52 protein-coding genes, 2 pseudogenes and 1 riboswitch (1 of these 55 running past the window's edge) are annotated in these 57671 nt (G+C 46.3%); of the genes and pseudogenes, 44 read left to right on the forward strand and 10 right to left on the reverse strand.

Translation table 11 applies throughout. The annotated features are described in order from the left end of the window. Nucleotides 1–340: 340 nt before the first annotated feature. Together ASG93_RS16490 and ASG93_RS16495 are read right to left on the reverse strand one after the other, a co-directional pair. On the reverse strand, nucleotides 341–754 hold the full coding sequence (locus tag ASG93_RS16490; RefSeq protein WP_056833658.1) for a hypothetical protein: 414 nt from the start codon (nucleotides 752–754) through the stop codon (nucleotides 341–343). A 68-nt stretch (nucleotides 755–822) separates the two neighbouring features. Next, complete coding sequence (locus ASG93_RS16495) at nucleotides 823–1239, reverse strand: YtxH domain-containing protein (RefSeq protein WP_056833659.1); 417 nt, start codon at nucleotides 1237–1239, stop codon at nucleotides 823–825. A 262-nt stretch (nucleotides 1240–1501) separates the two neighbouring features. Between ASG93_RS16495 and ASG93_RS16500 the strand changes: the two genes are divergently transcribed. From ASG93_RS16500 to rsbW (ASG93_RS16530), 7 genes are all read left to right on the forward strand, one after another. Beyond that, nucleotides 1502–2635: a PP2C family protein-serine/threonine phosphatase gene (locus ASG93_RS16500; RefSeq protein ID WP_056833660.1), complete on the forward strand. Its 1134-nt coding sequence runs from the start codon at nucleotides 1502–1504 to the stop codon at nucleotides 2633–2635. A 175-nt stretch (nucleotides 2636–2810) separates the two neighbouring features. Then, nucleotides 2811–4715 (forward strand): 1,4-alpha-glucan branching protein GlgB, encoded by a 1905-nt coding sequence (glgB, locus tag ASG93_RS16505; protein ID WP_056833661.1) that lies wholly within the window; start codon nucleotides 2811–2813, stop codon nucleotides 4713–4715. A 7-nt stretch (nucleotides 4716–4722) separates the two neighbouring features. Continuing rightward, nucleotides 4723–5907 (forward strand): glucose-1-phosphate adenylyltransferase, encoded by a 1185-nt coding sequence (locus ASG93_RS16510; RefSeq protein WP_056833728.1) that lies wholly within the window; start codon nucleotides 4723–4725, stop codon nucleotides 5905–5907. A 101-nt stretch (nucleotides 5908–6008) separates the two neighbouring features. Further along, nucleotides 6009–7163: a glucose-1-phosphate adenylyltransferase subunit GlgD gene (gene glgD, locus ASG93_RS16515; RefSeq protein ID WP_162262859.1), complete on the forward strand. Its 1155-nt coding sequence runs from the start codon at nucleotides 6009–6011 to the stop codon at nucleotides 7161–7163. A 30-nt stretch (nucleotides 7164–7193) separates the two neighbouring features. Beyond that, complete coding sequence (locus ASG93_RS16520) at nucleotides 7194–7892, forward strand: hypothetical protein (RefSeq protein ID WP_056833663.1); 699 nt, start codon at nucleotides 7194–7196, stop codon at nucleotides 7890–7892. Between the two features lie 129 nt (nucleotides 7893–8021). Beyond that, nucleotides 8022–8354: an STAS domain-containing protein gene (locus tag ASG93_RS16525; protein WP_056833664.1), complete on the forward strand. Its 333-nt coding sequence runs from the start codon at nucleotides 8022–8024 to the stop codon at nucleotides 8352–8354. Then, the gene (gene rsbW / locus ASG93_RS16530; RefSeq protein ID WP_056833665.1) at nucleotides 8351–8785 is read left to right on the forward strand and encodes an anti-sigma B factor RsbW; all 435 of its coding nucleotides are present in this window, start codon (nucleotides 8351–8353) and stop codon (nucleotides 8783–8785) included. Before ASG93_RS16525 ends, rsbW (ASG93_RS16530) begins: the two co-directional genes overlap by 4 nt. Before the next feature lie 137 nt (nucleotides 8786–8922). Here the strand turns inward: rsbW (ASG93_RS16530) and ASG93_RS16535 are convergent, their stop codons facing one another. Continuing rightward, entirely contained in the window at nucleotides 8923–9381 is a 459-nt protein-coding gene (locus tag ASG93_RS16535; RefSeq protein WP_056833666.1) for a Dps family protein, read from the reverse strand. A gap of 157 nt (nucleotides 9382–9538) precedes the next feature. Between ASG93_RS16535 and ASG93_RS16540 the strand changes: the two genes are divergently transcribed. From ASG93_RS16540 to ASG93_RS16605, 16 genes and pseudogenes are all read left to right on the forward strand, one after another. Further along, on the forward strand, nucleotides 9539–9976 hold the full coding sequence (locus tag ASG93_RS16540; protein WP_056833667.1) for a DUF948 domain-containing protein: 438 nt from the start codon (nucleotides 9539–9541) through the stop codon (nucleotides 9974–9976). A gap of 23 nt (nucleotides 9977–9999) precedes the next feature. Then, entirely contained in the window at nucleotides 10000–10362 is a 363-nt protein-coding gene (locus ASG93_RS16545) for an STAS domain-containing protein (RefSeq protein ID WP_056833729.1), read from the forward strand. After that, entirely contained in the window at nucleotides 10359–10817 is a 459-nt protein-coding gene (gene rsbW, locus ASG93_RS16550; protein ID WP_056833668.1) for an anti-sigma B factor RsbW, read from the forward strand. The genes ASG93_RS16545 and rsbW (ASG93_RS16550) overlap by 4 nt, the downstream gene beginning before the upstream one ends. Then, nucleotides 10814–11581 (forward strand): sigma-70 family RNA polymerase sigma factor, encoded by a 768-nt coding sequence (locus tag ASG93_RS16555; RefSeq protein ID WP_056833669.1) that lies wholly within the window; start codon nucleotides 10814–10816, stop codon nucleotides 11579–11581. Before rsbW (ASG93_RS16550) ends, ASG93_RS16555 begins: the two co-directional genes overlap by 4 nt. A 12-nt stretch (nucleotides 11582–11593) precedes the next feature. Beyond that, a complete protein-coding gene (locus ASG93_RS16560) occupies nucleotides 11594–12403 on the forward strand; it encodes a PPK2 family polyphosphate kinase (protein WP_056833670.1) in 810 nt (269 codons plus the stop codon). Nucleotides 12404–12504: 101 nt separating this feature from the next. Then, nucleotides 12505–15288 (forward strand): CHASE3 domain-containing protein, encoded by a 2784-nt coding sequence (locus tag ASG93_RS16565; protein ID WP_056833671.1) that lies wholly within the window; start codon nucleotides 12505–12507, stop codon nucleotides 15286–15288. Next, nucleotides 15288–16148: a CheR family methyltransferase gene (locus ASG93_RS16570; RefSeq protein WP_056833672.1), complete on the forward strand. Its 861-nt coding sequence runs from the start codon at nucleotides 15288–15290 to the stop codon at nucleotides 16146–16148. The genes ASG93_RS16565 and ASG93_RS16570 overlap by 1 nt, the downstream gene beginning before the upstream one ends. Before the next feature lie 67 nt (nucleotides 16149–16215). After that, a complete protein-coding gene (locus ASG93_RS35145) occupies nucleotides 16216–16383 on the forward strand; it encodes a hypothetical protein (protein ID WP_156410931.1) in 168 nt (55 codons plus the stop codon). A gap of 117 nt (nucleotides 16384–16500) precedes the next feature. Further along, on the forward strand, nucleotides 16501–16665 hold the full coding sequence (locus ASG93_RS34190; protein ID WP_082562263.1) for a DUF1328 domain-containing protein: 165 nt from the start codon (nucleotides 16501–16503) through the stop codon (nucleotides 16663–16665). A gap of 57 nt (nucleotides 16666–16722) precedes the next feature. Continuing rightward, nucleotides 16723–17103 (forward strand): general stress protein, encoded by a 381-nt coding sequence (locus ASG93_RS16575; protein WP_056833673.1) that lies wholly within the window; start codon nucleotides 16723–16725, stop codon nucleotides 17101–17103. Nucleotides 17104–17278: 175 nt separating this feature from the next. Beyond that, nucleotides 17279–17980, forward strand: coding sequence for a GntR family transcriptional regulator (locus ASG93_RS16580; protein ID WP_056833674.1), 702 nt, complete (start codon nucleotides 17279–17281; stop codon nucleotides 17978–17980). Nucleotides 17981–18217: 237 nt separating this feature from the next. After that, nucleotides 18218–19246, forward strand: a complete 1029-nt coding sequence (locus ASG93_RS16585; protein WP_056833675.1) for a TRAP transporter substrate-binding protein — start codon at nucleotides 18218–18220, stop codon at nucleotides 19244–19246. A gap of 101 nt (nucleotides 19247–19347) precedes the next feature. After that, on the forward strand, nucleotides 19348–21192 hold the full coding sequence (locus ASG93_RS16590) for a TRAP transporter large permease subunit (RefSeq protein ID WP_056833676.1): 1845 nt from the start codon (nucleotides 19348–19350) through the stop codon (nucleotides 21190–21192). A 36-nt stretch (nucleotides 21193–21228) separates the two neighbouring features. Then, nucleotides 21229–22260, forward strand: coding sequence for a zinc-binding alcohol dehydrogenase family protein (locus ASG93_RS16595; RefSeq protein ID WP_056833677.1), 1032 nt, complete (start codon nucleotides 21229–21231; stop codon nucleotides 22258–22260). Next, nucleotides 22257–23353, forward strand: a pseudogene (uxuA, locus tag ASG93_RS16600) (mannonate dehydratase). The gene ASG93_RS16595 and the pseudogene uxuA overlap by 4 nt, the downstream one beginning before the upstream one ends. Beyond that, on the forward strand, nucleotides 23329–24177 hold the full coding sequence (locus ASG93_RS16605) for an SDR family oxidoreductase (RefSeq protein ID WP_056833679.1): 849 nt from the start codon (nucleotides 23329–23331) through the stop codon (nucleotides 24175–24177). Before uxuA ends, ASG93_RS16605 begins: the two are co-directional and overlap by 25 nt. A 75-nt stretch (nucleotides 24178–24252) precedes the next feature. Here ASG93_RS16605 and ASG93_RS34195 read toward each other — a convergent pair whose 3' ends face one another. After that, nucleotides 24253–24453 (reverse strand): cold-shock protein, encoded by a 201-nt coding sequence (locus ASG93_RS34195; RefSeq protein ID WP_082562262.1) that lies wholly within the window; start codon nucleotides 24451–24453, stop codon nucleotides 24253–24255. A 65-nt stretch (nucleotides 24454–24518) separates the two neighbouring features. Then, the gene (locus ASG93_RS16610) at nucleotides 24519–24719 is read right to left on the reverse strand and encodes a cold-shock protein (RefSeq protein WP_029196201.1); all 201 of its coding nucleotides are present in this window, start codon (nucleotides 24717–24719) and stop codon (nucleotides 24519–24521) included. A gap of 416 nt (nucleotides 24720–25135) precedes the next feature. Between ASG93_RS16610 and ASG93_RS16615 the strand changes: the two genes are divergently transcribed. The 8 genes and pseudogenes from ASG93_RS16615 to ASG93_RS16650 all read left to right on the forward strand — a co-directional run bounded on the left by ASG93_RS16615 (nucleotide 25136) and on the right by ASG93_RS16650 (nucleotide 32175). Next, a complete protein-coding gene (locus ASG93_RS16615) occupies nucleotides 25136–26620 on the forward strand; it encodes a spore germination protein (protein ID WP_235550869.1) in 1485 nt (494 codons plus the stop codon). Nucleotides 26621–26632: 12 nt separating this feature from the next. Beyond that, nucleotides 26633–26848, forward strand: a pseudogene (locus ASG93_RS16620) (Ger(x)C family spore germination protein); the annotation flags it as partial. A gap of 37 nt (nucleotides 26849–26885) precedes the next feature. Beyond that, on the forward strand, nucleotides 26886–27554 hold a 669-nt coding region (locus tag ASG93_RS16625), incomplete at its 3' end, for a Ger(x)C family spore germination protein (protein WP_235550875.1). 19 nt (nucleotides 27555–27573) lie between these two features. Continuing rightward, nucleotides 27574–28230: a Ger(x)C family spore germination protein gene (locus tag ASG93_RS16630; protein WP_235550876.1), complete on the forward strand. Its 657-nt coding sequence runs from the start codon at nucleotides 27574–27576 to the stop codon at nucleotides 28228–28230. Nucleotides 28231–28236: 6 nt separating this feature from the next. Further along, nucleotides 28237–28470 (forward strand): hypothetical protein, encoded by a 234-nt coding sequence (locus ASG93_RS16635; protein ID WP_056833683.1) that lies wholly within the window; start codon nucleotides 28237–28239, stop codon nucleotides 28468–28470. Between the two features lie 13 nt (nucleotides 28471–28483). Next, nucleotides 28484–29581, forward strand: a complete 1098-nt coding sequence (locus tag ASG93_RS16640) for a GerAB/ArcD/ProY family transporter (protein WP_056833684.1) — start codon at nucleotides 28484–28486, stop codon at nucleotides 29579–29581. 25 nt (nucleotides 29582–29606) lie between these two features. Beyond that, nucleotides 29607–30593, forward strand: a complete 987-nt coding sequence (locus ASG93_RS16645) for a GerAB/ArcD/ProY family transporter (RefSeq protein ID WP_235550870.1) — start codon at nucleotides 29607–29609, stop codon at nucleotides 30591–30593. A gap of 67 nt (nucleotides 30594–30660) precedes the next feature. Beyond that, nucleotides 30661–30758, forward strand: a riboswitch (purine riboswitch). Between the two features lie 61 nt (nucleotides 30759–30819). Next, complete coding sequence (locus ASG93_RS16650) at nucleotides 30820–32175, forward strand: 8-oxoguanine deaminase (protein ID WP_056833686.1); 1356 nt, start codon at nucleotides 30820–30822, stop codon at nucleotides 32173–32175. A gap of 66 nt (nucleotides 32176–32241) precedes the next feature. Here ASG93_RS16650 and ASG93_RS16655 read toward each other — a convergent pair whose 3' ends face one another. Both ASG93_RS16655 and ASG93_RS36380 read right to left on the reverse strand, forming a co-directional pair. Then, on the reverse strand, nucleotides 32242–33846 hold the full coding sequence (locus ASG93_RS16655) for a copper amine oxidase N-terminal domain-containing protein (protein ID WP_056833687.1): 1605 nt from the start codon (nucleotides 33844–33846) through the stop codon (nucleotides 32242–32244). 176 nt (nucleotides 33847–34022) lie between these two features. Continuing rightward, nucleotides 34023–34244, reverse strand: coding sequence for a hypothetical protein (locus ASG93_RS36380; protein ID WP_235550871.1), 222 nt, complete (start codon nucleotides 34242–34244; stop codon nucleotides 34023–34025). Nucleotides 34245–34276: 32 nt separating this feature from the next. Between ASG93_RS36380 and ASG93_RS36385 the strand changes: the two genes are divergently transcribed. Further along, nucleotides 34277–34444, forward strand: coding sequence for a hypothetical protein (locus ASG93_RS36385; protein WP_235550872.1), 168 nt, complete (start codon nucleotides 34277–34279; stop codon nucleotides 34442–34444). Between the two features lie 144 nt (nucleotides 34445–34588). Here ASG93_RS36385 and ASG93_RS16665 read toward each other — a convergent pair whose 3' ends face one another. After that, on the reverse strand, nucleotides 34589–36154 hold the full coding sequence (locus tag ASG93_RS16665) for a copper amine oxidase N-terminal domain-containing protein (protein ID WP_056833689.1): 1566 nt from the start codon (nucleotides 36152–36154) through the stop codon (nucleotides 34589–34591). A gap of 198 nt (nucleotides 36155–36352) precedes the next feature. Here ASG93_RS16665 and ASG93_RS16670 point away from each other — a divergent pair, with 198 nt between their 5' ends. From ASG93_RS16670 to ASG93_RS16710, 9 genes are all read left to right on the forward strand, one after another. After that, entirely contained in the window at nucleotides 36353–36880 is a 528-nt protein-coding gene (locus tag ASG93_RS16670; RefSeq protein WP_056833690.1) for an NfeD family protein, read from the forward strand. Nucleotides 36881–36917: 37 nt separating this feature from the next. After that, on the forward strand, nucleotides 36918–38363 hold the full coding sequence (locus ASG93_RS16675; RefSeq protein WP_029196197.1) for a flotillin family protein: 1446 nt from the start codon (nucleotides 36918–36920) through the stop codon (nucleotides 38361–38363). Nucleotides 38364–39172: 809 nt separating this feature from the next. Further along, nucleotides 39173–40657, forward strand: a complete 1485-nt coding sequence (locus ASG93_RS16680; protein ID WP_056833691.1) for an HD domain-containing phosphohydrolase — start codon at nucleotides 39173–39175, stop codon at nucleotides 40655–40657. Nucleotides 40658–42500: 1843 nt separating this feature from the next. Then, complete coding sequence (gene nirB, locus ASG93_RS16685) at nucleotides 42501–44933, forward strand: nitrite reductase large subunit NirB (RefSeq protein WP_056833692.1); 2433 nt, start codon at nucleotides 42501–42503, stop codon at nucleotides 44931–44933. Between the two features lie 14 nt (nucleotides 44934–44947). Next, nucleotides 44948–45280, forward strand: coding sequence for a nitrite reductase small subunit NirD (gene nirD, locus ASG93_RS16690; protein ID WP_056833693.1), 333 nt, complete (start codon nucleotides 44948–44950; stop codon nucleotides 45278–45280). A 20-nt stretch (nucleotides 45281–45300) separates the two neighbouring features. Further along, nucleotides 45301–46479 carry an MFS transporter gene (locus tag ASG93_RS16695; RefSeq protein ID WP_056833694.1) on the forward strand — a complete coding sequence of 393 codons (1179 nt, stop codon included), beginning with the start codon at nucleotides 45301–45303 and terminating at the stop codon, nucleotides 46477–46479. Nucleotides 46480–46541: 62 nt separating this feature from the next. Next, the gene (nirB, locus tag ASG93_RS16700; RefSeq protein ID WP_056833695.1) at nucleotides 46542–48926 is read left to right on the forward strand and encodes a nitrite reductase large subunit NirB; all 2385 of its coding nucleotides are present in this window, start codon (nucleotides 46542–46544) and stop codon (nucleotides 48924–48926) included. Between the two features lie 9 nt (nucleotides 48927–48935). Then, the gene (gene nasC / locus ASG93_RS16705; RefSeq protein WP_056833696.1) at nucleotides 48936–51077 is read left to right on the forward strand and encodes an assimilatory nitrate reductase catalytic subunit NasC; all 2142 of its coding nucleotides are present in this window, start codon (nucleotides 48936–48938) and stop codon (nucleotides 51075–51077) included. 1336 nt (nucleotides 51078–52413) lie between these two features. Beyond that, complete coding sequence (locus ASG93_RS16710) at nucleotides 52414–52941, forward strand: YfiT family bacillithiol transferase (protein ID WP_056833697.1); 528 nt, start codon at nucleotides 52414–52416, stop codon at nucleotides 52939–52941. 28 nt (nucleotides 52942–52969) lie between these two features. On the opposite strand, the gene ASG93_RS16715 is transcribed toward ASG93_RS16710, so the two are convergent. Continuing rightward, on the reverse strand, nucleotides 52970–54289 hold the full coding sequence (locus ASG93_RS16715; protein ID WP_056833698.1) for a hypothetical protein: 1320 nt from the start codon (nucleotides 54287–54289) through the stop codon (nucleotides 52970–52972). Beyond that, entirely contained in the window at nucleotides 54276–54842 is a 567-nt protein-coding gene (locus ASG93_RS16720; protein ID WP_056833699.1) for an RNA polymerase sigma factor, read from the reverse strand. The genes ASG93_RS16715 and ASG93_RS16720 overlap by 14 nt, the downstream gene beginning before the upstream one ends. A gap of 324 nt (nucleotides 54843–55166) precedes the next feature. On the opposite strand from ASG93_RS16720, the gene ASG93_RS16725 reads away from it, so the two are divergent. From ASG93_RS16725 to ASG93_RS16735, 3 genes are all read left to right on the forward strand, one after another. Continuing rightward, entirely contained in the window at nucleotides 55167–55616 is a 450-nt protein-coding gene (locus tag ASG93_RS16725; RefSeq protein ID WP_056833700.1) for a hypothetical protein, read from the forward strand. Nucleotides 55617–55837: 221 nt separating this feature from the next. Beyond that, nucleotides 55838–57067, forward strand: a complete 1230-nt coding sequence (locus ASG93_RS16730) for an S-layer homology domain-containing protein (RefSeq protein WP_056833701.1) — start codon at nucleotides 55838–55840, stop codon at nucleotides 57065–57067. 213 nt (nucleotides 57068–57280) lie between these two features. Continuing rightward, a protein-coding gene (locus tag ASG93_RS16735; protein WP_056833702.1) for a GAF domain-containing protein crosses the window boundary here: on the forward strand, nucleotides 57281–57671 show its 5' portion. It continues 101 nt past the right edge of the window; only the first 391 of its 492 coding nucleotides appear in the window; the start codon lies at nucleotides 57281–57283; the stop codon falls past the right edge of the window.

The raw sequence follows: 57671 nt of genomic DNA on the forward strand, positions 1-57671 counted from the left end.
AAAGCTCTCCAAAAGAACTAATCGGTGTAGCATCCGGATTATTTAATACATCAAGATACCTGGGAACCCTATCTATCACCCATGCGTTTTGAAGCGGCCTATTACGCTCGGATAACTGGGTAGAAACAGCAATTCGTTGTGTCCAACCTATTGACTTAAGATCATTATGCGCTTAATCAGCTTGGACGCGCGGGATGAAGTGTCTGAGAGGTCGATTTCCGACTTCTCAGACACAGTTAGCGGGCTTCGGCTCGCACAGCTCTGGCTGTAAGCGCGTTATCCGCGCTTATTTGCTCCGGTGCTCCTGAATAAGTGCGCTATCTGCGCTCTTTCGTTTGAGTTACTGAATCGGGTCAGGAATCATATTCTTTTCCAGCAGTTCGCTATTCGTCTTCATATGTTTCATTTCATTCCCCAGCTTCTTCATTTCATCCATATCCTGCGCCATGGAGCCGTTGTTAGCTTCTGCCAAGGATCTGCCTGCTGAGCCGTTACAGAGCCTCTCTAATTCAATTAGTTTGTCCAGCGCTGCCCGGCGAACTTGCAAAGGAACGAATTCGTTCTCTTGAAAGTCGGCTTCATGGAAGTGTACGGTTGTATTCCCGTGCTCAGAGGTAAATGTGGTTAACGTAAGCGGGTAGGAGGCTGATGTGGCATCGTTATAAATCTCAAATTTATAGACCGATTTCTCCGTGTACTGGATACGTTCTAACCCCAAGTCTGTTAACTGTTGATGAAGTGTGCTTTTATCCATTGTAATTCCTCCTTTCAAGCATGCGTCAAATCGTGCGACGTACTTACGAATCTATGTGATGTGTTCCCTTAATGTTGATTGTTCTGGTAATTTGTTTTGGCAGCCTGTAAAGACTCAGCTACAAGCTGTTTGCTTTCTGTGACCTTATCAGCGGCTTCTGTTGCTTGATGGCTAACGGAGCCCGCCATATCCTTTGTTTTCTCACTGACTGCTGAGGCAACTTCCTGCGTCTTCTCACTAACAGCTGACGCGATATCTTGTGTTTTGTCACTTACGGTTGAGGCAATATCCTGTGTTTTCTGACCTACAGCGGAAGCTAATTGGCTTGTTTTATCATTGAACGTGCGATACGTATTCGACAAGTCTTCACGCAGCTCCGACCCGGCTTTGGGGGCTAATAACAATGAGGTTATCGCGCCGACAGCGCCGCCGATTAGTAGACCTAGCAATAATCCGCCTTTGTTTGTTCCGACTGCTTCACTCATGAGTCATCTCTCCTTTAGTTTGGGTGTTTGTGGTGTTGCCATGCTTCATACTAGGATGTAACCTTCTTTGTCTCTTTTGAAACACAAATAGCTCGTTTTTATTTCCATTTCATTATATAAGCAAGAAATTCCAAGTATTTCTGTGATTGATTTTTTTTCGAATGGGTAGTAGATAAAATAAACGATTCAACATGTTGGATAATAACTTATGGTAAACTACGATGAGGGTTTCCGTAACTTTTACCCGAAAGGGGTTTGAGTAATGAGTATTGTGATAGTAGACGATAACGCGACAAATTTACTTATTATTGAAAAAATGCTGCTGAAAGCCGGTTACACCGATTTGGTCATGGTGTCTTCTGCCAGAGAGCTGTATCAATTATTAGATATGGATTCACCAAGCACGGTTGAAGTGCCAGTTGATTTGATTTTGATGGATATGATGATGCCGGAAATTGATGGAGTGGAAGCTTGTCGAACGGTTCAAGCAGACGAAAGGTTCCGGGATATTCCGATTATTTTCGTGACGGCTATGGGGGATTCCAATAAGCTGGCTGAAGCGCTGGATGCCGGGGCACTCGATTATGTGATGAAGCCGATTAATAAAGTGGAGCTGCTTGCTCGTATTCGTTCTACGCTCCGCTTGAAATATGAGAAGGATTGGCATAAAGAGCGGGACAAGCGGATTAAGTATGAGCTTGATTTGGCCAAACAAGTACAGCTTAGTGTACTGAGCAGCCCCTTTAAGGATGAGCATATCCAGATTTCCGCGGTCTATAAGCCCTCTTCTGAGCTTGCCGGTGACTTCTATGCCTGGTATCCGATTGGACCGAATCGGCATGGGATTATTTTGCTGGATATGATGGGTCACGGCATTTCATCTTCGCTTGTCTGCATGTATATTTATTCCGCATTGAAGGATACCATCACGAACATTTGTGATCCGGAAGGCGTCATGCGCGAGCTGAATGGGCGGATGAACCAGCTGCATCAATCAGATAACCTGATTAATTACTATTTTACGGCGATTTATATGGTTCTGGATACGGAACGGCGTACGATTGAGTATGTGAATGCGGGGCATCCTGCAGGCATCGCGCTTCTAGATGGTGAAGTGAAATTGCTGACGGAAGGCTGTTGTGCTCTTGGCTTTTTTGAGGGGATTGAGATTACCAAAGGTGTTATTCCCTATGAGAAAGAAGCCCGAATTGTCTTGTTCACAGACGGTCTCTCGGAGTGGCTCGATGATGAGCAGGAGGACGGCATCACCAAAATCACGGGAAGCTTGAAGGAGACGACGACGCACGATCCCGATGGCTTGGTTGAGCGTATTTATCCTTATGCCAAAACGGGTTCTCCGCAAGACGATATGTGTTTGGTTATGATTACAACTTAGGAGTTAGCTGTGAAAAACATCGCCTCAGCCAGCAGATTGGCGAGAGCGGTTTATATCTATAACGAACGCGCAAGTTTTATCCCAAATGGGGATTAAAACTTGTGCGTTTGTTGTTTCAATAGACCTGAAGGCGTGTAATAAGGAGTATTAGTCCAACACGTTGGGAGGAATTGGGATGACGACATTGGCATCGGAAGCCAGTTCAGACGCATTATATTTGTTACATGAGGGTACGCAGTATCAAAGTTATCATTTTCTGGGTTCCCATGTGGAAGAGCGCAACGGTCGGAAGGGGGTTAACTTCGCAGTTTGGGCGCCAAATGCCAAGCAGGTTAACATTTCAGGAAGCTTCAATGGATGGAATGGCAGTAATCATCAGATGTCGCTAGCAGATGGTGTATGGACGCTGTTCATTCCGGAACTTGGTGAAAGCACGCTATATAAATATGAAATCGTCACATTGGACGATGAATGCTATCTCAAATCAGATCCATATGCCTTTCATTCCGAGCTTCGACCTGGAACGGCCTCCATTGTAACTTCATTGGAAGGTTATGAATGGCAGGACGAGGATTGGCTTGAGAACAACACGTCAAACCAATTCCTTCACAAGCCGCTTCTTATCTACGAGGTGCATTTGGGTAGTTGGAAACGCAAAGAGGACGGTGGATTCTACAGTTATGTGGAATTAGCTGACGAGTTGGTCGATTATGTGCACGAACGGGGCTACACCCATATTGAGCTGATGCCGTTAGAGGAGCATCCTCTGGATGCGTCTTGGGGCTATCAGGTAACCAGCTATTTCTCAGTGACGAGTCGGTTTGGATCACCAAAGGACTTCATGTACTTCGTAGACCGCTGTCATCAAAAGGGGATTGGCGTCATTATGGATTGGGTGCCCGCACATTTCTGCAAAGATGCTCACGGCTTGTCCCGATTCGATGGGACACCGCTTTATGAATATGCAGACAGCCGAAAAGGTGAACATCCTACTTGGGGGACGCAGGTATTCGATTATGCGAAGCCGGAAGTTCTTAGTTTCTTAATCTCCAATGCCCTATTTTGGATGGATGTCTATCATATTGATGGGCTAAGAGTGGATGCGGTTTATAGCATATTAACGCTGAATTTTGATCGAGAAGAAGAGGATCGTATTGTGAATGAACAAGGCGGCGATGAGAATCTTGAAGGAATTGCCTTTCTCCAGAAACTGAATGCCGTCGTATTCTCTAGGTATCCGAACGCCTTGATGATGGCAGAAGATTCGAGCTCTTATCCAGGTGTAACCGCATCCGTCGAGAATGGCGGATTAGGCTTTAATTACAAATGGAACTTAGGCTTTACGTGGAACACGCTTGGGTATATGAAGAAAAATCAGGAAGAACGCAGCAGTCAGGAAGATCAATTGACGAATTCGCTCCTAAATGCTTGGGATGAGAATTATATTCTCCCCTATGCGCATGATGAAGTGGTTCACTCCAACAAATCCCTTCTCGGTAAAATGTCAGGTGACGACAACTGGCAGCGTTTCGCTAATCTGCGAGTGCTTTACACTTATATGATGGGACATCCGGGCAAAAAGCTGCTTTTTATGGGGAATGAATTCGGTCAGATCGATGATTGGAATTCGAAAACTACGCTGGAATGGGATTTACTGAAATTCGAAGAACATCAGCAATTTGAGCATTATGTGAGAACGATGAATCACTTCTACATAGCGGAGAGAGCCTTATGGGAGTTGGATTATGAACCGAACGGGTTCGAACCGATTAACGCTGAGGATAAAAGCGATGGACTGGTAAGTTTCATTCGGAACGCTGAAAACGGCGATGAACAGCTCGTCCTCATTTGTAATTTCAAACCTGAGACTCATGAGGGATATCGATTAGGGGTGATGAGGCCCGGTCGTTATCGAGAGGTCTTTAATAGTGATAAGCAAGAATTCGGTGGATCGGGCGTGACGAACGATAATACGCTAGTCTCCGAAGAGTGGACATGTCAGGATTGTCAACACAGTATAACGGTATCGATACCTCCCCTTGCAGCAATCGTACTCAAATATATTCCTTCGGAAGGATGAGATGATTATGAAAAAGCAGGAATGTGTAGCCATGCTATTGGCTGGCGGTCAAGGTACTAGACTGGGTCCTTTAACTAAAAATATCGCTAAACCGGCTGTTCATTTCGGCGGTAAATATAGAATCATTGACTTTACCTTGAGCAATTGCCGTAATTCCGGTATGGATACAATTGGTGTGCTGACGCAGTATAAACCTGCTATCTTACATGCTCATATTGGCAATGGGGAAGCTTGGGACATGGCGAGTGAAAGCGGAGGTATCTCCATTCTGGAAAGGCAGGTTGGCGCACCGAATGCTTATTCGGGGACAGCGGATGCCATTTATCAAAATATATCCTACCTTTGTGAACATGATCCAAGCTACGTGTTAATTATTTCTGGCGATCATATTTATAATATGGATTACAGATTTATGCTCGAGCATCATAAAGCTTCTGGTGCCGATGCAACGCTTTCGGTAATTCCAGTGAGATGGGAAGAGGCAAGCCGGTTCGGCATTATGAACACGGACGAGCATCACAGGATTACCGAATTTACTGAGAAATCGCTCAAACCTGTTAGCAATCTGGCTTCCATGGGCGTTTATATATTTAATTGGGGTGTGCTGAAGGCAAGTCTGGAACAAGATGCGGAAGATATGGCATCGAGTCATGATTTTGGTCATGATCTTATTCCAGGACTGCTGGCTGGAGGGGCCCATTTATCTGCTTATCCTTTTGAAGGGTATTGGAAAGATGTCGGTACGGTCGAAAGTCTATGGGAATCCCATATGGATTTACTTGGTTATACGCCAAAGCTGCAATTGGATCACGATACATGGCCTGTGCTGACCCAAGAGCGTGATCTTCCGAAAAGTTATGTCGCAGTAAGTGCCAGAGTTAACAATGCTGTTATAGGAGACGGCGCAGCCATTCATGGCAATGTAAGTCATTCTGTTCTATTTGATGGCGTTAGGGTTGGAGAAAATAGTAGGGTACTGAACAGTGTCATCATGCCGGGTGTTCAGATTGGGAGAAACGCACTTATTCTTAATGCTGTTATTGGAGAAGGATCCATTATTAAAGATGGAGCTATTGTTGGTAAGCTAGGAGGTGCAGACATTACTGCAATAGGTGAGAAAATAGTGGTAGGACGACATTATCCAGCTGTGATACCAGCTAAGTTAACGGATACGAGGCTGAATTTCGGTTAATCAGACGTAGTTAATGCTTACGATGCAAGCTTTGCTAAAGCAAAACTCAGTAAATGCTTACGAAGCTAGTTTTGCTACCGCAAAACTCTGAGGAGGAGTGTATGATGAAAAATGTCCTTGGCATGATCAATCTCATGAATGAACAGGATGATTTATCAACGCTTACACGCAATCGTTGTGTCGCTGCTGTGCCTTTTGCCGGTCGGTATCGACTGGTCGATTTCGCGCTTTCCAATATGAGCAATTCAGGCATTCAGAAGGTCGTGGTTCTGGCCAATTCGAAGGCGGATTCGCTGCTTAAACATCTGGGTGACGGGCATCACTGGGGTTTAGATGCTTCCGATGAAGGAGGGGTTTCTATCCTGCCGCCTTTCTCCCTATGGATTGATCCTGCGAGTGATACGCGATCCTTTGACCATGGCGACCTCCTTCATCTATACAGTCATCTCGATTATTTAAGGTCGTGCACCGAAACCTATATTTTGCTTGCGCCTAGCAGTGTTATTTATCGTTCTAACTTCGAAAATATGGTTGATTACCACCTCAGCAGCGGCGCGGAAATTACGGTTCTCTTTAAACATTTAACAGAGACTGACCGTCATGCGCATATTGGTCGCGCTTACAACTTGGAGATGAATGATCAAGGCCGCGTTCTCAGCGCCTCTCCCACCTATCACGCTCTGCCATGTTTAACACCGCAAAATATCGATTTGGATACGATGGTTATGGAGCGGAAACTGTTGATTGATCTCATTGAGAAAGGATTGAAGCGCGGGAGCGAGATCTATCTGAAAGAGGTTATCTGGGCTCATCTGGCTGGTATTCATGTACAAGGCTATGCCAATCATGGGTATATGGCGATTATGGACTCCGTAGACAGTTACTATGTACACAGCATGGACCTCCTGCAACCGCAAGGCTGGAAGCAATTCATGATTAATCAAGAGTTTGTTTATACGCGGAAAGAGGAAGAACAACAAACGGCCTGTAATCATGACGCGCTGATCCGTAATTCGTTCGTCGCTCATGGCTGCCGGATTGAAGGCTATGTGGAGAACAGCATCTTGTTTCCAGGTGTGACGGTCAGTAAAGGCGCCAGTGTTAAGAATAGTGTCATCATGCATGACTGTGCAATTGAGGCCAGCGTATATTTGGACAGGGTTATCTTGGACAAGCAGGTCGTTGTTGAGCAAGGAGGCGTGCTATGCGGTCAGTACGCACATCCTTTTGTAGCTGAGAAAAGTGAAGTGATCTAATCCAAACGTGCGAGAGTAGGAGGATCGGTTATGAACGTAATATTACGTGATAAAGGTGCTAAGCTGCTAACACACATAACGGGCTACCGCAGCCGTGTCTATAAGCTAGTATTGTTCTTTCTAGTTGTTATTCTAGCGATGATTATCATCAGTTGGACTACTTCAGAACATATCGGTGAACCGGAGATCATTCTTTCACCGGAGATCATCACTCTGATTCCGAAAGGATCAGATGACACTTTCGTACCCGTCCTGCCATCTACTCTTGCTGCTGTACAAGCGGAGCCTAGTAGTGATGGTAGCGCCAATAGTGCTAGTTTGCAGGTAGCTGAAGCTAGTGCTATGGTTCCGATACTCCATAGTCTAAAGGGAATCTCACTTTATGATAATACGGAGGCAGTCGTTGCTAAGAAGGGGTACCCGCTATCGTTTGTCCAGGATCCCCACTTAAAAGAGGCCTTTACGTATGAATATCCGGATATGAATATTGGTTTCCAAGATGATATCGTGACTTTTGTGCAAATTCCAGCCAAGGTGGGGCACGTTCAAATCAATGACCAACGGATTTCGTTGACGATAACCGATGTGAAGCGGCTGCTGGGAGAACCCGATTTCGTAGCGGAGGATGGCATCATCTTTCAGCGGGATGAAAAACTTATTAAGCTTTTTATTGCACCGGAGACACAAGAATTGATAGCCATCGATTATTATGATCTTTCTAGTACGTAATGTCTTCAGCTGGCCTCTATGGTCAGCTTGAAGGCGTTTGCGGGAGATCTTCCGAATTTTAGGCAGAGCTTGTGTAAAAGGAAGAGGCTTGTTACTATTTAAAGAAAGTAACGTAAGGGAGTGTGGCTAATGCCAGCAGAGAAGTTCCAAGTTGATCAAGAAGAATTGGAGAAATCTATACAGCTTCGTATCAGTGGGGAGCTCGATTTGGCTGCGGCCTTAACGTTCCGTCATGCGCTCGAAGCGGTTATTCATCGGGCGGATAAGGCGTTAATCCTCGATGTCGGACAGTTGAGGTATATTGATAGCACGGGGATTGGCATTGTGGTCTCGGCTTTGAAAATTCGCGATGAATTGAATGCGCCGTTCACGGTTATTAATATCCCGGCCGGCATCAAGCGGCTGTTTGATCTTACAGGAATCTCAGGTTTCCTGAACGAAGGGATCGAAGGAAGCGCATGAATATCATTCGTTTACAAATACCCGCGGCAGCGGAATACTTGGATATCGTAAGACTCAGTCTCTATGGGGTTGCTACCAAGTTAGGTTTCTCTTATGAAGATATCGAGGATATGAAGGTGGCGGTTTCGGAGGCTTGCAACAATGCTGTACTTCACGGGGAACCGCAAAGTGGCAGCGGGCAAATCGAAATAAGCTATGAGCCCGGAGACGACAGATTGACTGTGAAAGTGAAAGATGATGGCACAGGCTTTAATTACCAAGAACGCCAAGAGCATACGGTCCCTTTGACCGGGGCTTCGCCCAGCGAACTGCAGTCTGGTGGCCTTGGCATTTATCTCATGCAAGCGCTGATGGATGAGGTTATCGTGAACACAGACGGGGGAACCGAAGTCACGCTCGTTAAATATGTCCAAAACAAAACCACGAATTGACGGGGAAACCGGCAATCCGTGGTTTTTTACTAAGCTAAGTGAGATTGTGGATACATCCGGAGTCTCCTTGTAAGAGACTGTATTCTCCTGGATTATCGTTTCCCGGTTTTTGGGGAAAGGAACAATTTCTTTTCAAACTATTTACCGAGGTACGCATCCAGCATCCAGCTGTGCTTCTCCAGCGATGAACGAATCTCGATGAGCAGGTCGGCTGTCGGTTGATCCTTTTGCTCTTCAGCCAGTTCAATTCCCTCTGTCAGCTCCGAGCAAATGCGGGTGAAATCACTCACCAGCTGCTTAACCATTTGCTCAGCGGTCTCCTCATTCTTAGCTTCCTTAATGGACGTTGTTGCCAAATGTTCCTGCAAGGTTGCTGTCGGAATCGTACGAAGTGATAGCATTCTCTCAGCGATAACGTCTAGATGCAAGGCGGCCTCTGTATACAATTCTTCGAATTTAATATGTAGGGTAAAGAAATTCTCGCCTTTCACATACCAATGATAGTTATGCAGCTTCATATAAAGAACCGAAAAGTTAGCAACCTGTTTGTCAAGAATCTCCGTAATCGGACTTGCTTTCGTTGCAGTTTTAACCATTGTGAAATCCCTCCACTTAATTAGTATGGTTGTGTATACGTATAAGTACCCTGCCCTATTCCTTTTGAATCAAAAATCGAAAATCTCTGCAACCATTGTTTCAGATGCCTAGAACGGGGGTAAGCAATAAGTAATTAAGCAGATAGGGGTGATTGAAATGTTAGTACAAATGAGTGCGATCATTGCAGCCGTTACGTTTGTGTTCCTTGTCTTCTATTTGATTCAAACTTTGAAATCACTGAAAAATTCATTAGATCAGATCACATTAACGATGGGCCAAATGAAGAATGAAGTCACACAGATCAGTTCGGAAGTACAAGATGTTATTCTCAATACCAATGAGATGGCCATAGATGTGCGTGGGAAACTGTCGAAGCTTAATCATCTGTTCAGCTCGGCTCAGGATGTAGGACAAGTGATTCACGAGTTGACATCGTCGGTGAAACAATCAGCCACGAGCCTAGTCTCAGCGGTTAAACAAACTCAGCCCCTTAGCACGAAATGGAAGACGATCTTGCAAGGAGCTGCCATCTCGTATGAAATGTTGCAAAAAATGAAAGCTAAAAAATCACCGCAAGCCGGTGTTACGAAATAGAGAGGGGTCATCTTGTGAATGCTATGCGTAAATTTATTGTCTACAAACAATCGAATGGGAAAGAAAATATCATATACTTAAGTGGAGAGCTCGATTTATCGGCTGCATCCGAGCTGGCCGCCGTGCTTGACTCGGTCGTTCATAAAGGCAATGAGATTCTAACGTTGGATTTAAAAGAGCTGCGTTATATTGACAGTACCGGAATTGGCATGATTGTCTCCGTGCTTAAAGTCAGAGCAGCGATGAGGGCAGCCTTCCGTGTTCATCACATCCCTGCCAAAATCCAGCGATTATTCGAGCTCACTGGCATCTCCCGCTATTTGGTAGATCGTGAAGACCAAAGCCAAAACCAAGGTGTAATAGAAAGGAACGAAGAAATCATATGAGCCCATACATTGGTCTTACGATACCGGCAAAAGCGGAATATCTAGATATTGTTCGACTCACCTTATATGGCGTTGCCACGAAAGCAGGCTTTACTTTTGAAGATATTGAAGATATGAAAGTTGCTGTAGCAGAAGCTTGTAATAATGCGATCCTGCATGCTTATTCTTATGACCAATCAGGAACCGTGGAGGTTCAATTTGAGCATAGCAACGGTTATTTGCGAATTTCTGTGAAGGATGAAGGCAACAGCTTTAACTACGTCCAAACAGATGTGGAAGCAGCTACCATGCACCATAAATCCATTAGTGAAGCGACAGTGGGGGGACTTGGTCTGTTCTTGATGCAAGCTTTAATGGATGATGTACAAGTACTGACACATAGCGGTAAGGGAACCGAGGTTATTCTGACGAAGCAATTGGCAGGCCAGCTGAATAGAAAAGAGGAAATGGTATGAATGCGAATGCATCATCCTCGAAACCGTTATATGAAATGTATTCGAAAATGAAGATTTATAAGGAAACCGCATGTCAAGAGACGGCTACGGCGCTGCTGCTGCATTATGAACCCATTGTTCTTATGGCAGTAAACAAGATGTCGCGGAGCCGTCCTGATTTATATGAGGATTTATTTCAAGTCGGACAGATGTCGATGCTGCGGCTTTTTGTACAGTATGACAGTTCCATGGAGATTCCGTTTGAAGCGTATGCTATGAAAAGCTTAATTGGTCACCTGAAAAATTATTTGCGTGACAAGTCCTGGTACATACAGGTTCCAAGACGAATTAAGGAGAAAGGTTCGCTGGTCCAGCGTGCCCTGGATGAACTGACCGTGAAGTTGGAACGTTCGCCAAGTATCGATGAGATTGCTGCTTATTTAGAGCTGAGTCCGGAAGAAACGATTGAGATTCTGGCAGGCCGCGATTATTATAATTATACATCACTAGATACTCCGCTCACGAGTGATGGGGATAGTGCGACGATTGGCGATATGATCGCTGGTCCATCGGATGACTATCAAACCATTGAGAGGCGCATGGATCTGGAAGAGGCGATGACTTGTTTGAAAGAGGAGGAACGTACGGTTATTGGTCTCATCTATCATGAAGGACAATCGCAACGGCTCATTGCTAACCAATTAGGGATTTCTCAGATGAGTGTATCCCGGATTCAGAAGCGGGCGATTGATAAGCTGAAGACAGTCTTAAACCAGAGCACATAAGGAGGCAACTCGATGCCGGGTAACCATTTTCAATTGGAATACGGGAAAAAAGTACGCTTAGAAAGCATTGATCCTAATGAAACTGGAGCCCTTCACGACCGGGAAGAAGCCGAGCCGAATATCGAGCGTCTGAGTGAACGATTAGAAGCCTTGCAAAATATTCTGTACGCCGAGAAGAAGCAGTCTGTTCTTTTTGTGATTCAGGGCATGGATTGCAGCGGCAAAGACGGCGTCGTGAAGCGTGCTCTCGGAGGATTGCATCCACAGGGCTTTCAAGTAAGCAGCTTCAAAGCGCCTACCGAAGAGGAAGCCGCTCATGATTTCCTATGGCGAGCTCATAAGGTAGTGCCTGCGAAAGGATTGATCGGGGCTTTCATTCGGTCTTATTATGAGGATGTACTGATAACCCGCGTACACGACTGGATTAGCGATTCAGAAGCGAAGAAACGATTCAAGCATATAAACCGATTTGAGAAATTGCTGGAGAGCAACGGAGTGAAAATCGTTAAGATTTTCCTGCATATCTCCAAGGATTTTCAACTTGCCAAGCTGCGGAATCGGCTAACGGATCCAACGAAACGTTGGAAATTCGACAAGAATGATCTCGTGGAACGAGAGTCCTGGGACGAATACCAGAAGGCTTATGAAGATGTGTTTAAGCAGTGCAGCTCGGCTTCTGCTCCGTGGTATGTCGTGCCTGCTAATCATCGCTGGTATCGAGATTGGGCCGTTTTGCAAATTGCTGTAGAAGCGTTGGAAAGCATGAATTTAGCTTATCCGGAATCCGATCCGGAGCTCGATCAGTTGCTAGATCAATTATAGAAGTAAGCTCACAGTTATCTCTCTTGCTCTCTTAATGTGGTATAGTGAGAATAGTAGGTTGTTAACATAACATTCGCTACGAACTGTACTAGGAGGCAAACATGTTTAAATCTATTCCTATCAACATAAAGACGAAAATCACGTTAGGATATGTCTGTATTATTCTATGTTTAGGGGCTGCTCTCTTAGTGGTGAGTGATCGAATAACCTCTCTTCAGAAGGAAGTAGACTACATATCCACGCATGATATTGAAGTGCGCGATCTCCTTAATGCTATACAAAAAAACATGATCGATATGGAAACGGGAATGCAAGGCTACGTTATTACAGGGGATGAACAGTACCTGGATCCCTATGAGGCCGGCAGCCGAGCATGGCTCGATAATTATAATAAGCTTAATCTATTAATAAGTGATAATCCTGCCCAACAGAAAAGCTTGGAGCAGATCAAACCAACGATTCAGAACTGGATCAAGAATGCTGGCGATAACGTTGTTAAGTGGAAAAAAGAAAACAATACAGCAGCCATTAATGATTTTTTTAAACAAAATTCAGGAAGAAAATTGATGGATCAGCTGCGTACGCAGTTTGATTCCTTTCTTAGGGTTGAACAGCAGTTAACGGCTGCAAGAGTCGACCTATTAGCCAAAAGCAACTATAATCTTAGAGTTGTTCTTTTTAGCGTTTTGGGTATTACTTCGATTTTTGCGGTTCTGGTGGCTATATTTCTGTCGAATTCGATTACTAGCACGATCCATCGTGTCATTAAGACAATTCGAGATATTGCAGCTGCTGAAGGAAATCTAGATGCAAGAATTGAAGTGAAAACCAATGACGAGATAAGAGTGCTGGCCGAAGCAACGAATGATTTATTGGCAAGCTTAGACAAGCAAAACTGGATTCAGACCAATATCACCGAAGTATCAACCTTGTATCAGGGGATTAGCGATATCACAGAATTGAGTGAAACCGTTGTGAATAAGCTAGCTCCTATGCTGGATGCTGTCTACGGTGTTGTATACCTCCGTAATAACGGTGGGGGCAAGACTCGGTTTGTGAAAATAGCAGGATATGCGGCATCCGGGGTGGATCCTTCATCTGCTAGTTTTCAATTAGGGGAAGGCTTGGTCGGTCAATGTGCCGTAGATAAGCGGATTTTCTTGGTGGATAATCTTCCGGAGAGTCATATTAAAATGACGTCAGGTCTAGGCGTGTCGACACCTCGAAGCTTACTGGTAGCACCTATCATGGTGGAAGGCAAAGCGGAGGCTGTTATTGAGTTAGCTTCCCTTCACCCCTTCGAATCGAAGCATCTAACTTTGGTAGATTCGCTGCAAGAGAAATTCGGAACGGCGATTACGAGTGTGCGAAGCCGAATGGAAGTAGAACGTCTGCTTTCGGAGTCGCAGATGTTGACGGAAGAACTGCAGGCACAATCGGAAGAGCTGCAGACACAGTCTGAAGAACTCCAGATGCAGCAAGAACAGCTGCGGATGACGAATGAGTTCCTGGAGGAACAGAACCATTTCGCAGAGCAGAAAGCGATAGAATTGAAGAAAGCGAAGGATGAGCTGGAAGAGTTCTCGCGTAAGCTTCAGACGAGTTCGCGGTACAAATCCGATTTTCTGGCGAATATGTCCCATGAGCTGCGAACACCGCTGAATAGCATTATGATTTTGTCGCAAATGCTTGCGGAAAATAACGGTGATATGCAAATGTCCGAGGTTGTGGACTATTCACGTGTCGTTTATGCCGCAGGCAATGATCTGCTCGCGCTGATTGACGATATTCTTGATTTATCCAAAGTAGAAGCGGGTAAAATAGAAATTATGACCGACGAGGTCAACGTAACCGAAATTCCGCAATTAATGAAGCTCATGTTTGCTCCTGTAGCGGATAAGAAGGGGCTGGATTTCGAGGTCATTTTGGAACCGAATGTGCCCAATGTGATTTTGACGGATGGCCAACGCATGCAGCAAATCGTGAAGAATCTGTTATCTAACGCTTTTAAATTTACCGAGCAAGGCTCTGTAACGATGAAAATCGCGCTCGCTGACCCTTCTCGAGTCAAAGAGCTGCTTCATAGAGATCCGGAAGAAACCGTACTGGCCATTTCGATTACAGATACCGGAATAGGTATCCCGATCGATAAGCAGCAGGTTATTTTCGATGCGTTCCAACAGGTAGATGGTACAACGAATCGCCAATACGGCGGAACAGGACTTGGTTTATCGATATGCCGCGAGTTTACTCGATTGCTTGGTGGATCCATTGTTGTGAAAAGCGAGCTTCATAAGGGCAGCACGTTCACCCTCTATGTGCCGAATGCTCGTGAATCGGAGCCTGAGGTCCAGAAGAACAATCATCCGCGGGGGGAAATTGCAGCAGCTAGCGAGGGATTGAAACTAGATACTACGGTAACTGTTTCGACGGAACTTAGTATTTTGATAGCGGAGCAGCCAATGGCTGAGCCTATAAGCTCAGATTCGCAATTGTTTCATGGTAAAAGGGTGCTTCTCGTAGACGATGATGCGCGTAATGTTTTCGCGCTTGTCACGGCACTTGAGACGAAGGGAGTTGCTGTGGTAATTGCTGAGCACGGCAAGCATGCCCTGGAGCTTTTATCCGTAGATTCCGACTACGACCTTGTATTAATGGACATTATGATGCCGATTATGGGGGGCTATGATGCGATGAAGGCGATTCGCGGCAAGCTGCAGCTGCACGATTTGCCCATCATTGCACTAACGGCGAAAGCCATGAAGAGTGAGAAAGAGAAATGTCTGGAGTCCGGCGCTTCCGACTATATCACCAAACCGCTGAATATGGATCAACTATTCTCGCTTATGCGGGTATGGTTGACGAAGCAGGTGAAGAAACATTGATGCGCCAGCCCTTGGATTATTACTCCGAATTAGAAGAACTGCCCTATGATGAGCTGCAAAATATTGAGATTAATCTGCTCTTGGAAGGCTTATATCAGATGTACGGGTTCGATTTCCGTCATTATGTGCGTTCATCCTTACGCAGGCGAATTCTCAATCGCATGAAAGCCGAGAAATTGCCCTCCATCACAGCACTGCTAGAAAAAGTCCTGCACAAACCCGGCTTCGTGGAACAATTACTGAACGACATGTCCATCCGTGTGACAGAAATGTTCAGAGATCCAAGCTTTTTCAGCGCTTTTCGTAATCAGGTCGTTCCCGAGCTTAGGAAGTATCCTGAGATTCGGATTTGGCATGCAGGCTGCGCCACTGGCGAAGAAGTGTACGCGATGGCGATCCTGATGCAGGAAGAAGGCTTGGCTGAGAGAACGAAGATTTATGCGACGGATATGAATGAGAAAGCGATTGAGAGCGCGCAAAAGGGCGCTTTCCCACTGAAGCAGATGCAAGTCTATACGAAGAACTACTTGGAATCTGGCGGGACCAAAGCCTTCTCCGAGTACTATACAACAGACCATCAATATGCTTATTTTCAGCCGCTGATGAAAGAAAATCTGATGTTTGCGCAGCACAATCTCGTAACGGACGGCTCCTTTAATGAATTCCATGTCATCCTGTGCCGCAATGTCATGATCTATTTCGATACGAAGCTGCAGCAGCAAGTCCACAGCCTATTTCATGGCAGTTTAATTCCAGGTGGATATCTAGGCTTAGGAAAAAAAGAATCCATCCTTTTCGTGCCCGAAGGGGTGCAATACGATGACTTCGTACCGCAGGAACGTATTTATCGTAAGAGATGATTTGCTGGACACTCTCCCTTGGAGAGTGTTTTTTTGTTTGGATAGGGGAGGAGGCGGAGCCTGCTCTATGCGAGCTAATATTGGGAGACATACAGCGGTGAGTCAAGCGGCGCGAGATAAGCAGGAGGTGATCCTTGATTTTGCGATTAATTACCGAGCCGAGCAAGAGAATATGGAGTTAAAGGCACTGTTCGAACGTCTTGATAAAAGGCTGGAATATGAACATAAAAGATGATCATTAAATAGATGAGTTCATATTTTCCAGCTACAAATGTTTCATTACTGGGCGATATGGTTAATAGATTACATGGCAAGAACAACCAATATTCGATGATGAGAGAAGGTGTTTCCTATGTTAGGTTGGGCCATTATGTTTCTAATCATTGCGCTTGTAGCTGGTGTTTTTGGATTTTTTGGGATTGTCTCGGCAGCGGTAGGGATTGCCAAAGTCTTATTCTTCGTATTCTTGATTATGTTCGTCGTATCCTTGATTTTTGGAAGACGCAAAGGCTTTTAATAATAACTTTTACACAGCACTAACCCAATAAATAATAGCCAAAGAGGAGGAAATAACATGAATACTTATACCAGAGTGAGTGTAACATCGAATCTTCAAGAGGCGCAGAATAAAGTGCAGCAATTGTACAGAGAAGGCTTTGAGCGAGAGCATATTTACGTGCTGATGCATAGTGCTGAGGGTACTGACTTCGTCGCCAACTACACGGGCGCTGAGCAGATCACCATGGCTGAAGAGGGTGTGCTGACATCGATTGCTAATCTGTTTCGTTCTCGCGGCGATGGGCTGCGGGCGAAAATGAGAGCGCTCGGTGTGCCCGAATTGGAGGCTAGTCGTTTGGAAGGCGAGCTGGATAAAGGGAAAATCCTTGTTCTGGCTACCCCTTCCACGGAGGTTAGAGAATATAATGGCGCAGATTTTCAACGCACTATTTTATAGGGAAACGTTAGTTGAGGCTATTGAGCGATAAAAGGAATGAAAAGAGGGACTCCTTTACGGGGTCTCTTTTCTGTCTGTTGAAAGTCCGTAAAAGTTAAAATAAATGTATTGACTAGTATACAAGTATGCTAGTATTATAAACATAAAGCGTTTACAATAGAAATCAGGTGAGAATATGGATTTACCAAACATAACAACGAAACGAGAAACATTATCCGATAACGCTTATCAAGTGATTAGAGACGCCATTGTCTCATTGCGCTTGGAGCCTGGACAGATGGTATATGAAGCTGAATTAGGCAGCACATTGGGAGTGAGCCGTACACCGATTCGGGAAGCATTCCGAAAGTTGATGGCCGAGGAATTAATTGAGGTTCAACCCCAGCGCGGTGCCCGGATCGCCTATATGTCAAAGAAGAAAATCGATGAGGCCCGATTTGTCAGAATAAGTTTAGAGGCAAACGCTTTCAAGGAAGTTGCCAAACTGTGGAACCCGGAAGAAGCAAGATTTCAAAGGCTTTATACGCAAGTGAAGGGAATATTAGATGACCAGAAGAAAATGGTTGACGAGCAGAACTTCGATACCTTCTTTCAGTTGGATGAAAAATTTCACTATACTTTACTTGAAACTTTAGGAAATAACACTTTGATATCCATCATTAATCAAATGAGGGGCCATTTGAATCGCATGCGATATTTGGAGCTTCAGGAAACGAAACACATGAGACGACTTGTGACGGAGCACGAGGGTATTTTTGATGCCATAACTTCGAACAACGTAGAATTAACAGAACGTTTGCTGAGTGAACATATCCTCTTGCTTGAGGGAAGTATGAACGATCTTATTCAGAAATATTCCCATTATTTTCGATTGTAATAAAATTTTGCACCAAATGAATACGTTTACATGCTCCATTCGTTTGTTTTGGATACTTTTGAAATAAACGAATGAGCAAACTTGTATACTAGTATATTTATAATATTGAAGGGGGGAATGTGGAATACGAAAGAAGAAAGGTGTTCGCTTGAAGAAACCGAGGATTTAATCAGTGTTAATGGGGATCTAATAGATGTGCCAAAGTATTCAAACAACTAAATCATGAGGAGCATGAGTATGAAAAAGAGATTTTTTACTGCAGTGGCTTCGGTAACGATGGTGTTTTCATTAGTGATTACAGGCTGTGGAAAAAGTGCGCCTGCAGATAATTCCTCCGCCAATAACAGCAATTCCAAGCCTATTGTACTTCGGGTGGGATATATACTATCCACCGGCAGTGATGCCGATAAGGGTGCAGAGAAGTTCAAAGAACTGGTTAATAAAAATAGTAAGGGTCGTATTGATGTACAAACGTTCCCTAATTCCCAACTTGGCAGCGACCAAGATATGATAAACGCTCAACAAAGCGGCAGTCTGGAGATGGAAATATCCGGAGATGGACCGGTTAACATTTTTGAACCTGGCTTTGGGGCATTGACCATGCCATTCGCATTCCGCGACACGGACCACATGCTTAAAGTATATAACGGGCCCATCGGTCAGCAGTTGAATGAAGCTTTTGTTAAGGATAAAGGCGTTCGTCTCGTTGGTGTTTGGGCGCGGGGGCCTCGTTATCTAACCGCAAATAAAGAGATTAAGACGCCTGCAGATCTACAAGGTTATAAGCTGAGAGTCCCAACACAGACAACTTATGTGGAAACATGGAAAAAGCTAGGGGCAATTCCGACGGCATTGAACCTTTCAGAGCTTTACACCGCACTGCAGCAAGGGGTTGTTGGCGGACAAGAAAACCCTTTGGCTATTATCTCTACCTCCAGCTTTTTCCAAGTTCAAAAATATGTGATGGATACGCAGCATGTTTACGGACCCTATTTAGTTACTGTCAGCGATAAGTTTTACAGCAGCTTGCCAGCGGATCTGAAAAAAGTTGTCGAAGATGCACTGAAGGAAGCTACAACTTACGAAATAAGTGTGGTCAAAGATGGAGAAACTCAATTCCGTACTGATCTGGAGAAGAAGGGCATGAAATTTGTTAACGTGGATCGCCAGGCATTTTTAGATAAGATGCAGGGCTTGCCGGAACAATTAGAAAAGTCACTCAAATGGATTCCAGGCCAATATCAGCAAATTGTCGAAACCAAGTAATAGAACAAAATGATTGAGAAGTTACCTTAAGGACATATCGGTTGCACATACTGAGTCTAAGTCAACTTGGTGACTTCTCTAAACAGGTGGTGTAAGTACTTATGAAAGAAAACTCATTCAAACGGTGGTTAGACACCGTTCTAGGTATTTTGGTAGGTATAGCCGTGATTGGCGAACTCGTGGTCATCTTCGGCAACATCATTGCAAGGGAAGTATTTCATGCACCGGTTCTTTGGGCTGATGAACTAGGACAGTTGGCTCTCACGACCGTAGCTTTTTTGGGTGGTGCGCTAGCCTATACCCGCAATGAGTACATCGCAGTTCACTCTGTCATTGACCGTTTACCGAAGGCATGGAGGCCGACCATCGATGCGTTTGTCGAATGGCTGGTGTTTACAGGGTCCGTGCTAGGTGCCTATTATTCGATTGGAGTCATCAAAATGCGCTGGAATGAACACACAGCGGTTTTGGACCTCCGTATGGGATGGTTTGTTATTCCCCTCACGGTTGGGCTGACTTTAATTGCCGTTTACGCATTGCAAAGGTTGTGGCATCTGAAGCGACTTCCTGTACTTATAAGCAGTATCGTCGTTCTGGTTTCGCTGGGGATATTGATAGCAATCAATCATTTATGGGGACCGCTTGGAAACTCAGCTCTTGTAAATTGGATCGTGTTCGGATCCTTTGCCGTACAACTCGCTCTTGGAGTACCTGTTGGCTTCGTACTTTCTGTTGTTTCCATGATGTACCTTTATCTTTCTGGTAGAGGAAGTTTGACACAGGTTCCAATGACCATGCAAAATGGCGTCCTTAATTTCGTCTTATTGGCTATTCCTTTTTTCATGATGGCTGGATATATCATGACAGAAGGTGGATTAGGCAAAAGGCTGGCTGATTTTGTTGTATCTATTGTTGGGAGAATTCGTGGCGGGCTTCTTCAATCTATGGTCGTCACTATGTATATTTTTGCTGGTTTATCGGGCTCCAAAGCAGCCGACGTGGCAGCTGTTGGCTCAACTTTGAACCCTATGCTGAAAGATAACGGGTATGAACCAAACGAGGGTGCTGCCGTTCTGGCCTCCGCTACGGTTATGGGGGAAACGATCCCTCCCAGTCTGCCGATGCTGATTGTGGGGTCCATCACGACGATTTCTGTAGGTTCTCTGTTTATGGCAGGGCTTTTGCCAGCTGCGATGATTGCCGTTTGTTTAATGGTGGCGATTTATATCAAAGCACGCTTGTCTAACAAATATCCGGGAACGAAAGGTGTGCGTCTATCTGAAGTCGGCAAGCGTGGGGTGATTGCCATTCCGGCCTTGCTGGTTCCCGTTTTACTGATCGGCGGGATCGTCACGGGTATTGCTACTCCCACTGAGGTTTCGAGCTTTGCCGTTGTTTACTCCTTACTTGCGGCAGGGTTGTTTTATAAGGAGCTGACCTGGAAGAAGCTCTGGGATATCATGGTAGATACATCCGTTAAAGCCGGTATGCTCCTTTTCATTACTAGTGCGGCCAGCGCTTTTTCCTGGACATTGACGGCAGCAAGTTTGCCGCAAAAAATTGCCCAATTTATGGTCAGTTTGGCCGGGCATTCGAGTCTGATTTTCATGCTAGCTACTGTCATTATCTTGATTATTATGGGGGCTTTACTGGAAGGTATACCTGCCCTGCTAGTCTTTGCTCCACTTCTGGTTCCGATTGCGCCGCAATTCGGTATTGATCCCCTGCAGTATGGCATCGTACTGATCATTGCTATGGGACTTGGGGCTTTCTCTCCTCCTATAGGGATTGGACTTTATATTGCTTGTTCCGTGAGCGGAACAAAAGTAGAGGACACCTCTCGCGCGATGGTGCCGTATTTAATTGTTTTGTTTATCGGCTTGCTGCTCGTAGCTTTTGTACCATGGTTTAGCCTTATAGTACCCAAGTTGATGCATCTGAGTTAGAAATTAGATATATAAAGAGAGTGGAGGGAGCAACATTTGAAAGCCATACAAGTCGTAACTCCGGGAAAGATCGAAATTATTGAGAAGGAAATGCCCCGCATAAACCGGGGAGACGAAGTGCTGATTCAAGTTCGCTTGGTGGGCATTTGTGGCTCCGATATGCATATTTATCACGGTACGTCGCCTGTTGCGACATATCCGCGCGTGATCGGTCACGAAATGGTAGGAGAAATCGCTGAAATCGGCTCGGATGTGAAACGACTGGCTGTCGGGGATAAGGTAGTTATGGAGCCCATCCAATGGTGTGGAAACTGCTACGCTTGCAAGTCTGGACGTAAAAATGTATGTACACAACTCGAGGTTTACGGGGTACACAAGGATGGGGCTTATCAAGAATATATTGTCCTTCCTGAGAAGATTGTCCATAAAGTAGACAGCCGGCTTGATTGGCACGAAGCGGTTTTGGTTGAGCCGTTTACGATCGGTGCCCAGGCTAATTGGCGCGGCGATGTTAAAGCTGGAGATATTGTGTTTATTATGGGTGCTGGCCCGATCGGATTGTGCGCACTGCAAGTGGCGAAGATTAAAGGGGCCGTCTGCATTATTTCGGATTTAAGCGATGATAAGCTTGACTACGCTAGGTCACTCGGCGCCGATTATGTTTTAAATCCCCAGAAGGATCATATCAATTTTGAAATCGAACGCATTACAGGTGGAATCGGTCCTAACGTGACGATCGACGCAGTTTGTACAGTCAAGACATTTGAGCAAGCAGTTGAAATTACTTCCGTTGCCGGAAGAGTCGTAGTACTCGGCTTCAGCGATGCACCTTCCCAAATTGCGCAGCTTCACATTACTAAGAAAGAATTGACCGTTGTGGGATCCCGTTTGCAGTCGGATAAGTTTGCCGAGGTCATCGAATGGTTTAACAGCGGCAATATGAAGGTCGATTCCTTCGTAACGCATCGCTTTGCGCTAGAGGATATTCATCAAGCGATTAAGCTTATTGAAACAAGTCCGAATGAGGTTCGTAAAGTAGTACTGGAAGTCGGAGGGATGCAGAAGTGAGAATGGTATTCCGTTGGTATGGGGAGGGGAACGACCCGATTCCCCCGCGGCACATTAAGCAAATTCCAGGCGTTGAAGGCATCGTATGGGCTCTGCATGATCTCCCGGCGGGAGAAGTATGGCCGGTGGAGAGAATTCGCGAAGTTAAGAAGCATGCTGACCAGTATGGTTTTCACATTGAGGTCGTAGAGAGCGTAAATATCCATGAGGATATTAAGCAAGGGCTCCCTACGAGAGACCGTTACATTGAAAATTATAAACAAACGATAAGAAATTTAGCTCAAGTTGGCGTGAAGGTGATTTGCTATAATTTCATGCCTGTGTTTGATTGGGTGCGAACGGATCTGTACAAAGAACTAGAGGACGGTTCAACTGCTCTTTTCTATGAAAAGGCGAAGGTAGACAATATGGACCCCATGGAGCTTGTTTCTAAAATTGCGGGAAATCCAAACTTCACGATGCCAGGCTGGGAACCGGAGAGATTAAAGTATCTTTCAAAGCTATTTGAAGCCTATAAAGGGATAGATGAAGAGAAGTTGTGGGAGAATCTCCAGTACTTCTTGGAGCAAATCATTCCAGTGGCAGAAGATTATGATATCAAAATGGCCATTCACCCGGATGATCCGCCGTGGTCTATTTTTGGATTGCCGAGAATTATGACGAGCGCCGATAATTTTCGAAGACTGCTGAAAATGGTAGATAGCCCGTATAACGGTCTTACGCTTTGCAGCGGTTCTTTGGGAGCAAATCCTGCCAACAATATACCTGCGATGGTCAGAGAATTCGGAGACCGCATTCCTTTTGCGCATATAAGGAACGTAAGAGTCTACGAGAATGGAGATTTCATCGAAACCTCCCACCGAGCGCAGGACGGGACCGTAGACATTTGTGAAATTGTAAGAGCTTATCATGAAATAGGCTTTAAGGGGTATGCACGACCGGATCATGGAAGACATATTTTCGACGAAGCATGCAGACCGGGTTACGGGTTATACGACAGAGCACTCGGAATCATGTACTTGTGGGGAATCTGGGATTCTTTGGAGCGGTCTAGACGGGAGGAAGCACATGTTATCGATTAATGAAAATTTAAAAGGTAAGGTAGCCGTTGTTACTGGCGGAGGCGGAGTTCTTTGCGGAGCAATGGCTAAAGAGCTCGGAAGGCAAGGGGTAAAGGTGGCTATCCTGAATCGAACGGCGGAAAAGGGAGAAGCGGTCGCTGACAAGATCAGAAACATGGGTGGTGAAGCAATAGCTATCGCTTGCGATGTACTTCATGCTGACAATGTTAAAGATGCGGAGAAGATCGTCTCCGAAACGTTCGGAACATGCGATATCCTAATCAATGGTGCCGGCGGAAATCATCCGAAAGGAATCACAACGAACGAAACGTTTAAAATGGATGATCTCACAAACAAAGAAATAACAACCTTTTTTGATTTGACGGAAGAAGGCTTCAACTATGTGTTTAACCTAAACATCCTGGGTACGCTTATCCCGACACAGGTGTTCACGAGAAAGATGCTGGGCAAAGAAGGGGCCATTGTCATAAACATGTCTTCCATGAGTGCACCAAGTCCGATGACGAAGGTTCCCGCTTACAGTTCGGCCAAGGCGGGTATTGAAAATTTCACTCAATGGCTAGCTGTGCATATGGCGGAGGCGGGTATTAGGGTGAATGCGATTGCTCCCGGTTTTTTCCTGACCGAGCAAAACAGACGTTTGCTAACAAATGAAGACGGCTCCCTAACGGAAAGATCACAAAAGATATTATCTCATACCCCTATGAGAAGATTCGGCAAACCCGAGGACCTCCTCGGAACCTTGCTTTGGTTAGCAGATGAAAATATGTCAGGCTTTGTTACTGGAATCACGATTCCGGTAGATGGCGGATTCATGTCTTATTCTGGCGTATGACCAAAAACAAAAACCCTAACGCCTCCATTCGGAGACGCAAGGGTTTTTCGTAAATCAATGGCTACCTTCTTGCATTCATCGCCTGCTGCTTGTGTTCGATAAGGTTGGGAGCATCTTTAAATCCTTGACCATGGATGAATTGCAAATTGGACATGCAGGACTATCAGCGAATGAAAAGTTATCTCTCATCCAGCATGAGCACTGTTCGGTGCTGCAGGTCCAGATGCTGGTTTGCTCCTCGGGGACAGGTTCCAACGATTTCTTTGAAAAGTACAATCGAACTCCTCCTTGTCATAGTAGACTCAGACTCGCAAGCAGTTAAAGCAATATGTGGTGAAGGACTACAGCTTGACTACATTTTCAGCTTGCGGTCCGCGGTTACCTTGAACAACTTCAAACTGTACGCTTTGGCCTTCATCCAAGCTCTTGAAGCCTTCCCCAGTAATAGCGCTGAAGTGAACGAAGACATCCTTGCCGCCTTCCATTTCAATGAACCCAAAACCTTTTTCTGCGTTAAACCATTTAACCGTGCCTGTTTCCATGTATACAAAAACCTCCAACAATAATTTGTGCCTGCGCTCCTGTTTCCGAAGATCGCGTAGATCCCGACAGCTTGTTAACGCAGCTTTGATAATATATCCATTTAAAGGGGAGCTTATTCCATTTTTACTAAAAATTCATTTTTCGAGAAACCTCTCATAAAAATAAAACCCATACTTCGAACTTAAGCCCGAATATCATCTATTACGAGATGTTCCTTGCGAAAGTATGGACACCTTATTCTTTGACGTTCGGGAAATCGCCGTAAGCCGTAGTTGCAAGTTTATATCTAGTTTGCAGGGGTCATACTGGAACTATCAAACTTGCAAAAGAAGGTCGTAGTATGTCCATTTTCGATAAATTATTTCGCTCCCGCTCAATCGTCTCACAAAGCGTTTCTGATGGGTCATCCTCAAACATGGAACAGATTTATTTGCTTCTTCAAGACAATCTCCGATCAATCAAAGAGGTGATTGGAAACAGTGATGACATCATCTTTAGGGAGTTCAGAATCGGGGGGAACGGCGGCGGAATAGATGCAGTCGTGATTTATACGGATGGGCTCGTAGACACGAAATCTGTCCAAGACTTCATAATGGAAACCCTCATGGTAGACATTCCGAACATTGATTTGAAAAATAAGGCTATTGGCGATGTCCTCACAGTAGGCGATATGCAGCATATAACCGATTTCGACACGCTATTTACCCGCCTGTTGTCCGGTAATGCGATTCTGTTGCTCGACGGATACGCGCAAGGCTTTTCTATCGGTATGAGCGGCTTTAAAGACCGGGGTGTGACGGAGGCAACCGGAGAAACGGTCATTCGTGGACCGAAGGAAGCTTTCTCGGAATCGATCCGTACGAATAGTGCATTAATCCGGCGGAAAATCAAACATCCTCATTTATGGCTGGAGACAAGACAAATCGGCAGAGTGACCAAAACCGACGTATCCATCATGTATATAAACGGCATTGTGAATGACAAAGTCGTGGAAGAAGTTCGACAGCGCCTCGATCGCATCGACATTGATGGCATTTTGGAAAGCGGGTATATCGAGGAGCTTATTCAGGACGAAAAGTACAGCCCGTTTCCAACCATGTACAACTCGGAACGACCTGACGTGATTGCGGCCGAACTGTTGGAGGGGAAAGTTGCCATCCTGGTGGACGGAACACCGCACGTTCTCGTCGTTCCGGCTTTGTGTATCTCATTTTTACAATCGCCGGAGGATTATTATCAACGCGCAGATATCGGCAGTCTTCTTCGTATTCTTCGTTTTATCGGAATCTTTATTGCCCTGCTAGGCCCATCTCTATATATCGCCATTACGACTTTTCATCAGGAAATGCTTCCGACTCAACTGCTGATTGGTTTGGCGGCCCAACGCGAGGGTATCCCCTTCCCTGCATTTATCGAAGCGATCATGATGGAAATAACATTTGAAATCCTGCGGGAAGCGGGTATCAGAATGCCAAGGCCCATAGGGCAAGCGATATCTGTCGTTGGAACATTAGTTATCGGACAAGCGGCTGTAGAGGCGGGAATCGTATCCGCGGCTATGGTCATTGTCGTATCGATTACGGCGATTTCCAGTTTTGTTGTTCCTGCGATGAACATGTCCATAGCCATAAGAATAATTCGCTTCCCGTTAATGGGGCTTGCCGCTTCCTTTGGTCTATTCGGCATCATCGTAGGGGTCATTGCGCTTGTGCTTCACATGTGCAGCTTGCGGAGTTTCGGGGTTCCTTATATGAGTCCGTTTGGCCCTTTTATCCTTGCTGACCAAAAGGATACGATATTTCGATTGCCCCAATGGGCAATGGTTTCCCGTCCGCGTTTGATTAACCAGAAAAATGTGATTCGCGAGCAAAACCACTCCCCGAAACCAGGGCAAAAATAGAGGGGTTGAGCCATGATAGGAAAGACGGGTCTGCTATTCATTTTCGTCGTCTTACTCTTATTCGTCACCGGATGTTGGAACCGCCGGGAATTGAATGATCTCGCGATCGCGGTAGCTATTGGGATCGATAAAGCGGGGAATCAATATCGGGTCTCCGTGCAAGTTGTGGATCCGGGACAAGTGGCCGCGAAGAAAGGGGGGGGTACCCGCGCACCGGTGACGATGTATNCTCTTATTCGTCACCGGATGTTGGAACCGCCGGGAATTGAATGATCTCGCGATCGCGGTAGCTATTGGGATCGATAAAGCGGGGAATCAATATCGGGTCTCCGTGCAAGTTGTGGATCCGGGASAAGTGGCCGCGAAGAAAGGGGGGGGTACCCGCGCACCGGTGACGATGTATCAGGTCACAGGAGATACCATTTTTGAAGCGTTACGAAAAATGACAACGGTTGCTCCCAGAAAAATTTATTTGTCTCATCTACGGATGCTCGTTATTCATGAAGCAGTAGCCAAAGAAGGGGTCGGAAAAGTCTTGGATTTCATGTCCAGAGATCACGAWCTTCGAACGGATTTTTTCATTGTAGTAKCGAAGRATACAAGCRCCGCAAATACACTGAAAATATCAACGCACCTGGAATCGATCCCAGCTAATCAAATGTTCTCTTCGCTCAAAACGTCGGAAAAAGCATGGGCGCCCACAGCGGCAATCACATTGGATAAACTGATAGCTGACATCGTAAGTGAAGGGAAACATCCCGTCGTAACAGGACTTCGAATAAAAGGGGAACAAGAAATAGGCGAAAGCAAGAAGAACGTGGAGGAGATTGCTTCTCCTGCTCAATTGCAGTATTCGGGACTTGCTGTGTTTAAAAAAGACAAACTGATCGGCTGGCTGAACGAAGAAGAAAGCAAAGCGTATAACTATGTCGTCNGATAAACTGATAGCTGACATCGTAAGTGAAGGGAAACATCCCGTCGTAACAGGACTTCGAATAAAAGGGGAACAAGAAATAGGCGAAAGCAAGAAGAACATGGAGGAGATTGCTTCTCCTGCTCAATTGCAGTATTCGGGACTTGCTGTGTTTAAAAAAGACAAACTGATCGGCTGGCTGAACGAAGAAGAAAGCAAAGCGTATAACTATGTCGTCGATCATGTGAAAAGTACGGTTGGCGTTTTTGCTTGCCCTGAAGGCGGAAAATTTGCATTAGAAGTCATACGCTCAAAAACGGAAGTCAAGGGTAAGCTCGAGAGCGGAAACCCCCGAATTGATGTAAACGTTCGAACAGAAGTAAATGTAGGGGAAGTGGAATGCAAGATTGATCTGACCAAGACGAAATCGATTGAAGAGTTGGAGAAGGTTGCGGAACAAAAGGCCCGTGAATTCATCGAACAGACCATTCATCATGTGCAAAAAAAATACAAAGTCGATATTTTTGGATTTGGAGAAGTGATTCATCGTTCTGAACCTAAATATTGGGAAAAAGCGAAAGATGATTGGGATCAAATATTTGTCAATCTTCCGGTTCATGTGAACGTGGATGGGAAGATTCGGCATTTAGGCACCGTGAGCAATTCTTTTCTGGAAGAAATGAAGAAAAAGGAGTAAATCGGCATGTGGGCAGTTGCAGGAATCCTTGCGGTAACCATTGCAATCATCATCATCGAAGTTCCTTCTCTTCGCAGGAGACAGTTAAGAAAGGAACTATGGGTATTTTCCATTATGCTTCTCTTTGGGGTAGGACTAAGTATTGCGAAGAGTTTGCAAGTGAAAATACCTAACCCGTTGGATTGGATTATTGTTGTTTACAAGCCGCTCAGTGATGCTCTATTAGGGTTATTGAAGTAAGGGGGGGAAAAAGATGCTGGAAAACAGCAAGATAAGCAGCCGTCAATTTACGATTTTAGTAACGCTGTATTTGATCGGTAGCGCCATCTTGATCATCCCTTCCATTCTTGCCTCGGAGGCCAAACAAGACGCTTGGATAGCGGCTTTACTGACAGTAGGGGTAGCATTATTCATCATGCCTTTGTACGTTGCGCTAGGGAGCCGCTTTCCCAATATGACCTTTGCCGAATATACGGAGGAAATTCTCGGAAAATGGTTGGGTAAAACGGTTGCTCTTTTTTTCTTAACCGCCTTTCCATTTTTTACGGCTTCCCTCACGCTTCGCAACATAGGGGATTTTGTAACAACTCAAGTCATGCCGGAAACCCCGATTCAAGCTATTCATATTATTTTTTTAGGAATTATCATTATGGGAGTGAGACTCGGACTGGAACCTCTGGCTCGTGCAGCCGAACTGTTTTTCCCAGGGGTCATCCTGCTATTTCTCCTTTTGATTGTATTTACAGCCCCACAAATGAAGCTTGAGAACATTCAACCCGTATTGGAGGAAGGGATCAAACCTGTGCTGAGGGCTGCTGTCCCCTTTATCAGTTTTCCTTTTGTCGAACCTGTTATATTCTTAATGCTCTTTCCTTATGTAAATCGGACAAAGCAGATTGGAAAAGCTTTATTTACCGGGATTTTGCTGGGGGGAATCTTCTTATTCGTCGTTACGGCTCTGACTATTCTGGTTATTGGAGTCGATCAAGCTACAAGGCAGAACTTTCCGAGTTATGTGCTGGCCAAACAAATAAGCGTAGGTCAATTTTTGGAACGTATAGAAGCCATTATGGCGGTTATTTGGTTTATCACGATTTTTTTCAGGATGTGCATTTTCCTTTATGTAGTCACTTTAGGTATTGCCCAGGCATTGAACTTAAAAGACTATCGGTTCCTAACGTTTCCTTTAGGTATGATTCTAACCGTGCTCTCCATTGTGGGCATTCCGAGTTCGACTTATCTACTGGAGTTTAATCAAAAAATCTGGCCGATTTATGCAGCTACTTTTGGCCTTTTTTTGCCTATGCTGTTGTTAAGCGCGGCTATTTTTCGGAAGAAAAGGAACAATTGATGTAAACGACTACGAAAGGGGGGGAATGATGCTGGAAAAAGGCAAAATCAGCGCTCGTCAATATACCGTACTGGTCATTCTATATACGATCGGAACCTCTATCTTGATCGTACCTTCGAGTCTTGCTACAGTGGCGAAACAAGACGGATGGATAGCCAGTATACTCGGCATAGGAGCAGGATTGTTATCGGTACTGTTATATCATGCGCTCGGAAATCGTTTTCCCAATATGACATTAGCTGAGTACAGCGAGCGAATTTTAGGCAAATGGTTGGGAAAAACGGTTTCCCTCTTATTTATTTCTTTTATTTTTCTCCTAGCATCATTTTTGCTTCGGGTTGTAGGCAACTTTATGACAACACACATCATGCCGGAAACGCCGATTGAAGTTGTTCACATCGTTTTTATAAGTGTTGTTATACTGGCGGTGCGGCTCGGACTTGAAAATATAGGCCGCGCGTCGGAAATATTTTTGCCGTGGGTCATCATCCTTTTTCTTCTTCTCGTTGGTTTTCTTTCCCCAAAAATAAAGATTGACAACATACAGCCTGTCCTTGAGGGGGGGATCAAGCCTGTAGTATTGGCCGCATTTTATTTTTTCAGCCTGCAAGAACTAGTTGTTTTTTTAATGTTATTTCCTTATGTGAATCGGACAAAAAAAGCGAGAAATGCTTTCTTAGCGGGTACATGGATCGGTGGCATCTTTGTGATTATCACTACCGTAATGTCTACTTTAGTTCTCGGCACCGATTTTACGGTTAGAAATATGTATCCAAGCTATACGTTGGCTAAACAAATAAACGTGGGGAACTTTCTGCAGCGGGCTGAAGCAATCTTGGCCGTGATTTGGCTTATTACGATCTTTTTTAAGCTGGCGGTTTGTTTTTATGTCATAGCTTTAGGTCTTGCTCAGACGCTAAAATTAAAAGACTACCGGCCTGCACCTTTTAACATAATGAGAAAAAGTTCGCTTCTTAGACGTCGTATAGAGCGAAAGAGAGCGAGCTTTTGACTTACGCAGCGAATAAATGATTGACTCTTGGTCAATTTCTACTCTATACTGGGGCTAATTGTAAGCAGCAAGACCCAACTTCATAGTTCGTATAACCTCGATAAATTCGGTTCGGGGGCTCTACTGGGAACCTAAATCCTAACTACGAACACAATATATGCTCATATATTGTGTTTGTTGTTAGGATTTTTTTGGTTTCCTCATTTACGTTGAGGAGGAAGATAGGATGGGTTCATTGTTGATTCGCAATGCAAAAGCAATTGTAACGTTGGATACGGAGGATCGTGTGCTGGAACAGGCGAATATCCTGATTGAAGACAATCGGATAGTGAAGATGGGGAAGGATCTGTATGAGGCAGACCAGGTGATTGATGCGTCCCAGATGTTCGTGTATCCCGGTCTCATTAACGTGCATCATCATTTATATCAAACGTTCACGCGTAATCTGCCACAGGTACAGAGGCTGGAGTTATTCGACTGGCTGCGTTATCTCTACGAAATTTGGAAAGGGATTACACCGGACGCCGTGTACCATAGTTCGCTTACAGGGATTGCTGATCTGATGAAGAACGGTTGTACGACAGTTTTCGACCATCATTATGTATTTCCGCAGCAAAATAGTGCCCATTTTATAGATAAACAGTTCGAAGCAGCGGAGCGATTTGGTATCCGATTCGTTGCTTCGAGAGGATCCATGACGCTTGGCAAGGATCAGGGAGGGCTTCCTCCCATGAGCGTTGTTCAGGACATAGATACGATTCTAGCCGATAGTGAAAGGCTAATTGATCTCTACCACGATGCCGGTGTAGGCTCCATGCGGCAGGTAGTGCTCGCCCCGTGTTCACCGTTCAGCGTATCCGCGGATATCATGCTGGAATCGGCGAAGCTAGCTAGGTCCAAGGGGGTGCGGCTGCACACGCATCTAGCTGAGACGAAGAACGAGGAAGCCTACACGCTCGAACGTTTCGGTATGAGGCCATTGGCATACATGGAAAGTCTGGGTTGGTTAGGACCCGATGTGTGGTATGCGCATGGAATACATTTCAACGATGACGAAATGAAGCAGCTTGCACATACCAAGACAGGAATCGCACATTGCCCGATATCGAACATGAAGCTTTCGTCCGGCATAGCCAGGGTACCCGAGATGCTTGCGATGGGGATTCCCGTAGGCTTAGCCGTTGATGGGAGCGCCTCTAACGATGGCTCGAACCTGTTAGAGGAGCTCCGGGTCTCGTATCTCTTGCACAGGCTTCAGTCAAGCAGTCAGGCTCCGACTGGCTATGATCTCCTAAAGGTTGCAACCAGAGGCGGAGCGGAAATATTGGGAAGAAGCGACATAGGCTCGCTGGAAATTGGCAAGACTGCTGACTTGTTCATGGTGCGTGTAGATCAAATTGACGCTGTGGGAACTCTGACAGATCCGAAGTCGTGGCTAGGCACAGTTGGACTCAAACGTCCGGTTGATTATACGATTGCGAATGGGAAGGTTGTCGTCGAGAACGGCAGACTGGTTGGAGCTGATGAGGAGAAATTAGCTAGAGAATGTCAAAGTTCGTTCGAAAGATTCATTCAGCAATGAGAAAAGCTCGCCCCACACCGGTCTTATAGACCGAATGAGGGCGAGCTTTTTTGGCATAGGAGCAGGCTATTCTCTTGTAATGGTTACACTGCTTGTTTTATTATCGAAACCAACCTTACAGCCAAGCTGCTCGGCGATAAAACGAAGCGGAACGAAAGTGGTGCCATTCTTCAGGACCGGAGTGCTTTCCAATTGAACAGGTGATCCGTTAACGCTCGCTGTTTTACTGTTAAGGGTCAGAATAATTGTCTTGTCGTTTAGTTCGTCTTTGACTGTGATTTGCTTTGAGTCCGCGTTCCACTTCACTTGCGCGCCAAGCCTTTCCGAAAGGAATCGAACCGGGACCATGGAAACTTGATCCTCATTGATAAAAGGATGGGAGGAATCAAATTCATAGTTGTCAGCGCCGCCTTGACTTATCAGCAAGTGAATGTCTTTTTTGGCTATTTTCAAATCATCTCTCAAAAAGGAATAGAACTTAGAATCCTTGTTGAAATATTTTAGAAAGGTATTGTTGTTGGTTGATATCTTACTTAGGTCTAATACCCCGCCAGAGGTATCAATTGCACTAGCTGTAACAGGCTTATTGATATTCCAAATTTCATTGGTGTAAGTAAATTTAAGCCCGCTGACTCCCGCGCTAACCTCTGTGAGGGGAAGTGTAAGCTCTGCATTTACTTTGCGAATCTGTTTATCGGTATCGATGAAGAAATCGGTCTTAAGTACGGTTTTATCACTCAGTAATGCCTTCACTTGGGAGTCGGGTGCGGAGGAAAGTGTATCATTCATGTTCTTGTCCCAATCGTCGAGAGCTTTCCGAAGAAATTGCTGAATGGTTGTGTAAGCAAACTCAACAGCTAACGTCTTATTATCAAGGTAAGCCATCATAAGATCTGGCAATTCAGAACTTGACCCACCTTTAGGGGGGAAAGCTTTCATCTGTTCTTTAATAACAGGCACCAATACATCATAAAGCTGACCAATCAATTCCTTCATGCCCTTTTCATCCGCGAGGATGTTCGTTAGGAATGTTTTCAGAAGGCCTACGAGTTCATTACCTTTAATCTCGATATGGGCCTTTTGCATGGAAAGAGTTTCACCATTAACAGGCTCGGACACGGAAGAGACAGAGAAATGTTCCGGATTAGGAGCATTGGTTAAGAAGAATTTGAGCAATGCAGGCAATAATTCTTCAGCTTTCTTGAATAACTGCTGCTGCAAGTCAGAAGATAGTGCTGCAGAAGGTGAGCCAGCCAAGCCAGCTTGAGCCGCCATCAGATCAAAGACAAGCGGTTTCTTAGCGCCTTCAATCTGTATCGTGAATTTGGTCCCATTTACATTGAGTTGGAAGGGGATAGATCCCTTGCTGTAAAGAGTAAGAGCACCGTCTACAGAGATGTGCTGCTTATCTTGCATTTTGATGCTCTTCAGCTCTAATTTCACATGATGCAAGATGTCAATTAACCGTTTCTCGTCAGCAGACAAGCCATCTGTGTTGCCTGTGATGATATCCATTTCAAGTGAGCCTTTGGATTCGGCGGATTGAATGGAGGCACTATTTTGAATAGCTTGTCCCAAATCCAGCCCTTGAACAGCCTGACACCCCGTTAACGCCAAAAGCATAATAACTAATGCAGTGGAAATCCACCAAGTAAATCTCTTTCTTTGCATCTACAAATCTACTCCTTAGATATAATAGCTAGTAAAAAATAGCAGTGATAGCTTATACGCAGAAAAAGAGGGAAAGATGCGCTTCGATTAGAAAAATTTAACAATGGCGTTAGATGCACCTAATAGAAAAGCTCGTTCTCAGAAGTCTTAACGACTTGACGAGAACGAGCTTTATCTTAAGCTAGCAGTAAAATAACCAATAGTTCGAAGAGGACAAGCGTTATGATTTGGTTGTATTGAGCAGGCGTATAGACGGGTCTATGCTGACCATGAGGATTCACTTGAAGGTATGCATGGTGTCCATCCGCGTTAACCAAAACACCTTCATGCGTATGTCCTTCTAACGTTGTGACACGAATAGTACGACCGATGTGAGGGTGGAGTGCACCTGCGATCATATCTCTTTTCTGCCTTAACATGTGCTGCCAATTTGGTTCTGCCTGGAAAAGAACATGAGGCCCATGATGACCAGGATGAACAGGATGAACAGGATGAACAGGATGAACAGGATGAACAGGATGAATTGGATGAACTGGATGAACTGGATGACCGGGATGAACAGGATGAACAGGATGAATTGGATGAACTGGATGAATAGGGTGATGCGATGGATTCGTATACATACGGTTTCGCTCCTTTTTCGTGCGGCTGCGCTTAGCAGCAGGCTTTTTGCCTAAGTTCACTACTAGACTATTCAGCCGCCCAAGAAAGGTGTATCGCCAACTCGTGTCCATTCGACAGGTTAGTCTCGTTTAATCGTAACTACACGCGTATCGTCATTGAAGGAAACTATGCCGCCGAGCTGCTCCGCGATGAATCGAATCGGCACGAAAGTGGATCCGTTATGGAGCGTAGCCGCACTTTCTAACTCGACAGAAGCGCCGTTGACACTTGCGATCTTACTGTCTAACTTCAGAATGATCGTTGCACCTGACAATAGGTCTTTGATGGTAACCTGCTGAAGATCTCCGTTCCAGCCAACCTCAGCGCCAAGCTTTTCAGAAATAAACCTCACAGGCACCATCGTTTTGTTATCTGAATTAATAAAAGGCTGTGGGGTATCGGATTCAGCCCCGGAAGCACCTTCGTTCAACTTCAGATTGACTTCTTTTTTCGTCACTTTTAAGTCTTCCTTGAGCAGCTTATAAAAGAGAGACTGCTTATCTAGGTTATTCAATAAGCTGTAGATAGATGAAGCTTCCATACCTACATTTAGCACACCGTCAGAAATGTCGATGGTATTCGCCGTGACCGGCTTATTGATATTCCACGTCTCACTTACGTAGGACAGCTTGAAAGCAGCAATGCCAGAGCTCGTATTCGTAAGGGGAACATTTAACACTAGGCTTTGCTTGCGAACCTGCTTATCGGCGTCAGTGTAAATATCTGCTTGAAGGGCTGATTTGCTGCTAAATAAATCCTGAATCGGCAGGATGCCATGCTCGCCCGAAGCATCTCCAGCAATCATTTTATCTAAGGAAGCAGCTGTGTTCTTCAAGAAATCTTGAATAGGCGGATAGACAAGTCCAACGGCTAACTGTTTATTGCTTAAGATTTTTAACGAAAAGTCGGTAGATCCGCCCTTGATTTGCTCTTCAATAATAGGTGAGAGGGCATCGTACAATTGGCTGATCAGATCTTTCAATCCTGCTTCATCAGCGAGAACATTACTCAGCAGCTTTTTGAGAAGGGAAGCCAGTTCCGTGCCGCTAAGCTCGATATGCGCTTTTTGCAAAGAGAGGGACTCGCCGTTCACTTTGTCCGTGACAGGTGAGACGGTTATGTTCGATGGATTAGGCGTATTAGCTAAAATAAGTCCAATAATCGCAGATTTAATTTCCGCAATTTTGTTGCCAAACTGCTCTTGAACGGCTGTAGGTAACAGCTTCGTAAACGATAAATTAGAACCTCCTAAGACATCGAAAACAATCGGTTTCTTCGCACCTTCGACACTCAAAATGAACTTGGTGCCCTCGGTGGCAAGTTTGAAAGGAATTGTGCCTTTACTGTATGTAATCGTACCATCTGCCGAAAGGTGCTGTGCATCTTGTGTTTTCACATTGGTGAGATCGATTTTCACGTTTTGCAGAGCGGTTAGTGCCTTCTGCTCCTCAGCGGATAGCTTCGAATTGTCGCCGGGCACAAACTCGAGCTGCAGAGTGCCTTTGGATTCTGCGGACTTCACGGCCCAGTCATTCTGGATGGCCTCAGCAAGGTCTAATCCTTGCACAGCCTGGCAGCCTGATAAAGTAAACATCATTAGAACCATTGCGGCGGAGATCCACCAAGTCAATTTCTTTTTGTACATGTGATAATCTACTCCTTAGGTTTAATAAAAATAGTAAAAGACGTCCAATGATTATACGCGAAATAAAGCGGAAGGATTCGCTGTTAGAAGTAAATTTTTCTGAGCGAAACCTTTTATTACCAAATTCGTCTATATTTATGAGGCCTAACGGGTACAAGGTAAATTTGCTGAAGCAAAAATCCTAGGAGGTAATTGTCTATGATGACGTTGTTTGCCATATGTTTCTTTGTAGGCCTTGTACTTACCGTACTTGTTACGTTTTTTGGCGGCGATTTCTTTGAGTTTCATGTGGATCACGGGGCTGGCCATGGCCATGGTGGACCGTCTTTTTTTAACTTATCTTCCATTTTAGCTAGTTTGACGGTGTTTGGCGGCATGGGGTATATGCTCAATCAAGTTGGGATGACGAGTAGTTTGCTCATTCTGCTTATCGCGATTGGTGCTGGTCTTGTCGTAGGATGGCTCTTCTTTCTTCTCTACGCCAAAGTTATTTATAAGCATGATCACAGCATGAAAGAGAGCGATTTTGATCTGAGTGGTCAGTTAGGGAAGCTGTCTGTGCCGATTCATGGGAAGGGTATGGGCGAAATGATGTTTGTGCTGCATGGCACTACGCGCTCTATCAGTGTTCGTTCTGAGAATGGGGAATCCATTCCGAAAGGGACGAAGGTCGTTGTTCTGCACATGAATAAGGGGATTGCGACGGTTACGAGGTTTAACCAATAATAGCAGCTGCAATTAACTACTGGGAGGTTATGCGTTTATGTTGGGAATTTTGTATACGGTTGTTGCGATTGTAGTTGTCGTTTTTATCTTACTGGCTTCCATTGTGAGAGCGTACAAGAAAGTGCCGCCGAATGAAGCGATGATTGTGTATGGTTTAGGTGGTAAAAGGGTCGTACAAGGCGGAGGGACGTTCGTCATCCCTGGTTTTCAAAGCTTCAAAACGATCTCCATGATGCTCATGAGCTTCGATGTGAAGCCGGATCAACCCATGTTTTCTCAGCAGGGCATACGGCTCAAGATTGAGGCGGTGGCTCAGATCAAAATTCAAAGTGATCCAGTCGCGATCGGCACTGCCTCGGAGCAGTTTCTTGACCACACACTGTTAGAGCGGGAAATGATGATTTTGCATTCGGTAGAAGGGCATCTTCGTGGGTTGGTCGGGCAGCTGCCAGTTGAATCTATTCTCAAGAATCCGGATGAACTCAACAGCAAGATGAGAGAAACGTGCTCGGAGGATTTGGATAAAATGGGGCTGAGCCTCATCTCCTTCGTGCTCAAACGGGTGGCCGATGATCAAGGCTACATTGAGAATCTGGGTGTGCCGGAAGTGGAGCGTATCCGCAAAAGTGCCAGTATTGCCAGAGCTGAAGTGGAGCGGGATATCCAAATTCGTCAGGCAGATACGGAGAAGGAATCCGCGATTCGTCGAGCGGAAGCTCATCAGTTAAAGATTGAGGCGGAGAGCGCCGCTTCTGCGAAAGAAGCGCAGTACCGCAAAGAGCTCAGCATGAAGGAAGCGGAGTTCAAGCAGGAAACGACAAGCCGTCAGGCAGAAGCGGACTTGGCTTATGAGTTGAAGCAGAAGCAAATTCAACAGTCGCTCGTAACGGAACAGGTGAAGATCCGGCAGATGGAAGCGGAGGCGAACAAGACAGTTCGCCAGATTGAAGTCGAGTTGAAGGCGAAAGAGCTCGAAGCGTCGGTTATTAAGCCGGCTGAAGCGGAGAAGCTAGCGGCCATTATGCGCGCCGAAGTCAATAAGCAGAGGCAAATTCTCGAGGCCGAGGCGGATGCCGAGTCGACGAGAAAACGCGGCGAAGCGACGGCCGAAGCGGAACTCGCCAAAGGGAAAGCGAATGCGGAAGTCGTTCGCTTGGCTGGGCTTGCGGAGGCTGAAGCGCTGGAGAAGAAGGCGGAGGCCTACAAGCAGTATACACAGGCGGCGGTTACGGTGGAGATTCTTCGCATACTGCCGGAATTGGCTGAGAAAATTGCGGCTCCGCTGAGCAATGTCGATAAAATTACGGTGATTTCACAAGATGGAACGACATCAGGCGTGAATCGGATTACAGGCGATATTGCCAAAATGATCGCGCAAGTACCGGAGATTACACAGACGCTAACGGGCAAAAGCGTGACGGATCTTGCTCGTGCATTTCTAGGCAAGGATAATGAACTTATTTTGAACAAGGAATCGGAATAACGTGAATGAATTATTTAAATGAGTACCGTAAACGAGCAACGTCCTCGGCTTCCAGGCTGAGGATTTTTTTTATAGGGAATTATGTAAGCTGCTGATTCGTGGATAAGTGGTGTAAAAGGAACTGAGGGGGGGGGGATGAATGAGTGAACGTGAATGCAGAGCAGAAGATGAGAGATGCCAAAGGAGCGGCGAAATACAAAGGAAGATACTTGGCAAGACCAGCCATAGCGGATGCAGAATCGTAGTTATGACGGGGAGAGTTACCGTGAACGATTAGAAGCGATTAACCGCGATCCCCTGGGATGTCCTCGTTGCAAGCAAAGAATGCTACTGGTGGTTATTTGGTATGCCCAGAAGTAATGGAACGGTGGTAAGAAAGGTAAAGCTGAGGGTTAGATAAACCCTCGGCTAGAAGTGTTTATTCTCCCGAAGGTTCTTTTCAGAAACAGCTTGGAGGCCTCGCGTTTGCTTGAACCATTGGATTTTATCCAATGGTTTTCCTATTCAGGCTTAACAATGACATCTTACATTGGATTATTTCCAATCGAACTGCTTCTAAATGCTAATATTCATGGAAAATGTTGGTTTCTATTGGATTTTCTCCAATGAAAGTTGGATATCCAGAGCCTGAATTGATATTCTATTGGATTTTCTCCAATGTAATTCAGAGACCACGCAGCTTGAAGATCCAGTTTGTTCTTAAAATGTTTTAGATTTAAAGCGCAATTTGCTGAATTGCTATACAATGAGAAAAACACTAGATTTCGCCGTAATGATCGATAGCTTCAAAGAAATGAGGACTCTACATCGTGCAGATATACAGAAAGTTTCTACGGAATTTATTGCTAAATTATATAATGGGCTCTGGGATTGCGGTTGTTGTGGTAGGCGGAGTCATAATTTCTACAACACTAACGATTTCGAATGCTGAAATGGTGCGCGTATTCTTCATTATGATCACCTCGCTATGCGTGATGATGCTTGCTGAAATCACGGTGTTTCGTAGGCACATGAAGCCGATTCGCCAGATGCTGGAGCGGGAGACTCCGGATTTGGCAACCATCCGAGAAGCCTATTTACAAACGCACCGGTTTCCAGCGCTTTCGGTGATGCGGATCATGGGACCGCACTTTCTTGGCTTATCGATCCCTGCTATGACGATGGCTAGCATCGGGATTGCGCGAGGTTGGTTATCTCTTCCGGCTTTTTACATTGGACTTGCCGGTATTGGGGCGGTTCTTGTTGCTAGCATGCACGCTTTACTTGAGTTCTTCACGACTGCTCAGGCCATTAGGCCGGTGCTCATACATATACGGGAATTGGGACAGCGCCTTTACGGTGAAGATGTATCCTTGGATGGACGAGTCATCGTTTCGATTCAACGAAAATTTCAGCTAAGCGCTTTTCTAATTGGAACTATGCCGCTCTTTCTGTTCAGTCTAGCAACTCAAATTCGCTTGATTTCAGAGTCCTCGGAAATGACGGTCGATTATTGGAAATGGGCAGGTATTATTTTACTGCTTGGAGTCGGTTTTTCCTCCTTAGGGGCGTACATGCTGGCAAGAGACATCCAGCAGCCAATTGGAGATTTATATAGGGCAATGAAAGAAGTCCAATCTGGCGACCTGCAAGTGAGAGCCTCAGACTTATATTCAGATGAATTTTCGCAGCTTGTTGCGGGCTTCAACCACATGGTCAAGGGTCTTGAAACACGTGATAAAATGAACAACCAACTGCTGCAGAGCTACTATTCCACATTAGCTGCTGCACTAGATGCTAGGGACGCCTATACAGCAGGTCATTCGACACGTGTCGCCAAGTATTCCTTGCTGATTGGACAAGCTGTAGATCTGAACGAGCAGGAGCTCGATCTATTGAACAAGACCGCCCTGCTGCATGATATCGGTAAAATTGGTGTGCGCGACGACGTGCTGCTGAAGGAAAGTCGGCTCACCGACGAGGAGTTCGAGCAAATCAAGCTGCACCCCGTGCTTGGTGAATCGATTTTGAAGCAAATCGAGCCCGCTGAGGCTATGGCGCCTTTGCTTCCAGGCGTGCGCTCTCATCATGAGCGCTATGATGGCCGCGGGTATCCGGATGGCCTGAAGGGCCTGGATATCCCTATGTTCGGCCGCATCATTGCGGTGGCCGATGCCTTCGATGCCATGACCTCCGATCGTCCGTATCGGAAAGGGATGCCGGCCCGGAAGGCACTGGCCATTCTCGCTGAGGGAAAGGGGACCCAGTGGGATCCCCGATTCGCTCAAAGGTTTATTGATGTTTATAAGGTTTAAAGAAGGAAAGGTCTCACAGCCGCAGGAACTGCGGGTTGTGAGGCCTTTATTTGTAGATAAGACTTCCATGCCGCGTTGCGGCACCACGGATGAATGGAAATTTTGTCCATACTACTACTATGGCTGGCGAAGGTAGGTCGCACTTTCTTGGTGTTCCGAACCCGTAGATAAGAGACGGGCCACAACGACCCGGTGCATCGCAGATTGTTGCTCCTTCGGGAAGCCGCAGGGCAGAATAACCTTTTTTGGTAGTTGCACCAGCCTTAATATATGCACAGTCTTAAGGAGAACCAATCGTCACTGAAGGACGACGGAGTCGTTTATCTTTGGCCGTGTGGGAAATTGAGGAAATTATGCAAGGTGCCGATTTGTGGATAAGTGGTGTAAAATGAAAAACGGAAATGGAAGGGATACATGTTGAGGGGCAATTCCACGGGGACGTGAATACAGAATTATGGATATCCTCTAAAACCTAAAAGGACCTTCAGGGTGATTTTCCCAGCAGCTCCTTCTACCAAGTAGCCAAACAATAATTGTTCATCCACCTGTGAACATATTCTCTTATATTTGTTTATCCCAAACTCAAACTCAACACGAACCGGCATCACCAGACTTTAGCGGAACGTAGATGCTTTATTTTTCTCAAAACCGCGTAATTCACGTTTTCGCGGAACGAGGAGCCTTTATTTCACGCTTTCGAGGTGGAAAAACCGGTAAAACGCCAAAATAGAGTACCTACGTTCCGCGTGAGGGTCCCGCATCGACATAATCACCGAAATAACGAATCCTCGTTCCCCTCGATCTCAAGATTTGCAGCCTAAATGTTCGAAATTCACTACACAGAGTTTCGCTTTCAAGCCAACCTATAATCCACAGTGGATTTGACCACTTTTTTGGTACCACTTTAAAAGAAAGCATAAGTTTCGGATCAGACGTTGAAGGTTCCCATTTACTAATCATCTCGCAGCGCTCGCGCTAGTGAAACCCCGCAGAGAAGTCCAATTCGGCCTTCTCAGATCCAAACCCAGACCTATCGCGCGGAAAAGGCGGCTGARAGGTCCCTTTGGGCCCTCTYGCAGCGCTCGCGCTAGCAAACCCCCGCCGAGAAGTCCAATTCGGCCTTCTCAGATCCAAATCCAGACCTATCGCGCGGAAAAGGCAGCTGAGAGGTCCCTTTGGGCCCTCTYGCAGCGCTCGCGCTAGCAAAMCCCCGCMGAGAAGTCCRATTCGGTCTTCTCAGATCCAAACCCAGACCTATCGCGCGGAAAAGGCAGCTGAGAGGTCCCTTTGGGCCCTCTYGCAGCGCTCGCGCTAGCRAAMCCCCRCCGAGAAGTCCGATTCGGCCTTCTATGTTGGGGTGCTTTGGATGTATAGATGGCTGTTTCAGGAGCGGCGCTTTATGATTTGAATAGCGTGTCTGTACTTTGAATTCTTCTGACATTCATGTAGTTCATTTCTTTTGATATTCCCTCAAGTCAATTTGAAATAGTTTAATAAAATGCTTTTATGTTATTTAATATAACATGAAAGCGTTTTTTATATCGTATTAAATTAACTTATTGTTCGTATATTACATAATTTAACTATAGTTTATTTGTAAAAGCGAACAATCGTCTAATTGAAATAACAAAATGTTCGTATAAATAAGGAGTATTTGTTTGTTAAACTAAGTGGAGTTGCAAATTTTTGTTGAAAAATACGAATTTCTGAGGTACATTATTAGTAATTGTTCGTATGTTAGATAATTTAACGTAAAAAATGCACTTGTAACGGAAATTAAAGAATTAATATATTAACTAACATTTAATGTGACAATAAAATCGATACAGGAGCGTGAATCACAATGAAGAAAAAAATTGTTATGGTAGGAAACGGAATGGCTGGAGTCAGTTGTATCGAGCAAATGCTAAAGCTTGCGCCGAACCGCTACGAAATTACAATCTTCGGAAGCGAACCGCACCCGAACTATAATCGCATCCTGCTTTCGTCGGTTTTGGCCGGAGATGCCGATATGAAGGACATTGTTATCAACGACTGGTCCTGGTACGAAGAGAATCACATCACATTGTATACGGGGCATACGGTTAACAAAATTGATACGGAACGCAAGCTCGTAAGATCGGACGGGGGTATCAGCGTCCCTTACGATGAACTGATCATTGCGACAGGATCGCTGCCGTTCATGCTTCCACTGCCTGGTGCGGACAAAGAAGGCGTCATCGCCTTCCGGGATATCAAAGATTGCGAGACGATGATTGAAACTGCTAAGAAATACAAGAAAGCGGTCGTGATTGGCGGAGGGCTTCTCGGTCTGGAGGCAGCGCGTGGCTTGCTAAATTTGAATATGGAAGTATCGGTTGTACATATAAACGAATACTTGATGAATCTACAGCTAGACAGAACAGCTTCTCTCTTGCTGCAGCAAGAATTGGAACGCCAAGGAATGAAGTTTCTGTTAAAGAAAAACAGCGAATCGATACTCGGGAAAAAACGTGTTACGGGGCTTCGTTTTACCGACGGATCAGAAGTTGAAGCGGACCTAGTGGTCATGGCCGTGGGGATTCGCCCTAACATTGCACTTGCCAAAAGCAGCGGGATTGAGATTAATCGTGGTATTGTCGTCAATGACCTTCTCGAAACGAACGTGCCTAACATCTATTCCGTCGGCGAATGTGCCGAGCATCGCGGTGTAGCGTACGGCTTAGTCGCTCCGCTCTACGAGCAAGGCGGGGTGCTTGCTAGACGGCTCGCAGGCATAGAGACCGCTGGTTATCAAGGCTCCGTTGTATCGACCAAGCTGAAAGTATCGGGCGTGGACGTGTTCTCCGTAGGTGAATATGCAGATAAACCTGACACCCGTGCCGTACGCGTGCAGGATGATTTCGCAGGCATATATAAAAAGGTCGTCATTAGAGAAGGCAAAGTCATCGGCGCGGTCTTGTTCGGTGACATCAGTGACGGCTCTCGCCTGTTTGCGATGATTCGTAATGGTGAAGATGTGACAGGCAAAGAAAAGACAGTGCTCCTCGGTGAAGGAGGAGGTCAGGCGAAATCTGGTGTAGATTTGGTTGCGTCGATGGGCGATGACGAAATTGTTTGCGGCTGTAATGGTGTATCCAAAGGCGCGGTCGTTCAGGCTATTCAAGAAAAAGGCTGCTCAAGCATCAATGAGATAAAAGCGTGTACCAAAGCTTCTGCTTCCTGCGGTGGCTGTAAACCGTTGGTAGCTGATGTGCTCACATACGTACTCGGCGCAGACGGTGTGAAAACCGTGAAAGAAGGCATATGCGGCTGTACGACACTCGGACGTGATGAAGTGGTGGAAGCGATCCGCGGTATGAGATTGACGACATCGAAGGAAGTCATGAATGTACTGGAATGGTCGAACACAGAAGGCTGCTCCAAATGTCGCCCTGCGCTCAACTATTATCTTGCCATGGTATGGCCGGAAGAGCATGAAGACGAAAGAGAATCCCGCTTTGTGAACGAACGCAATCACGCGAATATCCAGAAGGATGGCACGTACTCTGTCGTTCCGAGAATGTATGGGGGTGTAACGACACCCAAGGATCTGAAAAAAATCGCAGAAATCGCAGAGAAATACGAAGTGCCGCTCGTGAAAGTGACAGGTGGTCAGCGTATCGACTTGCTTGGCGTGAAGAAGGAGGACTTGCCGGGCATGTGGGCTGATCTCGATATGCCGTCAGGCTACGCGTACGGTAAGTCGCTGCGTACTGTGAAAACGTGCGTAGGCTCGACGTTCTGCCGCTTCGGAACGCAAGATGCTATCGGCATGGGCATTCAGCTTGAGAAGAAGTTTGAGCGTCTGGGCACGCCGGCGAAAGTTAAAATGGCCGTATCGGGCTGTCCCCGGAACTGCGCGGAAGCCACGATTAAGGACTTTGGTGTTGTGGCGATTGACGGAGGTTGGGAGCTGCATGTCGGCGGTAACGGAGGCACGAAACTCCGCGGAACCGATTTGCTGTGCAAAGTGAAAACGGAAGAAGAAGTACTGGAATGGTCCGGCGCTTATCTGCAGTACTATCGCGAAACAGGGAAGTACAACGAACGGACTGCCGAGTGGGTAGAACGTGTCGGTTTAGATACAATCAAAGCTGCGCTGGAGAGTAAAGAAGACCGCGCCGCTCTAATAGAGCGCATTGAGAAGGCGCTGGATCTGATGAAAGATCCTTGGAAAGAAATCATTGAACAGCAAGAGCTGCGCAAGACATTCGTTCCGATGGAAGAACAGTCGGCAGAGTCTATTTTGAAATAGAGGGGATGAGACATATGAAACGAGTTCACGTTGGGAACATTTCGGAAATTGTGGAAAAAAGATCGAGGGTTGTTCGGATCGGCGCCTTAGAAATCGCGATGTTCAAGCTTTCGGGTGGTGCTATCAAAGCCATTGAGAATCGCTGCCCGCACAAAGCGGGTAAGCTTTCCGAAGGCATCGTGTGCGATCATCACGTATTTTGCCCGCTGCATGACTGGAAGATCGATTTGCACGATGGCGTCGTTCAAGCGCCGGACGAAGGGTGCGTAACGGCTTTCCAGGTGGAAGTGGATGAGAGCGGAGATATGTATCTGCATATTGCAGAGGAAAGTATCTTGGTATCCTAACCGAGGAGAGTGCCGTAATTATGCGATCAAATGGATCTGCCCTTGCGCTAGGGTTATCAACAATGGCTATGATGGCTTCGTTTGTCATTTGGAGTTTATTTTCTCCGATTGCCGGACAAATTCAGGAACTGTTTCATCTCAGTACTATTCAAAAAAGTGTGCTGATCGCCACGCCGGTTTTGCTAGGATCTATCTTGCGAATCCCGATGGGGATTTACACGGATCGCTTCGGCGGTAAGCGGGTATTTGCATCGACGATGCTGTTTCTAGTGATACCTCTGCTGCTAGCAGGATGGGTCCATTCTTATTGGCTTCTGCTGCTGTGTGCACTGTTTATCGGGATGGCTGGGACGACTTTTGCCATTTCCCTAACGTATGTATCCAGATGGTTCCCGCCGGAGAGACAGGGTCTCGTGCTTGGATTAGCCGGACTGGGCAACTTGGGCGGTGCAGCGGCGAGTTATACGTTACCCTTCGTTTTTAACAGTTACGGTTTGCAATGGGTGTTTTGGAGTCTAGCGATCATGATTGTGATCATAACGGCGATCTTTTGGATCGGAACGAAGGATTTGCCTGCACCGACTAAGGTGAAGACGTTCAAACAATCAATGGTTGTGCTTAAGGAACCATCGACGTGGTATTTATCTGCTTTTTATTTTCTGACATTCGGCGGTTTCGTTGCTTTCAGCGTCTACTTGCCAACATTTCTCAAAGATTTGTTCCGGTTGTCAGCAACGGAAGCGGGCGTGAAAACGGCTGGGTTTGTTGTTATTGCCACGCTAATTCGCCCCTTAGGCGGATATTTGGCGGACCGCATCGGTTCACGCAGAGTTCTGGTGGTTGTGTTTGCAGGAATCATCGTCGCTTCGCTTGCTATGGCGGCGTCCTTGCATCAATTTACCGGGTTTAGTGTGAGCTGTCTGGCTGCAGCCACCTTACTCGGAGTAGGGAACGGGGCTGTGTTTAAAATGGTTCCGGAAGTCTCCTCAGGCAATACGGGAGCGGTAACGGGTATCGTTGGCGCCGCAGGCGGTGTGGGTGGTTTTTTTCCGCCTATCGTACTCGGAATTATTAAAGATTTGTCAGGCGCATACACGCTTGGGTTCATCATGCTTATGCTCTTTGCATGCGTTTGTCTTTATATGAATCATGCGACTAAACGTATGGTAATCAACAAACAGGGCGCGACAGCAGTTTAAGTAGGGAAGAACCCTTAGACGGGGACGGAACTTCAGCATGGAAACGTGGAGGTCAAGCATATATGGGGAAACAAAAACTTGTCTTAATCGGTAACGGTATGGCCGGAGTGCGCTGCGTGGAAGAAATTCTGGGGCTTGCTCCCGATCGTTTCGAGATTACGATTTTCGGTGGTGAGCCGCACCCGAACTATAACCGCATCATGCTTTCCAAGGTGCTTCAGGGTGATACAACTGTGAATGACATTACCATCAATGACTGGCAGTGGTATAACGATAACGGTATCACGCTTTATGCAGGTGATCCGGTTGTCAGTATCGATACGGCAAATCGGCAGGTCATCAGCGAAAAGGGGCGTACTGTCCGGTACGATCAACTCATCCTCGCCACTGGATCATTGCCGTTCATGCTTCCGCTGCCGGGGGCGGATAAGCCGGGAGTGACAGCTTTCCGGGATATTAACGATTGCAACAAAATGCTGGAAGCTTCCAAATCATATAAAAAAGCCGTCGTTATCGGAGGCGGTTTACTTGGATTGGAAGCCGCGCGAGGTCTGCTCAATCTCGGGATGGAAGTTCATGTCGTGCATATTTTCAATCATCTAATGGAGCGTCAGTTGACTCCGACGTCAGCGAATATGCTGCGCAAAGAGCTGGAAAAGCAGGGCATGCGCTTTCTACTTGAAAAGCAGACGGAAAAAATCATCGGTAAAAAACGGGTGGAAGGTCTGCAGTTTAAGGATGGAAGCAAAGTGGAGGCCGATCTTGTCGTTATTGCGGTAGGCGTGCGCCCGAATATTAAGCTTGCGGAAGACAGCGGCGTGGAGACGAATCGGGCGATTGTCGTTAATGATTTCATGGAGACGAATGTGCCCGGTGTCTATGCAGTCGGAGAGTGTGCAGAGCATCGCGGGATGGTATACGGTCTCGTAGCGCCGTTGTATGATCAAGGCAAAGTGCTAGCGAAGAGGATTTGCGGCATCGATACGGAAGGCTATCCAGGCTCAATCTTGTACTCCCAGTTGAAAGTATCCGGTGTAGAGGTATTCTCGGCTGGAGAGATCCGTGATTCCGAGATTACCACTTCACTCAAAACGATCGACGGTGTGCATAGCACTTATAAAAAAATTGCTATTCGCGACAACAAAATTGTCGGAGCGGTATTGTTCGGCGACAGCAGCGAAGGCAACAAACTGCTTGGTTACATCAAGCAGCAAGCGGACGTGTCCGTGTTGGAGAAAGAAGCAGCAGGAGGAGGCGGTGCGGATGAAGCGTATGCGGCATCGCTGTCTCCTAACGCGACCGTATGCTCCTGTAACGGCGTAACGAAGGGCGCAATCATGGATGCGGTTCGCGAGAATGGCTGCGAAAGCGTCGAAGACGTTCGCTCCTGCACTCGCGCATCGAGCACTTGCGGCGGATGTAAGCCGCTCGTGTCCGCGATGCTGCAGCTAGCGCTGCAGAGCAAGAATGCGCCGGCAGCGGCGAAGGAGACGGTGTGCGGCTGCACAACGCACAGCCATGACGAGCTGCGAGCGGCGGTGCGCAGCGCAGGGTTTGCCACAGCGCGCGAAGCGATGAACGCGCTGGGTTGGAGCAAGGCGGACGGCTGCGCAGCGTGTCGTCCGGCCTTGCAGTACTACGTCGGCCAAGCGCTAGGCGCTGTGACCGACGTCGCAGGTGGTGGAGCGGCGGCTGAGGCAGCTCCAGCGGCGAGCTTGCTCAAAGACGGCACGTACGCCGCCCGACCCCGTATGTACGGCGGCGTCACGAGCGCCGAGCAGCTAAGACGAATCGCGGATGTGATCGACAAGTACAACATTCCGTTGGTGAAGCTGACCGGCGGCGCTCATCTAGATCTGCTCGGCATCGACGCAGCGCATGTTGGCTCCGTCGGTGCGGAACTCGGACAGCCGAATGCAGCGGCTCCGGCCTATGGCAAAACCATAGCTTCCGTAACAACATGCACTGGAATCGGATACGATCCCAGCGCAATGCAGGATTCCATCGGGCTGGGCGCCAGCCTCGAATACAGATTGGAGCGCCTGCAAATGCCGGCTGTCGTGAGCGCAGCTGTTTCTGGAAGCCCTCTGCACCGCGCGGGGACACTCGCCAAGGATCTTGGCATTGTCGGCGTACCGGGCGGCTGGGAAATCTATGTAGGAGGCAGCGGTGGGGCAAAGCTCCGTCAAGGAGAGCTGCTGTGCATGGAGCCTTCAGAAGGCGCAGTGCTGGAGCTGTCGGCGGCTTTCTTCCAGTGGTATCGAGAAGAGGCAAATTACGGTGAAACGACAGCGCAGTGGATCGAGCGCATAGGCATTACACAGCTGCGAGAAGGATTGTTCAATCTCCTGTTCCGAGCTGATCTGATCGCGAGAATGAACGCAGAATTGCAAGTTACGGAACAGCAGCAAATAAATCCGCAGCCGATGGTTGCTTTGATAAGGTGAGCTGAGCGTATGAGTCAATTATTGGAACATGAACAAGGTGGCGGTACAGGTTCGCTTCGTGTGATGGATACCCAGTGCCCTTTCTGCAGCGTGCAGTGTAAAATGCAAATCATCGAGGAACGGGGCACTGATGATGGTGAGCGTCCGACATATTCGGTCGTTCCGAAACCGAATGCGGCTTCGGAAGGGCGACTTTGTATCAAAGGCATGAATGCTTACCAGCATGTACTTACAGGAGAGCGTATTCTTCATCCGATGATGAAGAAGGATGGTCAATTCGTCCGTATATCGTGGGAGGACGCGTATGAACAGATCGTCAGCAAGTTTACTGAGCTTCGCGGTCAGTACGGCAATCATACGGTTGGCCTCTACGGAGGGGGTTCTCTGACGAATGAATCTGCTTATTTGTTGGGTAAATTCGCTCGTGTTGCGCTGCAGACGAAATACATTGATTATAACGGCAGGTTTTGTATGTCGGCAGCGGCTTCGGCAGGTGTCAAGGTGTTTGGCATCGACCGTGGTCTGACGAATCAGCTGTCAGATATTGAATTGGCCGATTGTATTATACTGGCAGGGACGAATATTGCGGAGTGTCAGCCGACACTTATGCCTTATTTTACAAGAGCAAAAGAAAAGGGTGCCTTTATCATAGCGATCGATCCGAGGGAAACCGGTACGACCCGTGTCGCGGATATGCATTTGAGAGTGAAGCCGGGTATGGATGCGACTTTGGCTAACGGTATGCTGAAGATCCTGCTGGAAGAAGGGTTGATTGATCGGGATTTCGTCCAGCAGCGTACCAAAGGCTTTGCGGAACTTCAATCTCACTTGGAATCGCTTGATCTGAGTGAGATTGCTGAATTAACTGGAGTATCCGCCGAGTTGATCCGCAAAGCTGCGCTGGCTTACGGTAAAGCGGCCACAGGCATGGTGTTCACGGCAAGAGGCGTTGAGCAGCAAACCGACGGGCATATGGCGGTTCGCAACTTCCTAAACCTTGTTCTGCTGACAGGGAAAATCGGCAAACCGGGCTGCGGCTACGGCGCCGTCACCGGTCAAGGAAACGGTCAGGGCGGAAGGGAGCATGGACAGAAGGCTGACCAGCTTCCGGGCTACCGCCTGATCGAGAACCCCGAGGATCGCGCTTATGTCGCGAGTGTTTGGGGGATTGACCCGAGCGAGCTGCCTGGCAAAGGAGTCTCTGCGTACGAGATGATGGAGAAAGTTCACGAGCAGGAGATTCGCGCCTTGTTCGTGATGGGCTCCAATCCGCTTGTCTCCAATCCGAACGCTAACTTCGTCGAAGAAGGACTGAAGAAGCTCGATTTTCTTGTCGTAGCCGACTTCCTGATGTCAGAGACAGCGCTGCTCGCGGATCTGATTTTACCGGTATCGGCTTATCTGGAGAACGCAGGAACACTGACCAACCTCGAAGGACGCGTGCTGCTGAGGGAAGCTGGCCGCCCAGCGCCAGGTGAAGCGAAGCATGACTGGCAAATTCTCAGTGATTTAGCAGATAGGCTGGGCAAAGGTCAATACTTCAACTTCGCAGACGTCGAAGACATCTTTGATGAGCTTCGCTTAGCCAGTCGCGGCGGTGCAGCGGATTACTACGGCATAACGTATGACCGCTTACGGAAGGAAGAGGGGGTATACTGGCCATGTCCGGAGCTGGAGCATCCCGGTGCGAAGCGGTTGTTTGAATCATCATTTCCGCTTCCGGAAGGCAAAGCGCTGCTGACTTCTGTGGAGAATCATCTGCCGAAAGAGCAAGTCAACGAGGAGTTTCCGCTGTACCTGACAACCGGTCGTGTGCTTACGCATTATTTGACCGGCGTGCAGACAAGAAGAAGTCATTCTTTGGCGGCGCATGATGTGGAGTCTTTCATGGAGATTCATCCGAAGACGGCCAAGAAGTACCGCATCGAAGATGCCACTCTCGTCAAGTTGGAATCCCGACGAGGTACGATCTATGTACGCAGCAGGTTCAGCAGCGACATTCGCGAAGATACGGTATTCGTACCAATGCATTGGAGCGATACGCAGAACGTCAACAAAATTACGCATGACGCGCTCGATCCGAACTGTAAAATGCCAGGTTTTAAAGTTTGTGCGGTAAACGCGAGTTCGTTAATTTCGGAATATGTTTAATATCCTGAAACCGATCCTGTGGGAGCTTTATTAAGCTCCCATAGGATCGGTTTATCTCGTTAGATAAGACTTACATGCCGCGTTGCGGCACCACTGATGAATGAAAATTTTTAATTTTCAGGGCGGAAAGTATAAGTTTTATACTTTTGCTTCGCATCTACATTGACAAACGCACTCGTCCCTGAAGAACGACGGAATCGTTTATCCTTGACAGAAAGTATAAATTTCGAGGAAGGGCTTAGGGTTCCCCATTCTAATTTTTTAGTGAAATTAAGTAGTATGGAGAGAAGGAATACTAGCGCACAAAACTTGTGCTCAAGGTCGTCGGATCGATTGCCACCGGGCGCTAGCGCACAAAACTTGTGCTCAAGGTCGTCAGATCGGTCGCGACCGGACGCTAGCGCATAAAAATTGTGCGCAAGGTCGTCAGATTCGTCGCGACCGGACGCTAGCGCACAAAACTTGTGCTCAAGGTCGTTAGATCCGTCGCCACCGGACGCTAGCGTACAAGGTAATGCTTCTTTAAAAAAATTCTATTGTAATTTTGCTTAACTTTAAGTAAATTATCCATTTATCAGGTCGTGAAGTACACGCCGCATGCTCCGGAAATTCATTTCCGGAGCATGCGGCTATTTTTTAGCCTGTAGATTTTAATAAAAACAAACAATGTTTGCAAAATATTCTATTTTAGAAAGTTAATTTATTTGGGTTAGTGGGGGAATCGAGCTTACTCCTTATTTTGCATGGATAGCTATGGACTTTGCTAATGCTGAGTGAAATTAAGGATAGTGACATAATGCTTCGTTAGTGACTTCGGTTTTCTGTATTTGGTTTTTCTGTATTTGGTTTTTCTGCATTTGGTTTTTCTCTATTTTGATTTTTGTCTTCTGGTTCAGATTTTTGAGAGAAATAGGGAAATTAGATTTACAAGTTGTATAACGTACAATAATTTCTTTGATTTTTTCTTGAAAAGCTCAAGGTGTTGTATGTTGTACAACAATTTGGCCTTAATTCACTCTAATGGACCACTTTGGAGCAGAATTGTTGTATTTTTGGTATTTTTTTGGAACAATCGCTTGAAAATAGCGGATTAGCTTGCCAAATGTTGCACAAAGTGCAACAACACACGGACAAGCAAGCAAAGGCAAAAGCATATGCGTCTCGGGAGTGTAGTTCTCCCAAAGATGGCGAAAGCCGTTTATCTCGTTTCAACCCAAGCTTCAGCCGAAACGTTCGTCTTCTCCGGGTGAGAGATGATCGGGGTATGATGAACGCAGTTGGGCAGTCTAGCAAAACTCCGCTATAATAGAGAAAAAGATGCTGGAGGTTTGGTCATATGGATGATTTGCGCTACCCAATTGGATTGTTTGCACACGAAGGTGAAATTTCACGGGAGCAGTTGCAGGAGTGGATGGCTGACATCGAGTCGACGCCAAGCAGGCTGCGTGAGGCGGTTGCCGGGCTGTCTGACGAGCAGCTGGATACGCCTTATCGCCCAGGAGGGTGGACACTGCGACAAGTTGTGCATCACGTCGCAGACAGCCATATGAACAGCTACACAAGGTTTAAGCTGGCGCTGACAGAGGAAGAGCCGACGATCAGACCTTATTACGAGGAGCGCTGGGCGGAGCTTAGCGACGGTAAGTCAGCTCTGGTAGAGCTGTCGCTTACTCTGCTAGATGCATTGCACAGCCGCTGGATGATGGTTCTGCGCGATATGCAGCATGAGCAGTTTGCGCGTGCATTCGTACACCCGGAGTCAGGGAAGACGATTCGACTGGATTGGAATGTTGGCAATTACGCATGGCATGGTAATCACCATATTGCCCACATCACGAGCTTACGTGCTCGCAGGGGTTGGTAAACAACTAAAACCCGTTAAGTCCTATGGCTTAACGGGTTTTTCCAACTTTACTATTATCCAAATCGACACTGAAGTTTGATTCAGCCTGATCAGCACTCAAATAGAGGCCGACTTTATCAATCCACTCTTGCACGTAGTGATCGGTTGCCCACTGCGCCATGACGAGCTTCTCACCAGGCTGGAGGTCTATGCTAAGCTGTGGAGCATTCCCGGGCGCTTGACCGTAAGGGTAGAACTTGAGCTTGCCGTTCTCGAAAATGACGATCATATCATTCATCGGCGAAGTTAACGCATCAGTAGCAAGCGGCCACGAGGACTGGATAGCGCTCCATGAGCAGCAAAGCTCATCGTGATTGATGACTTTATCAGGCAGCTCGCGCTGGAAGTCGTGCAGGACGTAGTTATCAGGTGTTGCTGCGCTAATTCGCGGTGTTTCAGCGATCTTGCCGACCCAACGTCCTGGCTCACGCTGGACGGTCCAGCTTTGGCCTGTAATCTCACCAAGCAATTTGGTAGAGCTGCTCGGTACATTTGCAAGGAGGCTGCTGATGCTGCTGCTATATAGATCGGTGAGCGACACATGGTTCTTGTCCACCGGTTTGTTATAGAACTGCACGGTATGCCCTTCTTTTAATTGCGGGAGGGTACGAACCCAGATGCGTTCCGCTTGATAAGGGGCATTACCACGCCAAGCCTCCTCCGATTCAGCGATGGAAACATACTGATTCCCAGCGAATAATAGAGTCTCCACGCGATTTAGCTGCTCGCCAGCTTGATCTGGGAACACTTCTGGTTTCACGGGCTGATCAGCTAAATGAGCGGATAAATAGTGGACCTCGTCTGTTTTCGTTTTATGAACCAAGGAATCGATTTTCCAGAAATTTTGCTTATAAGGCATGAGAATTCCCGTGCCCTCGGACGTCTTCTGCAGCTGGCCGCGAATCGGCGCTATAAGCATTGTTCGATAGGTGCTGTAACGAATGGGTCCTAAAGCATGCTGCGCCTCTGTATTGTTAGATTCGCGCTCGGTCCTTAGCCCAATAAGCAGTGCGGTGCTTATTGGGGCAGGGGACGAACTAGTGGAAGCAGCTGCAGCCGTAACTGAAGCATCCATTGCAGGAGCTGCATCACTTTGAATATGGATTGTACGCCATGGGAAGAGAAGTAACGCAGCAGCTATGGCACCGAGTCCAGCGAAACAGAGTAGGGGCTTTACCTTCGGTTTCGCTCGTTCCTTTCGCTTAACCGCTTCTTCGATCTCGCCCTGAAGCTTGGAAGTAAAGCCAGATTGCTTAAGCGGTCCTGATTCCAATTGCTTATGTAAATCATCCGGATCAGGAGTTTTCAAGCGCTTCACGCTCCTTCAAACTGATCACCTTGAGTCTGGCGTGGTGAAGTCGGGATTTAACGGTTCCCTCCGAGATGTTAAGGATGGCAGCCATTTCTTTCGTTGAGAGCTGATAATGGGCATGCAAAATTAAAATTTCTCTGTATTTTGGGGACAGAGATATTACTTTTTTCCATATATCACTAGCATATAATTTCTCCATCGCTTCTGTTTCTGCCGATTGTGATGTGCCTGCAGATTGAATGAAGCCAACAAGTGTAACTTTGCGCCAGAATGCTTTGCGTAGGTAGTCATATGCGGTATTGCGTGTAATGGTAAGCAGCCAGGTTTTGATCGAAGCTTCACCGCGGAATGTAGTAAGATTGCGATATACTTTCAAGAAAGCATCCTGCGTAATGTCATCAGCTAAATCTGAATTCCGACAAATGCTAAAGGCATAATTCCATACATCATTCCCATAAGTTTCCATTATATTGCGAAGAATCACTTTCTGATCCGTTGTTTCAGATACGTACTTTAAGTATTCAAATACATGGACACCGGTCGTCTCCATTCTCTCACCTCTCTGAATTAGACGTTACAAGTATAAAAAAGTTCGTTTTTTTTAAAAAAAATCATGCCTTATAGGATTCGAAAGTGAACTGGCGGATGAGTCGGATTACTACAGTAATTTTAAAAATGAAATAGCTCGAAATCTGGAGGAGATTTGATTCAAGGGAGAGAATCGGATGAGAGAATGGTAGAAAAGTGTAAGCGTATCGGCCAGAACGGATAAAAAACTTGTTCATGAGGTGTCTTGACAATAGAAGGCCTTAACGCGCAATATGAAGTAAGGACACTGGAAGAAAGATCAGGTCCTTCGGAGAGGGAGAACACCATGAATTTCGTTGAGCATATAGTGGATCATTTGCGGTCAGGACAAATTAAGAACTATCCGCAGCCGATTGCTCTGAACTTGGGCTTAGTTTATACAGTTAAACTGGAAGACAGGAAGACGAATTTAATTTGGCTGCCTTTCGAATTTACAGGTCTTGCTTACATTGATATGGGGCAACTAGTGAACGTTCATCCTTATTATCGAGGCGTTATTATTGAAGAAATCGAACTCTCGCGCGGAACGGATCTGCATAAGCCGCAAACGGAGGAAGCTTTCATTAAAGCTATATTTGTGAAAAGCTGGGAGATGCATAAACTGCTGCAGCAGGAAAAGTATGCAAGTCTGCAGGGTAATGCTCCAGATTTCCTGACCAAAATGTTATACATAACAGATTGGCTGCGCTATTATAATTCAGTTGTAACCGTGGGTGCTGGGAAAAAGATCGGCTAAATGAGCCGTTTTTCGTTGGAAAGTAAGGACTGTGTTTTCTACCTGTGTAGAAAGTACGGTCTTTTTGCATACCATCTCTATGGCTATAGTCCCATGGCGGATAGTTCTTGGCCCCTTAGATCACTAGGCTTTAAGCCTGTTCTCAAAGCATTGTAGAAGGCTTATCCTAAAGACTGGTGTAAACGAAGCCAAAAACTCATGGAGAAGCGGAGAGTAATAAGATGTTACAGCTGAATAAATGGCTTACAATTGCAACAATTTGTTGCGTAATGACAATAGGTGTCGTACAAGGGAAGAGTGAAGCGGCCGGTATGACGGACGTTCGTGGCCATTGGGCGGAGCAGACGATTAATCAAATGGTGCAGCAGGGGTTGCTGGATGGCTTTCCTGATGGGACTTTTCGACCAGATGATACTGTGACTGCTGATCAATTTGTGAAAATCGTGCTGCTCGCTTTTACAGATAAATATCCGAATGGCGAACGCAAATGGAAATCGAGCTTTCTGCAATCGCTTAGCGCGAGCAACCAAAGTATTTTGCAGCAGGATTATCGGGATTTCACGTTCAAACCGAACACAGTCGGATATTGGGCAAAGCCTTATTTGGATTTGGCTAGTGATCTTCATTTTATAAGTAAAGGTCAGTTCAGTGACTATAAAGCGATGCTAAAACGCGAAGATGTAGCCGAAATTCTCTACTATTTACTCAAGGAAACCGAGTATTTGGAAGATGAAGTGTACAGTCTCAAAGCAGCTTCACAATTCGGTGATCTTCAAAGTGCGACGGCCCGACAGCAGAAATTTATCGGTGAAGCCATGACCAAGGGAATCATGGAAGGCTACCCGAACGGTTACTTCGGCGTTGGACGAACGGTTACTCGTGCTGAAGCGCTGCAAATCATTGCTCGTTTGCAGACGAAGTCGAAGCGCATCAGTGTGAAAAGCGGAAATGATGCGTTCATCAAAATTGTGCCTACGAAGGATGGCAGTTACAAGAAGCTGGTATTTCCCGATCAGCGAATGCTGCAAGCCTACGATGTGATGGAGGAAGCGGGCAAGCTGCGAGGTGCGAATTACGACCTTGAGGAAACAACCCTGCGCTTATTCCGAGATACCGAGGCCAAAGGGCTGGCGATGAGCGGTGCGACCGCAGATGTGCGCAACAGCAATGAAGTATCCTTATGGTTAGATCCTCAGTTTATAACCTATGGCGTGACTGTACGCCTAGAAAACGGGACACTAGCCCGCAATACGGAGAGCATCCGGAAGTTTACGGATTTCCTTTTTGGTTATGACGCAGACATCTTCTATCGCCAGTTTACTGACGCTTGTGAACGCGCAGCGGCTAAAGGTGTTCTTGAAACCACTACGAAACAAATCGGGAGCTACTCTGTTGAAACACGGTTAGAAGCGGATGGGAAAACGATCATATTTTCCATTATTCATTCCTAGTCATACATAAAAGCTGAGAAGTCGATTTACGACCTCTCAGACACAGTCGACGAGCTTAGGCTCGCGGAACTCTCCCTGAAAGCGCGTTTCGCGCTTATTTGTTCCTTGGAAAGCGCGGAATCCGACTTGTCCTTTTTTTACATTTGGGTAGGGAGACCTTCTTTTGGTATGATAAGCAGGCAGGAATGATTTGGGGAAGAGGGATGAAGAGAAATGTTTGCGAAATCAAGTTATGAGGGAACAAGAGAACATAATTATGCCTTGCTGATTCAGCAAGTTGAAGCTTTGATACATGACGAACCTAACCGCATTGCGAACTTGGCTAACGCCGCTGCGCTGCTCGGACAGTTTCTGAGTGATGTGAATTGGGTAGGTTTTTATTTATTAGATGAGACAAGTGACAAGAAGGAGCTCGTTCTGGGGCCGTTCCAAGGACTTCCGGCTTGTGTACGGATTCCACTGGGTAAAGGTGTTTGCGGTACATCTGCTGAACGTCGGGAAACGGTGCTTGTTCCAGATGTGCATGCATTTCCAGGCCACATTGCCTGCGATGCGGCATCCCAATCGGAGATTGTGGTACCGATCCTTGTAGGAAATGAGCTCG

Source organism: Paenibacillus sp. Soil787, from assembly GCF_001429545.1.
GTDB lineage: Bacteria > Bacillota > Bacilli > Paenibacillales > NBRC-103111 > Paenibacillus_E.

What these genes read in the sequence shown, in the direction of transcription:
- rsbW (WP_056833665.1), top strand. Translation starts at nt 8,351, where the DNA reads ATGAATATCATTCGTTTACAAATACCCGCGGCAGCGGAATACTTGGAT.
- ASG93_RS16590 (WP_056833676.1), top strand. Translation starts at nt 19,348, where the DNA reads ATGAAAGAAAACTCATTCAAACGGTGGTTAGACACCGTTCTAGGTATT.
- ASG93_RS16655 (WP_056833687.1), bottom strand. Translation starts at nt 33,846, where the DNA reads ATGCAAAGAAAGAGATTTACTTGGTGGATTTCCACTGCATTAGTTATT.
- ASG93_RS16575 (WP_056833673.1), top strand. Translation starts at nt 16,723, where the DNA reads ATGAATACTTATACCAGAGTGAGTGTAACATCGAATCTTCAAGAGGCG.
- ASG93_RS16545 (WP_056833729.1), top strand. Translation starts at nt 10,000, where the DNA reads ATGCGTAAATTTATTGTCTACAAACAATCGAATGGGAAAGAAAATATC.
- ASG93_RS16570 (WP_056833672.1), top strand. Translation starts at nt 15,288, where the DNA reads ATGCGCCAGCCCTTGGATTATTACTCCGAATTAGAAGAACTGCCCTAT.
- ASG93_RS16490 (WP_056833658.1), bottom strand. Translation starts at nt 754, where the DNA reads ATGGATAAAAGCACACTTCATCAACAGTTAACAGACTTGGGGTTAGAA.
- glgD (WP_162262859.1), top strand. Translation starts at nt 6,009, where the DNA reads ATGATGAAAAATGTCCTTGGCATGATCAATCTCATGAATGAACAGGAT.
- ASG93_RS16645 (WP_235550870.1), top strand. Translation starts at nt 29,607, where the DNA reads ATGATGCTGGAAAAAGGCAAAATCAGCGCTCGTCAATATACCGTACTG.
- ASG93_RS16605 (WP_056833679.1), top strand. Translation starts at nt 23,329, where the DNA reads ATGTTATCGATTAATGAAAATTTAAAAGGTAAGGTAGCCGTTGTTACT.
- ASG93_RS16500 (WP_056833660.1), top strand. Translation starts at nt 1,502, where the DNA reads ATGAGTATTGTGATAGTAGACGATAACGCGACAAATTTACTTATTATT.
- ASG93_RS16710 (WP_056833697.1), top strand. Translation starts at nt 52,414, where the DNA reads ATGGATGATTTGCGCTACCCAATTGGATTGTTTGCACACGAAGGTGAA.
- ASG93_RS16670 (WP_056833690.1), top strand. Translation starts at nt 36,353, where the DNA reads ATGATGACGTTGTTTGCCATATGTTTCTTTGTAGGCCTTGTACTTACC.
- ASG93_RS35145 (WP_156410931.1), top strand. Translation starts at nt 16,216, where the DNA reads ATGCGAGCTAATATTGGGAGACATACAGCGGTGAGTCAAGCGGCGCGA.
- ASG93_RS16665 (WP_056833689.1), bottom strand. Translation starts at nt 36,154, where the DNA reads ATGTACAAAAAGAAATTGACTTGGTGGATCTCCGCCGCAATGGTTCTA.
- nirB (WP_056833692.1), top strand. Translation starts at nt 42,501, where the DNA reads ATGAAGAAAAAAATTGTTATGGTAGGAAACGGAATGGCTGGAGTCAGT.
- ASG93_RS16565 (WP_056833671.1), top strand. Translation starts at nt 12,505, where the DNA reads ATGTTTAAATCTATTCCTATCAACATAAAGACGAAAATCACGTTAGGA.
- ASG93_RS16650 (WP_056833686.1), top strand. Translation starts at nt 30,820, where the DNA reads ATGGGTTCATTGTTGATTCGCAATGCAAAAGCAATTGTAACGTTGGAT.
- nasC (WP_056833696.1), top strand. Translation starts at nt 48,936, where the DNA reads ATGAGTCAATTATTGGAACATGAACAAGGTGGCGGTACAGGTTCGCTT.
- ASG93_RS16610 (WP_029196201.1), bottom strand. Translation starts at nt 24,719, where the DNA reads ATGGAAACAGGCACGGTTAAATGGTTTAACGCAGAAAAAGGTTTTGGG.
- ASG93_RS16640 (WP_056833684.1), top strand. Translation starts at nt 28,484, where the DNA reads ATGCTGGAAAACAGCAAGATAAGCAGCCGTCAATTTACGATTTTAGTA.
- ASG93_RS16525 (WP_056833664.1), top strand. Translation starts at nt 8,022, where the DNA reads ATGCCAGCAGAGAAGTTCCAAGTTGATCAAGAAGAATTGGAGAAATCT.
- ASG93_RS36380 (WP_235550871.1), bottom strand. Translation starts at nt 34,244, where the DNA reads ATGATCGCAGGTGCACTCCACCCTCACATCGGTCGTACTATTCGTGTC.
- ASG93_RS16730 (WP_056833701.1), top strand. Translation starts at nt 55,838, where the DNA reads ATGTTACAGCTGAATAAATGGCTTACAATTGCAACAATTTGTTGCGTA.
- ASG93_RS16495 (WP_056833659.1), bottom strand. Translation starts at nt 1,239, where the DNA reads ATGAGTGAAGCAGTCGGAACAAACAAAGGCGGATTATTGCTAGGTCTA.
- ASG93_RS16725 (WP_056833700.1), top strand. Translation starts at nt 55,167, where the DNA reads ATGAATTTCGTTGAGCATATAGTGGATCATTTGCGGTCAGGACAAATT.
- ASG93_RS16555 (WP_056833669.1), top strand. Translation starts at nt 10,814, where the DNA reads ATGAATGCGAATGCATCATCCTCGAAACCGTTATATGAAATGTATTCG.
- ASG93_RS16615 (WP_235550869.1), top strand. Translation starts at nt 25,136, where the DNA reads ATGGAACAGATTTATTTGCTTCTTCAAGACAATCTCCGATCAATCAAA.
- ASG93_RS16520 (WP_056833663.1), top strand. Translation starts at nt 7,194, where the DNA reads ATGAACGTAATATTACGTGATAAAGGTGCTAAGCTGCTAACACACATA.
- ASG93_RS16510 (WP_056833728.1), top strand. Translation starts at nt 4,723, where the DNA reads ATGAAAAAGCAGGAATGTGTAGCCATGCTATTGGCTGGCGGTCAAGGT.
- glgB (WP_056833661.1), top strand. Translation starts at nt 2,811, where the DNA reads ATGACGACATTGGCATCGGAAGCCAGTTCAGACGCATTATATTTGTTA.
- ASG93_RS16535 (WP_056833666.1), bottom strand. Translation starts at nt 9,381, where the DNA reads ATGGTTAAAACTGCAACGAAAGCAAGTCCGATTACGGAGATTCTTGAC.
- ASG93_RS16560 (WP_056833670.1), top strand. Translation starts at nt 11,594, where the DNA reads ATGCCGGGTAACCATTTTCAATTGGAATACGGGAAAAAAGTACGCTTA.
- ASG93_RS16635 (WP_056833683.1), top strand. Translation starts at nt 28,237, where the DNA reads ATGTGGGCAGTTGCAGGAATCCTTGCGGTAACCATTGCAATCATCATC.
- ASG93_RS16675 (WP_029196197.1), top strand. Translation starts at nt 36,918, where the DNA reads ATGTTGGGAATTTTGTATACGGTTGTTGCGATTGTAGTTGTCGTTTTT.
- nirD (WP_056833693.1), top strand. Translation starts at nt 44,948, where the DNA reads ATGAAACGAGTTCACGTTGGGAACATTTCGGAAATTGTGGAAAAAAGA.
- ASG93_RS34190 (WP_082562263.1), top strand. Translation starts at nt 16,501, where the DNA reads ATGTTAGGTTGGGCCATTATGTTTCTAATCATTGCGCTTGTAGCTGGT.
- ASG93_RS16720 (WP_056833699.1), bottom strand. Translation starts at nt 54,842, where the DNA reads ATGGAGACGACCGGTGTCCATGTATTTGAATACTTAAAGTACGTATCT.
- nirB (WP_056833695.1), top strand. Translation starts at nt 46,542, where the DNA reads ATGGGGAAACAAAAACTTGTCTTAATCGGTAACGGTATGGCCGGAGTG.
- ASG93_RS16540 (WP_056833667.1), top strand. Translation starts at nt 9,539, where the DNA reads ATGTTAGTACAAATGAGTGCGATCATTGCAGCCGTTACGTTTGTGTTC.
- ASG93_RS16585 (WP_056833675.1), top strand. Translation starts at nt 18,218, where the DNA reads ATGAAAAAGAGATTTTTTACTGCAGTGGCTTCGGTAACGATGGTGTTT.
- rsbW (WP_056833668.1), top strand. Translation starts at nt 10,359, where the DNA reads ATGAGCCCATACATTGGTCTTACGATACCGGCAAAAGCGGAATATCTA.
- ASG93_RS16695 (WP_056833694.1), top strand. Translation starts at nt 45,301, where the DNA reads ATGCGATCAAATGGATCTGCCCTTGCGCTAGGGTTATCAACAATGGCT.
- ASG93_RS16580 (WP_056833674.1), top strand. Translation starts at nt 17,279, where the DNA reads ATGGATTTACCAAACATAACAACGAAACGAGAAACATTATCCGATAAC.